The 52,329-nt window shown below is 61.0% G+C and carries 50 protein-coding genes, 1 tRNA gene and 1 pseudogene (1 of these 52 cut by a window edge); 34 read left to right on the top strand and 18 right to left on the bottom strand.

The window, feature by feature from the left end; all coding sequences use genetic code 11:
* Positions 1-238: 238 nt before the first annotated feature.
* Both BraRD5C2_RS27545 and BraRD5C2_RS27550 read right to left on the bottom strand, forming a co-directional pair.
* Positions 239-523 carry a hypothetical protein gene (locus BraRD5C2_RS27545; protein WP_223974084.1) on the bottom strand — a complete coding sequence of 95 codons (285 nt, stop codon included), beginning with the start codon at positions 521-523 and terminating at the stop codon, positions 239-241.
* A gap of 185 nt (positions 524-708) precedes the next feature.
* Positions 709-3,648 (bottom strand): Ig-like domain-containing protein, encoded by a 2,940-nt coding sequence (locus BraRD5C2_RS27550; protein WP_223974086.1) that lies wholly within the window; start codon positions 3,646-3,648, stop codon positions 709-711.
* Positions 3,649-4,628: 980 nt separating this feature from the next.
* On the opposite strand from BraRD5C2_RS27550, the gene BraRD5C2_RS27555 reads away from it, so the two are divergent.
* Together BraRD5C2_RS27555 and BraRD5C2_RS27560 are read left to right on the top strand one after the other, a co-directional pair.
* Positions 4,629-5,603: a GDP-L-fucose synthase family protein gene (locus BraRD5C2_RS27555; protein WP_223974088.1), complete on the top strand. Its 975-nt coding sequence runs from the start codon at positions 4,629-4,631 to the stop codon at positions 5,601-5,603.
* Positions 5,604-5,669: 66 nt separating this feature from the next.
* Positions 5,670-6,980, top strand: coding sequence for a WcaI family glycosyltransferase (locus tag BraRD5C2_RS27560; protein WP_223974090.1), 1,311 nt, complete (start codon positions 5,670-5,672; stop codon positions 6,978-6,980).
* A gap of 89 nt (positions 6,981-7,069) precedes the next feature.
* Here the strand turns inward: BraRD5C2_RS27560 and gmd are convergent.
* Positions 7,070-8,154 (bottom strand): annotated as a pseudogene (gene gmd / locus BraRD5C2_RS27565) (GDP-mannose 4,6-dehydratase).
* Positions 8,155-8,447: 293 nt separating this feature from the next.
* Here gmd and BraRD5C2_RS27570 point away from each other — a divergent pair.
* Positions 8,448-8,714, top strand: a complete 267-nt coding sequence (locus BraRD5C2_RS27570; RefSeq protein ID WP_223974092.1) for a hypothetical protein — start codon at positions 8,448-8,450, stop codon at positions 8,712-8,714.
* Positions 8,715-9,090: 376 nt separating this feature from the next.
* On the opposite strand, the gene BraRD5C2_RS27575 is transcribed toward BraRD5C2_RS27570, so the two are convergent.
* Positions 9,091-9,167, bottom strand: a tRNA-Met gene (locus BraRD5C2_RS27575).
* A 317-nt stretch (positions 9,168-9,484) separates the two neighbouring features.
* On the opposite strand from BraRD5C2_RS27575, the gene BraRD5C2_RS27580 reads away from it, so the two are divergent.
* The gene (locus tag BraRD5C2_RS27580; RefSeq protein WP_223974094.1) at positions 9,485-10,918 is read left to right on the top strand and encodes a coniferyl aldehyde dehydrogenase; all 1,434 of its coding nucleotides are present in this window, start codon (positions 9,485-9,487) and stop codon (positions 10,916-10,918) included.
* Positions 10,919-11,022: 104 nt separating this feature from the next.
* Positions 11,023-12,624 (top strand): GMC family oxidoreductase, encoded by a 1,602-nt coding sequence (locus BraRD5C2_RS27585; protein ID WP_223974096.1) that lies wholly within the window; start codon positions 11,023-11,025, stop codon positions 12,622-12,624.
* A gap of 334 nt (positions 12,625-12,958) precedes the next feature.
* Here the strand turns inward: BraRD5C2_RS27585 and BraRD5C2_RS27590 are convergent, their stop codons facing one another.
* A complete protein-coding gene (locus BraRD5C2_RS27590) occupies positions 12,959-13,720 on the bottom strand; it encodes an SDR family NAD(P)-dependent oxidoreductase (protein ID WP_223974098.1) in 762 nt (253 codons plus the stop codon).
* Positions 13,721-13,829: 109 nt separating this feature from the next.
* Between BraRD5C2_RS27590 and BraRD5C2_RS27595 the strand changes: the two genes are divergently transcribed.
* The 7 genes from BraRD5C2_RS27595 (at position 13,830) to BraRD5C2_RS27625 (ending at position 20,294) form a co-directional block, all read left to right on the top strand.
* Positions 13,830-14,345, top strand: coding sequence for a CvpA family protein (locus tag BraRD5C2_RS27595; RefSeq protein ID WP_223974100.1), 516 nt, complete (start codon positions 13,830-13,832; stop codon positions 14,343-14,345).
* Between the two features lie 136 nt (positions 14,346-14,481).
* The gene (locus BraRD5C2_RS27600; protein WP_223974102.1) at positions 14,482-15,264 is read left to right on the top strand and encodes an SDR family oxidoreductase; all 783 of its coding nucleotides are present in this window, start codon (positions 14,482-14,484) and stop codon (positions 15,262-15,264) included.
* Between the two features lie 167 nt (positions 15,265-15,431).
* Positions 15,432-16,421, top strand: a complete 990-nt coding sequence (locus tag BraRD5C2_RS27605; RefSeq protein WP_223974104.1) for an NADPH:quinone reductase — start codon at positions 15,432-15,434, stop codon at positions 16,419-16,421.
* 134 nt (positions 16,422-16,555) lie between these two features.
* Positions 16,556-17,404: an MBL fold metallo-hydrolase gene (locus tag BraRD5C2_RS27610; protein WP_223974106.1), complete on the top strand. Its 849-nt coding sequence runs from the start codon at positions 16,556-16,558 to the stop codon at positions 17,402-17,404.
* Between the two features lie 140 nt (positions 17,405-17,544).
* A complete protein-coding gene (locus tag BraRD5C2_RS27615) occupies positions 17,545-18,387 on the top strand; it encodes a fumarylacetoacetate hydrolase family protein (protein WP_223974108.1) in 843 nt (280 codons plus the stop codon).
* Between the two features lie 146 nt (positions 18,388-18,533).
* A complete protein-coding gene (locus BraRD5C2_RS27620; RefSeq protein ID WP_223974110.1) occupies positions 18,534-19,148 on the top strand; it encodes a glutathione S-transferase family protein in 615 nt (204 codons plus the stop codon).
* Positions 19,149-19,421: 273 nt separating this feature from the next.
* The gene (locus tag BraRD5C2_RS27625; protein ID WP_223974111.1) at positions 19,422-20,294 is read left to right on the top strand and encodes an MBL fold metallo-hydrolase; all 873 of its coding nucleotides are present in this window, start codon (positions 19,422-19,424) and stop codon (positions 20,292-20,294) included.
* Between the two features lie 197 nt (positions 20,295-20,491).
* On the opposite strand, the gene BraRD5C2_RS27630 is transcribed toward BraRD5C2_RS27625, so the two are convergent.
* Positions 20,492-21,034, bottom strand: a complete 543-nt coding sequence (locus BraRD5C2_RS27630) for a methylated-DNA--[protein]-cysteine S-methyltransferase (protein ID WP_223974113.1) — start codon at positions 21,032-21,034, stop codon at positions 20,492-20,494.
* Positions 21,035-21,178: 144 nt separating this feature from the next.
* Here BraRD5C2_RS27630 and BraRD5C2_RS27635 point away from each other — a divergent pair, with 144 nt between their 5' ends.
* The 12 genes from BraRD5C2_RS27635 (at position 21,179) to BraRD5C2_RS27690 (ending at position 31,660) form a co-directional block, all read left to right on the top strand.
* Positions 21,179-21,988, top strand: a complete 810-nt coding sequence (locus BraRD5C2_RS27635) for an alpha/beta fold hydrolase (protein WP_223974115.1) — start codon at positions 21,179-21,181, stop codon at positions 21,986-21,988.
* 293 nt (positions 21,989-22,281) lie between these two features.
* A complete protein-coding gene (locus BraRD5C2_RS27640; RefSeq protein WP_223974116.1) occupies positions 22,282-23,481 on the top strand; it encodes a tyrosine-type recombinase/integrase in 1,200 nt (399 codons plus the stop codon).
* A 246-nt stretch (positions 23,482-23,727) separates the two neighbouring features.
* A complete protein-coding gene (locus BraRD5C2_RS27645; protein WP_223974118.1) occupies positions 23,728-23,979 on the top strand; it encodes a hypothetical protein in 252 nt (83 codons plus the stop codon).
* Between the two features lie 58 nt (positions 23,980-24,037).
* Complete coding sequence (locus BraRD5C2_RS27650) at positions 24,038-24,208, top strand: hypothetical protein (RefSeq protein ID WP_223974120.1); 171 nt, start codon at positions 24,038-24,040, stop codon at positions 24,206-24,208.
* A complete protein-coding gene (locus BraRD5C2_RS27655) occupies positions 24,205-26,634 on the top strand; it encodes a DUF3987 domain-containing protein (protein WP_223974122.1) in 2,430 nt (809 codons plus the stop codon). Before BraRD5C2_RS27650 ends, BraRD5C2_RS27655 begins: the two co-directional genes overlap by 4 nt.
* Before the next feature lie 388 nt (positions 26,635-27,022).
* Positions 27,023-27,397 carry a hypothetical protein gene (locus BraRD5C2_RS27660; RefSeq protein ID WP_223974124.1) on the top strand — a complete coding sequence of 125 codons (375 nt, stop codon included), beginning with the start codon at positions 27,023-27,025 and terminating at the stop codon, positions 27,395-27,397.
* A gap of 113 nt (positions 27,398-27,510) precedes the next feature.
* Positions 27,511-28,044, top strand: coding sequence for a hypothetical protein (locus BraRD5C2_RS27665; RefSeq protein WP_223974126.1), 534 nt, complete (start codon positions 27,511-27,513; stop codon positions 28,042-28,044).
* Positions 28,044-28,421 carry a helix-turn-helix domain-containing protein gene (locus BraRD5C2_RS27670; RefSeq protein WP_223974128.1) on the top strand — a complete coding sequence of 126 codons (378 nt, stop codon included), beginning with the start codon at positions 28,044-28,046 and terminating at the stop codon, positions 28,419-28,421. The genes BraRD5C2_RS27665 and BraRD5C2_RS27670 overlap by 1 nt, the downstream gene beginning before the upstream one ends.
* Positions 28,422-29,021: 600 nt before the next feature.
* Positions 29,022-29,735: a hypothetical protein gene (locus BraRD5C2_RS27675; RefSeq protein WP_223974130.1), complete on the top strand. Its 714-nt coding sequence runs from the start codon at positions 29,022-29,024 to the stop codon at positions 29,733-29,735.
* 215 nt (positions 29,736-29,950) lie between these two features.
* Positions 29,951-30,634 carry a hypothetical protein gene (locus BraRD5C2_RS27680; protein ID WP_223974132.1) on the top strand — a complete coding sequence of 228 codons (684 nt, stop codon included), beginning with the start codon at positions 29,951-29,953 and terminating at the stop codon, positions 30,632-30,634.
* Entirely contained in the window at positions 30,631-30,837 is a 207-nt protein-coding gene (locus BraRD5C2_RS27685) for a hypothetical protein (protein ID WP_223974134.1), read from the top strand. The genes BraRD5C2_RS27680 and BraRD5C2_RS27685 overlap by 4 nt, the downstream gene beginning before the upstream one ends.
* A complete protein-coding gene (locus tag BraRD5C2_RS27690; RefSeq protein WP_223974136.1) occupies positions 30,830-31,660 on the top strand; it encodes an ATP-dependent metallopeptidase FtsH/Yme1/Tma family protein in 831 nt (276 codons plus the stop codon). The genes BraRD5C2_RS27685 and BraRD5C2_RS27690 overlap by 8 nt, the downstream gene beginning before the upstream one ends.
* Before the next feature lie 97 nt (positions 31,661-31,757).
* Here BraRD5C2_RS27690 and BraRD5C2_RS27695 read toward each other — a convergent pair whose 3' ends face one another.
* Positions 31,758-32,558 (bottom strand): hypothetical protein, encoded by an 801-nt coding sequence (locus tag BraRD5C2_RS27695; protein WP_223974138.1) that lies wholly within the window; start codon positions 32,556-32,558, stop codon positions 31,758-31,760.
* A 15-nt stretch (positions 32,559-32,573) separates the two neighbouring features.
* A complete protein-coding gene (locus BraRD5C2_RS27700) occupies positions 32,574-33,815 on the bottom strand; it encodes a hypothetical protein (protein WP_223974140.1) in 1,242 nt (413 codons plus the stop codon).
* 122 nt (positions 33,816-33,937) lie between these two features.
* On the opposite strand from BraRD5C2_RS27700, the gene BraRD5C2_RS27705 reads away from it, so the two are divergent.
* The gene (locus BraRD5C2_RS27705) at positions 33,938-34,189 is read left to right on the top strand and encodes a DUF7662 domain-containing protein (protein ID WP_223974142.1); all 252 of its coding nucleotides are present in this window, start codon (positions 33,938-33,940) and stop codon (positions 34,187-34,189) included.
* A gap of 17 nt (positions 34,190-34,206) precedes the next feature.
* Here the strand turns inward: BraRD5C2_RS27705 and BraRD5C2_RS27710 are convergent, their stop codons facing one another.
* The 6 genes from BraRD5C2_RS27710 to BraRD5C2_RS27735 form a co-directional block, all read right to left on the bottom strand.
* On the bottom strand, positions 34,207-35,205 hold the full coding sequence (locus tag BraRD5C2_RS27710) for a J domain-containing protein (RefSeq protein WP_223974144.1): 999 nt from the start codon (positions 35,203-35,205) through the stop codon (positions 34,207-34,209).
* Between the two features lie 470 nt (positions 35,206-35,675).
* Positions 35,676-36,527, bottom strand: coding sequence for a hypothetical protein (locus tag BraRD5C2_RS27715; RefSeq protein ID WP_223974145.1), 852 nt, complete (start codon positions 36,525-36,527; stop codon positions 35,676-35,678).
* Between the two features lie 624 nt (positions 36,528-37,151).
* Entirely contained in the window at positions 37,152-37,889 is a 738-nt protein-coding gene (locus tag BraRD5C2_RS27720; protein WP_223974147.1) for a hypothetical protein, read from the bottom strand.
* 419 nt (positions 37,890-38,308) lie between these two features.
* Positions 38,309-38,986: an SOS response-associated peptidase gene (locus tag BraRD5C2_RS27725; protein WP_223974148.1), complete on the bottom strand. Its 678-nt coding sequence runs from the start codon at positions 38,984-38,986 to the stop codon at positions 38,309-38,311.
* Positions 38,986-39,300: a hypothetical protein gene (locus tag BraRD5C2_RS27730; protein WP_223974150.1), complete on the bottom strand. Its 315-nt coding sequence runs from the start codon at positions 39,298-39,300 to the stop codon at positions 38,986-38,988. The genes BraRD5C2_RS27725 and BraRD5C2_RS27730 overlap by 1 nt, the downstream gene beginning before the upstream one ends.
* 24 nt (positions 39,301-39,324) lie before the next feature.
* Entirely contained in the window at positions 39,325-39,738 is a 414-nt protein-coding gene (locus tag BraRD5C2_RS27735; protein WP_223974152.1) for a hypothetical protein, read from the bottom strand.
* Between the two features lie 185 nt (positions 39,739-39,923).
* On the opposite strand from BraRD5C2_RS27735, the gene BraRD5C2_RS27740 reads away from it, so the two are divergent.
* Together BraRD5C2_RS27740 and BraRD5C2_RS27745 are read left to right on the top strand one after the other, a co-directional pair.
* Positions 39,924-41,141: a restriction endonuclease gene (locus tag BraRD5C2_RS27740; RefSeq protein WP_223974154.1), complete on the top strand. Its 1,218-nt coding sequence runs from the start codon at positions 39,924-39,926 to the stop codon at positions 41,139-41,141.
* A gap of 85 nt (positions 41,142-41,226) precedes the next feature.
* A complete protein-coding gene (locus BraRD5C2_RS27745; protein ID WP_223974156.1) occupies positions 41,227-41,976 on the top strand; it encodes a DUF2971 domain-containing protein in 750 nt (249 codons plus the stop codon).
* A gap of 184 nt (positions 41,977-42,160) precedes the next feature.
* On the opposite strand, the gene BraRD5C2_RS27750 is transcribed toward BraRD5C2_RS27745, so the two are convergent.
* Complete coding sequence (locus tag BraRD5C2_RS27750) at positions 42,161-42,616, bottom strand: carboxymuconolactone decarboxylase family protein (RefSeq protein WP_097677257.1); 456 nt, start codon at positions 42,614-42,616, stop codon at positions 42,161-42,163.
* 110 nt (positions 42,617-42,726) lie between these two features.
* On the opposite strand from BraRD5C2_RS27750, the gene BraRD5C2_RS27755 reads away from it, so the two are divergent.
* From BraRD5C2_RS27755 to BraRD5C2_RS27775, 5 genes are all read left to right on the top strand, one after another.
* On the top strand, positions 42,727-43,593 hold the full coding sequence (locus tag BraRD5C2_RS27755; protein WP_223974158.1) for a sigma-70 family RNA polymerase sigma factor: 867 nt from the start codon (positions 42,727-42,729) through the stop codon (positions 43,591-43,593).
* 64 nt (positions 43,594-43,657) lie between these two features.
* Complete coding sequence (locus BraRD5C2_RS27760) at positions 43,658-44,914, top strand: M20/M25/M40 family metallo-hydrolase (RefSeq protein WP_223974160.1); 1,257 nt, start codon at positions 43,658-43,660, stop codon at positions 44,912-44,914.
* Positions 44,915-45,250: 336 nt separating this feature from the next.
* A complete protein-coding gene (locus tag BraRD5C2_RS27765) occupies positions 45,251-45,925 on the top strand; it encodes a GntR family transcriptional regulator (protein ID WP_223974162.1) in 675 nt (224 codons plus the stop codon).
* A gap of 123 nt (positions 45,926-46,048) precedes the next feature.
* Positions 46,049-46,849 (top strand): phytanoyl-CoA dioxygenase family protein, encoded by an 801-nt coding sequence (locus tag BraRD5C2_RS27770; RefSeq protein ID WP_223974163.1) that lies wholly within the window; start codon positions 46,049-46,051, stop codon positions 46,847-46,849.
* Between the two features lie 165 nt (positions 46,850-47,014).
* Entirely contained in the window at positions 47,015-48,322 is a 1,308-nt protein-coding gene (locus tag BraRD5C2_RS27775) for an NAD(P)H-dependent oxidoreductase (RefSeq protein ID WP_223974165.1), read from the top strand.
* A 180-nt stretch (positions 48,323-48,502) separates the two neighbouring features.
* Here the strand turns inward: BraRD5C2_RS27775 and BraRD5C2_RS27780 are convergent, their stop codons facing one another.
* Both BraRD5C2_RS27780 and BraRD5C2_RS27785 read right to left on the bottom strand, forming a co-directional pair.
* The gene (locus BraRD5C2_RS27780; protein WP_223974166.1) at positions 48,503-49,588 is read right to left on the bottom strand and encodes an NAD-dependent epimerase/dehydratase family protein; all 1,086 of its coding nucleotides are present in this window, start codon (positions 49,586-49,588) and stop codon (positions 48,503-48,505) included.
* Positions 49,575-49,886, bottom strand: coding sequence for a hypothetical protein (locus BraRD5C2_RS27785; protein ID WP_223974167.1), 312 nt, complete (start codon positions 49,884-49,886; stop codon positions 49,575-49,577). Before BraRD5C2_RS27785 ends, BraRD5C2_RS27780 begins: the two co-directional genes overlap by 14 nt.
* Here BraRD5C2_RS27785 and BraRD5C2_RS27790 point away from each other — a divergent pair.
* Complete coding sequence (locus tag BraRD5C2_RS27790; RefSeq protein ID WP_207833352.1) at positions 49,885-50,973, top strand: TRAP transporter substrate-binding protein; 1,089 nt, start codon at positions 49,885-49,887, stop codon at positions 50,971-50,973. The genes BraRD5C2_RS27785 and BraRD5C2_RS27790 overlap by 2 nt on opposite strands.
* A gap of 99 nt (positions 50,974-51,072) precedes the next feature.
* Here the strand turns inward: BraRD5C2_RS27790 and BraRD5C2_RS27795 are convergent, their stop codons facing one another.
* Complete coding sequence (locus BraRD5C2_RS27795) at positions 51,073-51,699, bottom strand: hypothetical protein (protein ID WP_223974168.1); 627 nt, start codon at positions 51,697-51,699, stop codon at positions 51,073-51,075.
* 324 nt (positions 51,700-52,023) lie between these two features.
* Here BraRD5C2_RS27795 and BraRD5C2_RS27800 point away from each other — a divergent pair, with 324 nt between their 5' ends.
* Positions 52,024-52,329 carry the 5' portion of a GFA family protein gene (locus BraRD5C2_RS27800; RefSeq protein WP_223974169.1) on the top strand. 93 nt of this gene lie beyond the right edge of the window, so only the first 306 of its 399 coding nucleotides appear in the window; its start codon is at positions 52,024-52,026; the stop codon falls past the right edge of the window.

Genomic DNA, 52,329 nt, shown 5'->3' on the forward strand with positions numbered 1-52,329 from the left:
GAACGGGCTGCTAAATCCGGTGCTGACGCCCTGGTTGGTTCGCACCGCCGAATTCGGCCCACCCGAGACCGCCGATCCACTCTGGCGTTGCTGCGTCACGGTCTGAGTCGGGCTTTGCGCTACGCCCTGTGCCATTGCTCCTCCTCCGGATAGCAACAACAGGATCAGCACGGCTGTTCCGTATCTCATGAAACACTCCTTCCAATTTCCCGGATCATCGCAATGACCGAGAACCGTCTCACGCCGCCGCGACGGCGAAAAATTCCGGACGACACTGCGTCAACTGCCAAAAGTGTTCGAAGACAGCAAACGGACCGGCGCGTTCAGTATAGGTATGATGGACGTGGCGCGCCAGATCCCCCTGGGGACCGACGTAGACAACCGCCTTTTCCCCGAAATTGGTCATGCAGGCGACCCCGTATGGTGTTCTGCCGTCGCGCTCCATCGTCTGCTCGGCGGCGCGGGCCTGGTTGTGAAGCAGCGCAAATAAAGCAGAGCCCAAAATCTCCCTGCGTGTCGGCATCTCTCAGGCTCCAAGTGATCGCACGCGATACTGGCAGACCCGTTACCTCTCGGCAAGATTTGCGCGGCACGGCGCGGTCGGAGCCGTTCGCGCTTTCCAGATCGGTTGCAATTCCATCACGGCGGGGCCGGCAGGCTTCACTGTCTCTGCCCCCTCCCCCTCAGGAAGACGCGCGTCTGCTCCCTCTACACGTGCAGCATGAAGCTGTCGTGGGTGTGGGTGTAGCCCATAGCATCCGCGAGGGCGTGAATGTCGAGATGCACATCCTGCGCAATCGCATTCGTGTACCAATCAAGCTGCGCCTCGTTGAACGGCAGCGGGGCGTGGCCATCATACGTGCTTGCGCTGGCGGCGGCCGCGGACGGATGAAAAACAAATCCATCGCCGACCTGGCTCACTGTGGCGGCTTGATTCGGCATCGACAGCGTCAGCGGAGCAACGTTCGTCGCGGGAGGGTCGATGACGAATGTGCCGCCGTGTCCGTCACTGGACAGGGCAAATGTCATTCGCGTGTAATCGCCCGTCAGATTCAGATGCGCAGCATGGTTTTGCGCGTCAGTGACCGTCAGCACGCCGCCCGAGGTATTTCCGATGTACGAAACCCGGGTGCCGGCCCCGTACGCGATATCCCTCAGGTCGAGGATATCCGAGGCGGTCGGATCGCCATTGCCCGAAAGACCCACGATATTGCCGGTGAACTTGCTGGACTGATCCAGGATCAGCATGCCCGTGTTTTTGCCGAATGTGATCGCGCCCGACGCAGCGCCGGCGAGCTCGAGGCTGCCTCCAGCATCGATCGTAAGCTGCAGGCTAACGCTGGTCGCGACGGTGCCGGCCTTCGTGCCGATCGTACCGTCGCCGTTCAGATCCTGATGCATCGTCGTCTCCAGCGAGAGCAGCGACGCGTTCGAGCCGGAGACCGAGCCGACGATGGTCGACAGGAAGTTGCCGTTCGCATCGGTGGCCGCGACCGTATACAGGCCGGTGCCGGTATCCTTCCAGGCGACGTCGTAGCCGGTCGCCGTCTTCTCGGCACCGATGAAATTGGTGCTGGGGAATTGATCCGTGCCGACCGCGGCGCCCGCCAGTTTGAACACGACATCGGTGCTGCCTGTGACAAAGTGGAGGCTGTTTCCAACCTGCTCGAGGATCGTGCTGCCCGCCGTCTCGATGATCTTGAGGGGCAATCCGATCGTGCCGTCGCCGTTCAGATCCTGATGCATCGTCGACTCCAGCGATCGAAGCGCATCGCTTGTACCGGAGACCGAGCCGGCGATGGTCGACAGGAAGTTGCCGTTCGCATCGGTGGCCACGACCGAATAAAGGCCGGTGCCGGCATCCTTCCAGGCGACGTCGTAGCCGGTCGCGGTCTTCTCGGCGCCGATGAAATTGTAGCTGGGGAACTGATCCGTACTCAGTGCGGCACCCGCCAGTTTGAATACGACGTCGGTGCTGCCCGTGACAAAGTGGAGGCTGGTTCCGACCTGCTCCAGGGTCGTGCTTCCCGCGCTTTCGATGACCTTGGTCTGGAGAACATTGGATTGCACACTCGTATTCCCGGCTGCGTCGGTCGCAGTCACCGAGAACGAGTGGGAGCCCGAGGAAAGCGATCCGACGTTGATGCTCCAGGTGCCGTCACCCTTGGCCTTTCCGGAGCCGATCAGGGGGGTGCCGTCATAGAGTGCGATGGTTGCGCCGGCTTCGGCAGTACCGGCAATAGCGGATTGAGCCAGCGTAAACGACGCAACGACAGGCTGGGCGGGAGCCGTCGTGTCGATCGTCACGGTAAGCGACGTAGAGGTGGAGCTGACGTTGCCGGCAACATCCATCGCCTTGGCCGTGAACGGGTGGCTGCCGTCGTTCAATGTTGCCGTCGCGAAAGACCAGCCGCCGGTCTTGTCGACAACCACCGTGCCGATCTGCGTCGTTCCGTCGAATATCTGGACCGTGCTGCCGGCCTCTGCGGTTCCGCTCAGCGTGATGTGGTTCTGGTTGGTGATGCCGTCGCCGATCGTTCCACTGTTCGGCGTGAAGGAAGCAATGCTCGGGGCCGTGGGCGCGGTCGTGTCGACTGTCACCGTGAGTGCGGTCGACGTCGTGACGTTGCCGCTCTGATCCGCTGTCTTCGCTGTGAAAGGATGAACCCCGTCGGTCAGATTTACCGTGACGAACGACCATTTTCCGGTGCTGTCTGTCACCGCCGTGCCAAGCTTGGTCGAGCCATCGAAGATCTGGACTGTGGTACCGACGGCGGCCGAACCCGTCAGCGTAATCTGCTTCGCGTTGGTGATGCCGTCGCCGGTGATGTTGCTATCGGGCGAGAACGAGTTGATCTGAACGACAGGCGGCTTGGCGGAGTAGGCGCGGATGTAGTCGATGAGCATGTCACCGCCCACCGGCGCACTGGGGTCGGTGATATACGGCCCGTACAGCGCCAGGTCGGCGATGATATACATCGGCGTGTGCATGTCGGATGGAGTGGCAATCTGGAAGGCCTTCACTCCGTCGACATACCAGGTAATCGTATCGGGCTCCCAATCCATGCCATAGGTGTGGAATCCAGACGCCATTGTCGGAAGGTAGACTGCGCCCTGCTGGAGCTCCATGCTGCCCGTCGCAGAACTGTGCGATGTCATGTTGTCGATGGTCGGGTTGTTGCCGGTCGCCTCCATGATGTCCAGCTCTTGAGCCGGCACGGTCCCGAATAGCGCGTTATTCGTGGGCAGCAGCCAGAATGCGGGCCAGAGCCCCTGGCCGGCGGGCAGCTCGGCTCTCATCTCGAAGTAGCCGTAGAGTTGCGAGAAGGAGTGATAGGTTGTGATCATGCCCGACGTGTACTGGGCATTGTCGATGTAGGGCTGGATCGCGGCAGCTGCGGGGCCCGCATGAAGATCGAGGATGCCGTTGTTCACGGTCCATGGCGTCACCGAACTCGTGGGCGCATAATTGCTGTTGATGTACCAGTTGACCTCCTGGTTGCCACTAATGTTGATGCCGTTGGCAGCCGCCCACCAATAGGTCGAATCCCAGGTGCCGCTCGTGCCGTTCCACAGGCTGAGCGAGTTGAAATCGTCCGAAAACGTGAGTGTGGCCGTTCCAGCAAGATTTTTCGGATCGATCGACATAGCGCCCTCCTCAGCTGGGAAATTGCTATGGCATCGCCGGTTCTCCTGACTTTAATGGCCGGATACGAGTTGTTTTGGTAATTAAGCTGCGCCTGCGCGTACCGCTAAAATTATACGGATTGGCAGCAATGGTTCTTGACCGACGCTGGCGGGTACAATTCAGCAAGGTTAATTCGACGCGAACATCACGCGCACGACAGTTTCCTCTCTACGTTCGACAGCGGCATTTGGCTCCGCAGTTGCAGACATCTCAATCGCAGATGAAGCGGCTTATCGATGAGATCGACGCGAACGTTGGATGTCGGACGGGTTCTCCGTCTCGCGGGCTGAGATGATCCAGTGGTGACGCACGCCCGTCTGAACCTGTCGTGACTTACTCTCTCGCCGCATGCGTGTCGTACCAGCCCGACGTGCGAAACTCAGGAATGCGATAGTCGGTGCGCCCCGTGGCCCGAACGAGAATTTCCTGCACTTTGCCGAGCATGCGGACGAGACTTTTCTGCCCCCGTAAGATTCCGTGGTCGCCCGACAGCGCATAGCCTCGTTGCTTTGCCCGTAAATTTTCGGGTGCTCGAACAGCACTTCCCTGAAGGGGACGACGTAATGGACCTTAACTTGGGCAGAGAATTACTGCATATTTGGTCGGACCGGCATCCGAGGCATTACGGCCTTTGGCCGGTTGAATTTGAGCTGTTAGTACTCTCGAACGTTCATTCACCATCTTTGAGATGGGCCGCGCTGCTTCTTACTGTCGTGTACCTGGCCGCATTTGGGAGAATAGGCCGTCATTGTGTTGTCCCGCCCGAGTATCCCTTCGCATCTTCATCATTAATCTAGTCGTTTGGTTACAATCGGCCGTTGTATTGGTAGGGATTATTGCAACGGCGTCCGGCTCGGATTCGAACGCCGGAGACCACAACATTCAAAAGCCCCGGCGGTAGGCGTGAAGCATTCGGATTTCAGTAGGCAAGGGTTAATTTATGTTAGGGGGGTTCTCCTACGATCTGACTGGAAGGCGGGTCTTCGTGGCCGGACATCGCGGAATGGTGGGGTCGGCCATCATGCGCCGCCTCGCGTCGGAGAGCTGCACCCTCCTTCATGCCGATCGCGGAGAGCTCGACCTTGCGAAGGAGCAGCCGACATTCCGGTGGCTCGAGGCAAACCGTCCGGACGTCGTAATCCATGCCGCCGCCAAGGTCGGCGGCATTGCCGCCAACAGTAGTTTCCCCGTCGATTTTCTCTGCGACAATCTCGCGGTCGAGCTCAACGTGATCCGCGCAAGTCATGCAATCGGCGTTGAGCGCCTGCTGTTTCTCGGCTCGTCCTGCATATACCCCAAGCACGCCAGGCAGCCGATCGCCGAAAGCGAATTGCTGACGGGGCCGCTCGAGCCGACCAACGAATGGTACGCAATCGCCAAGATTGCCGGCCTCAAGATCTGTCAGGCACACCGGCGGCAACATGGTGACGATTTCATATCGGTGATGCCGACCAACCTCTATGGCCGCGGTGACAACTATCATCCAGCGCACAGTCACGTGCCGGCGGCGCTGATCCGACGCTTCCACGAGGCCAAGCTGGCAGGGACCCCGACGGTATCCGTCTGGGGCACAGGCAATCCGCTTCGTGAGTTTCTCAACGTCGACGACTTCGCCGATGCGTGCGTCTTCCTCTTGAAGAACTACTCGAACGATCTGCCCATCAACGTCGGCAGTGGTGACGAAGTCACTATCGCCGATTTTGCCGCCATGGTAGCGGAGGTCGTGGGCTATGCGGGCAAGTTGGCTTTTGATACGTCCAAGCCGGACGGCGCGCCCCGCAAGCTCCTCGACAGTTCGCGGATTCGCCAACTGGGCTGGCGTTCCACTACTCCGCTACCGACCGGGCTGGCGGGGGCATATGAGGATTTTCTGAAGGGCTACGGTCGTCATTTGGAAAGCAATTCCGGCGGCTGACGAGACCGACGCTTTTTTCGAGACGTGAGTTTTCGATTCCAGTTTTAGAAGTTGGATTGTACTTGAATGCGTATTCTGTTGGTGGGCATCAACTATGCGCCCGATCTGATCGGCGTTGCGAAATACAACACGGAACTCTGTGAGAGCCTTGTGGCCGAAGGGCACGAGGTCAGAGTGATCACTGCGCCGCCCTATTATCCCGCCTGGCGAATCCCGGCCGACTTCGATAGCCACTATTTCAGGACCCGGAACGCCAATGGTGTCGAGATCACGCGCACCCCGATATACGTGCCGCGGAAGCCGACGGGTGCGAAGCGGCTGCTGCACCATGCCTCGTTTGCGTTGACGAGTGCGCTGCCGATGCTGACGAAGGCGCTCGAATGGCGACCCGACGTCATGCTGTCCACCGCTCCCTCCTTGATGTCGTCCGCGCTCGTTTCGTTCGTCGCGCGGCGGATCGGTGTGAAGTCCTGGCTCCATGTGCAGGATTTCGAGGTTGATGCCGCCTTTGATCTCGGATTTCTTCGAAACGGCGCGCTTCGCAGGCTGATGCTGGGGGCCGAATCTCGCATCCTTCGGTCGTTCGACCGGGTATCGTCGATTTCACCGCAGATGGTCGACCGGCTGCTGGCCAAGGGCGTTCCTGCGGAGCGGACCGTCGAGATCAGAAACTGGATCGACACAAGCGCCATCTTTCCCCGGTCGCGGCAGACAAGGTATCGGCATGAACTCGGCATTGGCGAAAGCGATGTCGTCGGACTCTATTCGGGCACGATGTCGACCAAGCAGGGGCTCGATCTCGTGATCGACGCCGCCGCCGTCCTGCAAGACAGCCATCCCGACATTCATTTCATCCTCGCCGGAGAGGGGCCTGACAAGGCGAGGTTGATCAAAATGGCGGCCGGCCGCTCCAATGTTCATTTTCTCGGACTGCAACCCAACGAGAGCTTCAACGAGTTGATGGCAACGGCGGACGTGCATCTCATTCCGCAGAAGGCGGAGGCGGCTGATCTGGTCTTGCCATCCAAGCTCGGGGCCGTGTTTGGCTCCGCCCGTCCGGTGATCGCGATGGCGACCGAAGGAACGGGGCTGGCCGAGGAGGTCAAGGGTGCCGGGATGGTCGTTTCCCCCGGCGACACGCGTGCTCTCGCCGATGCGGTCTGCACGCTCGCTCAGAATCAGGCGCTCTGCGCGGCGTTCGGCGCCGAAGGACGGAAGCGCTCACTCGAGCGTTGGGATCGTCGGGCCATCGTCGGTCGCTGGGCGCTCGAGATGAGCGCGATACGAAACGCACCGTCCGCGTCCGAAACGAAGGCGGCGATGACCGCTCGCCCGCCCGACGCTATCTCGGTCAAGGACGCCATCCGCATGCCTTGACGGCATTGGGACGGCCCACTGCGTGTGGTGGACGGAAAGCGTTCGAGGCCCCCGCTTCAGCAAGCGCCAGACGGCGTTATGGGCAGCGGTCACTCGTGACGCGGATAATATCTGAAGCCATGCTGCTTGATCAGTTCATCTCGCTTCGCTGAGGCGAGATCTTCCTGCACCATCTCACGCACCAGGCTTTCGAACGAGGTCTTGGGCCACCAGCCAAGCTTCTGCTTCGCCTTGGAGGGATCGCCCAGGAGGGTCGCGACCTCCGACGGACGGAAATAGCGCGGGTCGACGGACACGATGCACTTGCCTGTGGCGGCATCATAGCCCTTTTCGTCGACGCCCGTTCCTTCCCAGCGGATCCGCATCCCCACTTCGCCCGCGGCAACCTCGACGAAGCGGCGAACCGAGTGCTGCACACCGGTCGCGATGACAAAGTCCTACGGCGTATCCTGCTGCAACATCAGCCATTGCATTTTGACGTAGTCACGCGCATGCCCCCAGTCGCGAAGCGCGTCAAGATTGCCCAGATAAAGACGTTCCTGAAGGCCGAGGTGGATGCGGGCCAAGGCTCGCGTGATCTTTCGGGTGACAAACGTCTCGCCCCGCACGGGAGACTCATGATTGAACAGAATTCCGTTGCAGGCATACATTCCATACGCCTCACGATAGTTCACCGTGATCCAGTAGGCGTAAAGCTTCGCGACGGCGTAAGGCGACCGCGGATAGAACGGAGTGGTCTCCTTCTGCGGGACTTCCTGCACCAGGCCGTACAGTTCGAGGCCTGGTAGAATTTCGACTTCTTCTCGAGCCCCACGATTCGAATCGCCTCGAGGATTCGCAGCGTGCCGAGAGCGTCCGAATTCGCGGTATATTCCGGCTCCTCAAACGAAACCGCCACGTGACTTTGGGCGGCGAGATTGTAGATCTCGTCCGGCTGTACCTGGCCGACGATCCTGATCAGACTGGAGGAGCCCGTCAAATCACCATAGTGCAGCCGGAACGAAGGATCCGGCTCGTGCGGATCGAGGTAGAGATGATCAATGCGGTCGGTATTGAAGAGCGAGGTCCGTCGCTTGATGCCATGGACCTCATAGCCCTTCGCGAGCAGCAGTTCGGCTAGATACGCACCGTCTTGACCCGTTACGCCGGTTATTAATGCTATTTTTTTTGTCATGTAAGCTACTCAAAACATGATCCGCGTATGTAGCCAAAATCATCTTGCAGGCGCAGTGCGAAGGTCGATCACGACGGCAATTGTTGCCGCGTAAGATTAATCCTCCGGCGGAGGATCGTGCGTGCCGCGTCAGAGGATACCCCTGACCCGCTCAGGCCTTATTCAAGGCTCGCAAAGCGTTGGTCCGCGGACCCGGCGTGAACGGGTTGCGCGATCGACCATTGCCTGATTTGCACCCCGCGATAGGATCACGCCGCGTCGACGATGACGGCAGCACACAAGGGAGGTGAGCCATGCGCGCCGAACAGGAATTCAAGCGAGCCGCTCTTGCATTCTCGCTGGTGGCTCCTCTGCTTTTGCCGACCGAGACATCAGCCGTCACCGTTGAGGTCGCGAGGAAATGCAATGCGCTCGTTGCGAAAAACTTTCCGCCACGTCAGCCCGGCAATCCGGCGGCGGGCAGCGCCAAAGGCAACGGACAAGCCGAGCGCGACTATTTCAAGAAATGCGTCGACAATGGAGGCAACGTGGACGACACCGCCGACAAGGACAAAAAATGATCGGGTGTGCGTCGTCAGCGCATCGCGGCAAGCGCGGTTGAAATCCGGACGCGCATCGCCTGCACGCTTGGTGGTTCACCGCAGCCGCGGCAACCTCCTCTGGTTCGGCTCACAAAGGCGCTCGCTGTAACGGACACGCCGCTGACGCCCGGCCGGGCATGATGGATCCGCTCGCCAGGCCTAGGCCGCATCGGGCAAAGCCGCTCATTGTCGCGGTACACGGCGATATCAAGAACATGTCGTCATGCCGACCGCAGCAGGTCGCGGGTCATTCGAACCTACGAAACCAAGTCGTCGATTGCGTTGCGGCGACGTTCGACGTTGAAAAACAAAAACCCAGCAATCCATTCAGATTGCTGGGTTTCCGTATCGAACTTGGTTGCGGGGATAGGATTTGAACCTATGACCTTCAGGTTATGAGCCTGACGAGCTACCGGGCTGCTCCACCCCGCGTTAAACCGTTGCGTGCCTTGCAGAAAGAGTGCCCGAGCCGGTCGGCCAACGCATCAGATGGCGCCGATCGATCCGTCCAGAGGGCTTCCTGAGAAGGCGACCCGGGCCGAAGCCGTTCGGGTGCGAGGGGTATGTATCAACGTGAGTACGGTTTGGAAAGCCCCGGATGCGGGTTTTTGAGGATTTTGTGACGCCGAAATCGGCGGTTTTCCTGGCAAATCTACCGCCGGGAACCGGCTCTTGCCAGATCGCGCGCAAAAGCGGAGCTTGGCGCCCAACAAAATCCGTCAAGGACACGTCATTCGAGGGGAAACGCCATGGACCGGCCATTGAAGAGCCCGGGGCTGCATGCGCTTGAGGACACCTTTCACCGCCAGTTCGAGCTGTCGCGCAGCGAGCCAGCGCCGACATTGCAGGCGCGGCTCGACCGGCTGCGCCGCCTGCGCGCCGCGCTGACCGAGAACGAGGCGCGATTCGAGGCGGCGATCTCGGCCGATTTCGGCCACCGCTCCACCGTCGAGACCGCGATCGCCGAGACCATGCTGGTGCTCGGCGAGATCAAGCATGCGGCCAAACACCTCAAGGGCTGGATGGCGCCCGAGAGAATCCCGACCACGGTGCAGTTCGCGCCGGCCAAAAACCGGCTGATCCCGCAGCCGCTCGGCGTGGTCGGGATCATCGCGCCCTGGAATTATCCGCTGCAGCTGACCTTGGCGCCCGCCGTCGCCGCGATCGCGGCCGGCAATCGCGCCATCATCAAGCCGAGCGAACTGGTGCCGCGCTTCGCCGAGCTGCTGGCCGAGGTGATCGAGAAGAAATTCGACACCACCGAACTCGCGGTCACCGATATCGACGACGACATCGCAACGGCCTTTGCCGCGCTGCCGTTCGATCATCTGATCTTTACCGGCTCGACCCGCGTTGGCCGGCTGGTCGCGGAAACGGCCGGCCGCAACCTGACACCGGTGACGCTCGAGCTCGGCGGCAAATCGCCCGCAATCGTCGACGGCTCCGCCGACCTCGACGAGGCCGCGCAGCGCATCGCCTATGGCAAGCTGCTCAATGCCGGCCAGACCTGCATCGCGCCCGATTATGTGCTGGTGCCGCAAGCCTCGGTGCAGCCGTTCGCGATGCGGCTACAGGGCCACATGCAGCACATGTTCGGCACCGATCCGAAAAATCCCGACTACACCTCGATCGTCTCGGACCGGCACTACGCCCGGCTCGAGAGCCTCGTCGCCGACGCCGCCGCGAAGGGCGCGACCATCGTGCAGCCGGCCGCGCCGAACGATCCCGAGTGGAAGGCAAGGCGCAAATTCCCGCCGACCGTCATCGTCGATGCCACGCCCGAGATGACCGTGATGCAGGAGGAGATCTTCGGACCGCTGTTGCCGGTCATGGGCACCCGCGACGCAACCGAGGCGATCGGCTTCATCAACCGGCGCGACCGCCCGCTGGCGCTGTACTGGTTCGGCACCGACAACGCCGCCCGCGATGCGGTGCTGGCGCGCACGGTGTCGGGCGGCGTCACGGTCAATGACTGCCTGTTCCACTTCGCGCAGGCCTATCAGCCGATGGGCGGCGTCGGCGCGTCCGGCACCGGCGCCTATCACGGCGAATGGGGATTCAAGACGCTGACCAAGCTGAAGCCGGTGTTCTATCGCTCGCGCTTCAACCGGCTTGCCGATCTCTATCCGCCCTATGGCGCGAAGATCGCGCGGCTGGAGAAGCTGATGCGGCTGTTGTCTTAGGGACTGTCGTTCCGGGGCGCGAAGCGAACCCGGAACCTCGAGATTCCGGGTGCGATGCTGGCGCATCGCCCTGGAATGACGCCAAGAAACTGGGGGAAACATACGTGACTGACACATTCGATTTCGTGGTGGTGGGCGCAGGCTCCGGCGGTTGCGCGGTGGCGGGGCGGTTGTCGGAGGATCCGGCGACGTCGGTCGCGATGCTCGATGCCGGCGGCAAGAACGACAATTGGGTGGTGACCACGCCCGGTGCCATCATTCTGATGCTCTCGAGCAAGCTCAACAACTGGGCGTTCGACACGGTGCCGCAGAAGGGCCTGAACGGCCGCATCGGCTACCAGCCACGCGGCAAGGGGCTCGGCGGCTCAAGCGCCATCAATGCCATGGTCTATATCCGCGGCCATCGCGCCGACTACGATCAATGGGCTTCGCTCGGCAATACCGGCTGGAGCTACGCCGACGTGCTGCCCTACTTCAAGCGTTCGGAGAACAACACCGAGCTCGACGGCGAATATCACGGCAAGGGCGGGCCGCTCAACGTCACGGGCCTGCAGTCCGACAATCCGGTCAAGGAGACGTTCCTGCAGGGCGCGCGCGAGGCGCAGTTCCGGATCCGCGACGATTTCAACGGCGCCGAGCAGGAAGGCCTCGGCATCTACCAGGTGACCCAGCGGAATGGAGAACGCTGGAGCGCCGCGCGCGGCTATATCCATCCCCACATGGGCCGCCGGCCCAATTTGCGCATCGAGACGCAGGCGCAGGCGACCCGCATCATCTTCGAGGGCAAGCGTGCCGTCGGCGTCGAATACATGCAGGGCAAGGAGAAGAAGGTGCTGCGCGCGCGGCGCGAGGTCATCCTCTCGGCCGGCGCGTTCCAGTCGCCGCAATTGCTGATGCTGTCGGGCGTCGGCGACGCCACCGCGCTCGGCAAGCACGGGATCGCCAGCGTGCATGATCTGCCGGGTGTCGGACAGAACCTGCAGGATCATCCCGATTTCGTGTTCGGCTTCGCCTCCGACGCACCTTATTTCTCGGGGCTATCGTGGAGCGGCATCGGGCGGATCCTCAAGGGCATCGGGCAATACCGCCGCGAGCGGCGCGGCCCGATGACCTCGAACGTCGCCGAATGCGGCGGCTTCCTGAAGACGCGACCCGAGCTCGACGTCCCCGACATCCAGCTGCATTTCTGCATGGCCATGGTGGAAGACCACGGCCGCAAGCCGCGCTGGGGCACCGGCTTCTCCTGCCATGTCTGCCTGCTGCGCCCGGCCAGCCGTGGCAGCGTGTGGCTGAACAGCGCCGACCCGCTCGCGGCCCCCGCGATCGATCCGAATTTCTTCGGCGAGGACAGCGACGTTGAGACCATGGTCGCGGGCTTCAAGATGACGAAGCGACTGCTCGACACGCCGGCGCTGCGCGCGCTGCAGCAGAAGGACATGTTCACAGCAGATGTCCGCACCGACGACGACATCCGCAGCATCCTGCGGGCACGCTCCGACACCGTCTATCACCCGGTCGGTACCTGCAGGATGGGCACGGATGATCCACTCGCGGTGGTCGATCCGAAGCTGCGCGTGCACGGGCTCGAGGCCTTGCGCGTGGTCGACGCCTCGATCATGCCGACATTGATCGGCGGCAACACCAATGCGCCGACCATCATGATCGGCGAGAAGGCCGCCGACATGATCAAGGCGGAGATGCGGTAACCAAATGGGCAGGGCGCGAGAGCGCCCTTGCCCACCCTGTGAGACTGCCGTCGCAGGGGCGCACTGCCAAAATATCGAAAACAACCCCATGCAAAGTAGCCGGCGGACAGGGCAACTTGACTCGTCGGGCAACTCAGCGGTACTGTTCTATTATTCAGAAATCGTGCAGACGGCCTCAGCTTGCGCAGTGTCATCACCCGCGCAGGCGGGTGATCCAGTATTCCAGAGACGGCCGTGCTTGAGCCGAAAGGCCTCGGCCAACTGGATCGCCCGGTCCATGTGCGCAATTGCGCACAGGCCGGGCGATGACAGCGGCTTCATCCGGGCTACGGAGCTAATTCAGCAAAAACCCGCCATCGACCGTCACCACCGTGCCGGTCATGTAGCGCGAGGCGTTGGAGGCGAGCAGCATGATCGCGCCGTCGAGATCGGTCTCAGCACCGACGCGGCGCTGCGGAATCCGTTTTGCCAGCCGCTCGCCTGACGGCGTCGACCAGAATTCATGGTTCATCTCGGTGTCGATGTAACCCGGCGCCAGCGCGTTGACGCGGATGTTGTTGCCGGCGAGTTCCAGCGCCATCGCCTTGGTGCCCTGGATCATGCCGGCCTTGGAGATCGCATAGGGCGAGACCGCCTTGAGCACGCCCTGCCCGAGCACGGACGCGACATTGATGATGTTGCCCGGCTGCTTGCGCAGGATCATGCGCCGCGAAAGCTCGGTCGCGAGGAAATAAGCGCCTTTCAGATTGGCGTTGATCACGGCGTCCCAATCGGCTTCGGTCTGCTCGGTCGAGAGCTTCTCGATCGCGATACCGGCATTGTTGATCAGCACCGAGACCGGACCGAGTGCGGATTCCGCCGTGTCGAGCGCTTTCGCAATCCCGGAAATATCTGCAACATCCATCTGCACCGCGGCAGCGCGGCCACCTTTGGCCTTGATTTCCTCCGCGAGGCTTTTCAGCTTAGCGGTCTGGCGTGCCGCCAGCACCACCGCAGCGCCATGCGCTGCGAGCACGCGGGCGAACTGCCGCCCGAGCCCCTGCGAGGCGCCGGTGATGAGGATGATTTCTTTACTGACATCGAATAGGTCGGACATCGGCAGGTTCCCGGATTGAAGCGGACGAGTGATAGCGACAATTGTCCCTGATGTAAGCAGGTTTGATCAACCAGGGGACCGTAGGAGATTGGGCAGGAATTCCTTATCCATGAACCTCTTCGACATCGTCGTGACGCTCGGTCTGTTGTTCGCGGTCGTCACCGGCTTCACGACCGGCCTGTTGCGGAGCGCGGTCACCATCCTGGCCTATCTCGTTGCCATGCCGCTTGCGGTCGCGCTGCTGGCGATGGTCGGGCCCCACATCGCAGCGCTGCCGTCGTCGCCGTTTCCGCCCAACGGCGTACTGCTGTTCGGTCTCTTCCTTCTGATCGGCGTCATTCTCGGAAAGGTGGCGCGGACGATGCTCGACGACACCATGGGCTCGGAGATCGGGATCGGCGACCGTCTCGGCGGCGCGCTGCTCGGCGCAATCAGGGTTGGCCTCGTCGTGACCACGCTGGTGCTGGTGTTCGATCAACTGGTGCCGCCGGCGAGACAGCCGCAATTCCTCAACGGATCGCAGTTGCGGCCGTGGTTCTCCGCCGCCGGACAGGCCGGCTTCCGGTCGCTACCGCCCGAAGCCACCATGGCGATCGAGCGGCTGCGGCGCGAGCAGCGTATCTAACCAACGGGCTCACCCGGGCTGCTCCTGTCCGGCATGCACTTATGCATTGCACCTCCCTTACCGGCGCCGCCGGGCTTGGCTAGACTGGCGCCAGCGAAACTCTACAAACCAATCCGACATCACAGGGAGTGAACTCGTGGATCTTGGAATCAAAGGCCGCCGCGCCATCGTCTGCGCATCGAGCAAGGGACTGGGCCGCGCCTGCGCGATTGCGCTCGCCGATGCGGGCGTGCACGTCACGCTGACGGCGCGCGGCGCCGAGGCGCTGAAGCAGACCGCCGACGATATCCGGAAGGCGCATCCCGGCATCACCGTCACCGAGATCGTCGGCGACATCACGACGCCGGCCGGACGCGAGGCCGTGCTCAAGGCCTGTCCCGAACCGGACATCCTGATCAACAATGCCGGCGGCCCGCCGCCCGGCGATTTCCGCAACTGGACCCGCGACGACTGGATCAAGGCGATCGACGCCAACATGCTGACGCCGATCGAGCTGATCAAGGCGACCGTCGACGGCATGATGGCGCGCAAGTTCGGCCGTATCGTCAACATCACCTCGGCGGCGGTGAAGGCGCCGATCGAGATTCTCGGCCTGTCCAACGGCGCCCGCGCCGGCCTCACCGGCTTCGTCGCCGGCCTGTCGCGCAAGACCGTGATCAACAACGTCACCATCAACGGTCTGCTGCCGGGCCCGTTCGAGACCGATCGTCTGCGCGGCACAGCAAAGCCCGAGGCCGAAAAGCGCGGCATCTCGGCCGAGCAGGTGCTGGCCGAGCGCGCCAAGCTGAACCCGGCCGGCCGCTTCGGCCATCCCGACGAATTCGGCTACGCCTGCGCCTTCCTGTGCGGCGCCAAGGCCGGCTTCATCACCGGGCAGAACCTGCTGCTCGATGGCGGCGCCTTCCCCGGCACCCTCTAGTGCCGCCGATTTGAAGTTCCTGCACTGTATGCGGCGAGGCCGATTGGGAACTTCAAATCGATCAAGCGGCACTAGAGATTCATGAGTCTTGCTAGCGCCCTCTTGCTCTCCGAAGTTCGCGCAAGAGTCCGCTGGACGAGTTCACGAACTTCGGAAAGGGGCGCTAGATGAGAGCCGTCTGGTACGAACGAACCGGCGCGGCGCCGACGGTGCTCACCGTCGGCGAGATGCCGACGCCCGACGCGGGCCCGGGCGAAGTCCGGGTTCGCCTCGAAGCCTCCGGCGTCAATCCGGCCGATGTCGGCCGCCGCAGCGGCAACTATCGCGCGATGGAGTTTCCACGCGTGATCCCGAACAGCGACGGCGCCGGGATCATCGACCAGATCGGTGAAGGCGTGACGCGCTTTGCCGTCGGCGATCGCGTCTGGCTGTTCAACGGCCAGCGCAACGGCCGCGCCTTTGGTACCGCGGCCGAGTACATCACGCTCGCCGACTACCTGGTGACGCCGCTGCCGCAGGACGTGTCGTTCGCGGCCGGTGCTACGCTCGGCATCCCCTGCATGACCGCGTGGTGCGCGCTGTTTGCCGACGGTCCGATCTCCGGCCAAACGGTGCTGGTCGCCGGTGGCGCCGGTGCCGTCGGCCACTATGCGGTGCAACTCGCCAAATGGGGCGGTGCGCGCGTGATCGCGACGGTGAGCTCGCAGGTCAAGGACGTGGAGGCGCGACTTGCCGGCGCCGACACGGTCGTCAACTACCGCACCGAGGACGTCGTCTCCAAGGTCATGGCCTTCACCGAGAACCGCGGCGTCGACCGCGTGATCGACGTCGACTTCGGCGGCAACCTCGCGACCACGCTGAAGATCATGGCGCTGAACTCGACGATCGCGGTCTACGCCACCAACGGCAACCGCACGCCCGTGTTGCCGGTGCGCGAATTGATGGAAAAGTGCATCACGGTGCGCTCGCTGGTGCTGTTCGCGCTGCCGCCGCCGCTGCTCGCGGCCGCGCAGGCCGACATCACCAAATGGCTGGCGTCGGGCCCCCGCGTGCACAACATTGCCGGACAATTCGCGCTGGCGGAGACCGCCGAGGCCCATCTCGCCGTCGAGAAGGGCGACAAGATCGGCACCGTGATCGTCGACTGCGCGCGGTGACAGGCACGCGCGCTCTTCTCCCTCACCCCGCAGGCGGGCTGAGGTGAAGGGCAGCGCGGCCTTGATCCATTGCACCAGCGCGCGGGAACCCGCATGGTCAGGTGATAGACCAATAAAAAAGGAGGACACGCCGCATGCAATGGACGATCGGCAAGGTCAAGATCACAAAAGTCGTCGAGCTCGAGACCGTCGGCAGCACACGCTTCATCCTGCCGCTGGCCGGCCGGGAAGAGATCCAGAGCCTGCCCTGGCTGATCCCGCATTTCGCCAATGAGGATGGCCGGCTGAAAATGTCGATCCATTCGCTGCTGGTCGAGACGCCGGAGCACCGCATCATCGTCGACACCGGGCTCGGCAACGACAAGCAGGGCCGCAACGTGCCTACCTGGAACAACCGCAACGATCCGTTCCTGGAGAAGCTGACCGCAGCCGGCTTTGCACCTGACAGCATCGACACCGTGCTGTGCACGCATCTGCATGTCGACCATGTCGGCTGGAACACGAAACTCGTCAGCGGCAAATGGGTGCCGACCTTCGCCAATGCGCGTTACGTGTTCGGCAGGACCGAATTCGAGCACTGGCGCAACCACAGCGACGATGCCACGCATGCTGCCGTGTTCGCCGACTCGGTGAAGCCGATCGCGGATGCCGGCAAGGCCGAGCTGGTGCCGAGCGATCATCGCCTCACCGAGGAGATCACGCTGATCCCTACGCCGGGACACAGCCCCGGCCATATCAGCATCCACATCAAGTCCGGCGACGCGGAAGGACTGCTGACCGGCGACGTCGCGCATCATCCCTGCCAGATGTATCACCTCGACTGGTCGTCGACCGCGGACTCCGACCAGAAGCAATCGGCAGTGACGCGGCGCGAATTGTTCTCGCGCTTTGCCGATACACCGACGCTGGTGATCGGCGGGCATTTCAATGCCGGCCACATCAAGCGCGACGGCGGCGCGTTCAGGTTCGTCGCGCTGGGGTGATCGGCCCGAAATGGCCTTGAAATAAGGCTTGGCAGCAATGCAGCGCGCTCATGGCGGTTGAATTTCCGGGCGCGCTGTTCCATGAAGCATGTCGAGGTATACCAGTAACAATCCTCAAGACATCGTAGGGAGTGATCAACATGAAGCTTGTTCGTTATGGCGAAAAGGGTGCGGAAAAGCCCGGTCTGATCGATAAATCCGGCCAGCTCCGCGATCTCTCGGCCCATCTGAAGGACCTGACCGGCGAAGCGTACACGCCGGACTCGCTGAAGAAGCTTTCCGCACTCGATCCCGCCTCCCTCCCGGCCGTCTCCGGCAAGCCGCGCTTCGGCGCCCCGGTCACCGGCATCTCCAAGTTCGTCGCGATCGGCTTGAACTACTCCGACCACGCCAAGGAGACCGGCGCTCAGATCCCGACCGAACCGATCATCTTCATGAAGGCGAATACCTCGCTGTCCGGCCCGAACGATGCGGTCGAGAAGCCGCGCGGCTCGACCAAGCTGGATTGGGAAGTCGAGATCGCTGCGATCATCGGCACCCGCGCCAAGTACGTCTCGGAAGCCGACGCGCTGAACCACGTCGCCGGCTATTGCGTCTGCAACGACGTCTCCGAGCGCAACTTCCAGACCGAGCGCCTCGGACAGTGGACCAAGGGCAAGTCGCACGACACCTTCGGTCCGGTCGGGCCGTGGCTCGCGACCAAGGACGAAATCGCCGACGTGCAGAACCTGTCGATGTGGCTCGATGTCAACGGTCAGCGCCGCCAGACCGGCTCGACCAAGACCATGATCTTCACGATGGCGAAATGCATCTCCTACGTCTCGCAATTCATGACGCTGCTGCCCGGCGATATCATCACGACGGGCACCCCGCCCGGCGTCGGTCTCGGCATGAAGCCGCCGACCTTCCTCAATGTCGGCGACGTCGTCACGCTCGGCATCGAAGGCCTCGGCGAGCAGCGCCAGGAAATCGTCGCGGCGTAAGGCTCGGTCAGCGTCACCGCCGTCATTGCGAGGAGCGATAGCGACGAAGCAATCCATCTTTCCGCGTGTTCGGAAGCAATGGATTGCTTCGCTTCGCTCGCAATGACGGAAGAGAGATACCCAGCGTATATTTCCAGGGGCCTCCCATGAAACTCACCTTCTCTCCCGCCTCCCCGTTCGCCCGCAAGGTGCGGATCGCGGCGATCGAGCTCGGCCTGATCGACAAGATCGAGTTCGTGCCAGCCAGCGTCGCGCCGGGCACCGCCAATGACGAATATTCCAAGATCTCGCCGCTGAAGAAATTGCCGGTGCTGATCCTCGACCATGGCGACGTCATCTTGGATTCCTACGTCATCGTCGAATATCTCAACGAGATCGGCGGCGGCCGGCTGATCCCGGGCTACGGTCCGCGGCGCTGGCAGCTGAAGACCGATCATTCGCTGCTCAATGGCATGCTCGATTCCATGCTGCTGTGCCGCTACGAGAAGATGGTGCGGCCGCAGGGCTCGCTGTGGCAGGCCTGGTATGACGATCACTGGAACCGGGCCTGGGCCGGCATGGCGCGATTCGAGAACCGGCCGGACGTGCTGAACGGCTCGTCGTTCGACATCGCGCAGATCGGCCTCGTCTGCGTGCTCGGCTATGCCGATTTCCGCTTTGCCGATTGCGGCTGGCGCAAGACCTATCCCAAGCTCGACGCGTTCTACCAGAAAATGCTGGAGCGGCCGTCGGTGAAGATCTCGGCCCCGCCTGCGGCGTAGCAAAGCCAAGCGCGGGGAGAATGACGATCCGCTAACGCGTCCCCGCCTCTCGATTTCAGCGCGAGCCTGGTGCTCGCGCTGACCGTCTCCGATCTCGACTTTGTGATGATGATGACGGCAGCCCGGTACGGCCCGCCGGAGCAAGACCTTGCGGCGATGGATATCCTCGCCAACATCAGAATTCCCGCCGTGCGCGACGCGCACCAGCTTTTCTACGCGTTCTCTTCACGCCAACCGGACTTCGCTCGCAAACGCCAACGCCAAGGAATCACCATGAGCCTGAAATTTGCCGCCGGCGATCTCACCATTCATCGCATTGTCGAGGACGAAGGGTTGTTCCTGCCCGCGCTCGACATGCTGCCCGGACTGACACCGGAGCTGCTCGCGGAGAACCGCGCCTGGATGAAAGCGGCCGGCGCACTCGACGACAGCGACACGCTGATCCTGGCATTCCAGTCCTACATCGTGAAGACGCCGCATCACACCATCCTGATCGACAGCTGCATCGGCAACGACAAGCCGCGGCCGGGACGGCCGAGCTGGAACATGAAGACCGACGACAACTATCTGCGCGGCCTCGCGGCAGCGGGCTTTTCGGTCGGCGACATCGACTATGTGATGTGCACGCATCTGCATGTCGACCATGTCGGCTGGAACACGCGGCTCGAGAACGGCCGCTGGGTGCCCACCTTCCCGAACGCGCGCTACGTGTTCGACAAGAGCGAGTTCGACTACTGGACCGAGACCAACGCCAAGGCAGAGGTCCCCCCCTTCGTCGACAGCGTGCTGCCGGTGGTCGAAGCCAAGCGGGCCGACCTCGTCGGCAATGATTTTGCGATCGGCGATCACGTCCGCATCCTGCCGACGCCCGGCCACACCCCGGGCCATGTCGCCTTCACCTTCGGCCGCGGCAAGGATGATGCGGTGTTTGCCGGCGATCTGATGCACTCGCCGATCCAGACGCATTATCCGGAGCTGTCGGCGAAGTTCGATGTCGACCAGGCGCAGGCCGCAAGGACACGGCGCAGCTTCCTCGAGCGCTATTGCGATACCGATACGCTGTGCTGCCCCGCGCACTTCCCCTCGCCGACGGTCGGCAAGATCAGGCGGAAGGGCAACGGGTTTGCCTGTGAGACGGTGAAGTAGGCTGAATTCGCGACAGTCCCTCTCTACCACCCTCCCCTGGAGGGGGAGGGTCGGCTCACAGCGAGCGCAGCGAGATGTGAGACGGGGTGGGGTGATCTCTCAACACGGGCAGCACCCGATACGAGAGACCGTCACCCCACCCCGCCGCTCATTTCATTCGCGTCGACCCTCCCCCTCCAGGGGAGGGTGACCTCCGCTCAATCAAACAAACTCGGCGTGTGGTTCACCACCGCGCCTTCGATCTGCAGCATCTTCAGCTTGGTCACCACGCCGCCATTGGCCGAGAAGCCGCCCGGCTTGTTGCCGGCCGCCAGCACGCGGTGGCAGGGCACCACGATCGGGCACGGGTTGCGGCCCAATGCCTGGCCGACGTCACGCGACAGCTCGACGCCGCCGAGCTGTTTGGCGATGTCGCCATAGGTGACCGTCTTGCCCGGCGGAATCTTCCGCGCGATGTCGTAGACGCCACGGTTGAATTCAGGCACGCCGTCGAGATCGAGCACGATGTCGGCGAGGTCGTTCGGCTTGCCGGCGAGCAGCTCGATCATGCCGTCGATTGCGTGCTGCACCTCGGCCGGCGGCGCGGCCTCGGTGACGTCGCCATTGCGCTGGAAGATGCGCTTGCGGGTCTTCTCCTCGGTGCCCATCGGCAGCTGCACGGCGGTGACGCCGTGCTCGCCCCAGACGATGCCGCAGGCGCCGATCATGGTCTCGAAGATTGCAAAATGCTGGCCGGTCATGGCTCGCTCCAGAAATTCCTTCAGCTCACACGTTTGAGCCTGCTGTCGATCTGAAATCTAGGCTTGGAGAATGTTGCTATCCACCCGAATTCCGTGGGAACTTGGGTCAAATCAACAACATCTCCTGCCCTCCGCGAGCCCCAAATGCACAGCCTCCACGTCAACGGTTTCGACATGCCCTATCTCGATATCGGAGAGGGCCCGCCGCTGGTCTGCGTGCACGGCTCGCTGTGCGATTTCCGGATCTGGTCGGCGGTGCTCGGCCCGCTGACGCGGCGGCATCGCGTGATCGCGGTCAGCCTGCGGCATTTCTTTCCGGCGCATTGGGACGGCGTTGGCGACACCTATTCGATCGCGCAGCATGTCGACGATGTGATCGCCTTGATCGAAGCATTCGACACCAAACCGGTCGACCTGATGGGGCATTCCCGCGGCGGCCATATCAGCTTCCGCGTCGCGCAGCGGCGGCCGGACCTGCTGCGCAGGCTGATCCTTGCCGAGCCCGGCGGCGAGCTCGACCAGAGCCTTGATCCGGATTTCAAGCCGGGCCCCTCGCCGCTGGCAGCGCGCTTCGCGGCATGTGCCGCTGAGATCGCCAAGGGCGATATCGACGGCGGCTTGCAGATCTTCATGGACGCGCTCGAAGGCCCCGGCGCCTGGAAACGGATTCCGGCGACATCCAAACAGCTCCTGCGCGACAACGCGACCACGCTGCTCGGCCAGACCCGCGACCAGCGCCCGCCGTTCTCGAAGGCCGACGCGGAGGCGATCAAGACGCCGACGCTGTTCATCGGCGGCGGCAACACCAAGGGCATTCTGCCCAAGGTGCTGCACGCGCTTGCCGCCAATGTGAAGGGCGCGCGCACCGAGATGATCCCCGGCACCACGCATCCGATGTTCGAGCAGGCCCCGCAACGCTATTGCGAGATCGTGCTGGAGTTTCTTTCGGCGTAGGCGGTACACGCTCCCCCCTTGTGGGAGAGGGTGGCGCGATGGCGCGCAGCGGCATCGTGCCGGGTGAGGGGTTTCTCTCCGTGGAGACAGACCCCTCACCCGGATCGCATCTATCGATGCGATCCGACCTCTCCCACAAGGGGGGAATTCACAGTCTATAACAATCCATAGCGCTTCACACGCATCCACTAATCCATTGTAATTGCTTAGTTTATACCTACTGAGCTACAATCGGCTCCATGCCCGCCTACCCCCATCGCGAGGACACTTCGGGGGACACCAAGGGGAAAGTCATGGCTCGCCGTACACGTTCTGCATCACTCGAAAACCGCACCAATCGGTTGAAGCTCGCGACGCGTAAGAAGCCGTACACGGCGCTGATCGCGCCCGGCATCTTTCTCGCATATCGCCGCAATGCTGGCCCTGGCACATGGTCAGTGAAGTGCAGCGGCTGGCTGAAGCGGTTCGCAGTTGCCGACGACCATGAGGACGCAAATGGCAACAGCGTGATGAACTACTGGCAGGCGTTGGAGCACGCCAAGAAGCTGGGACGCGCTGGTGAAGGCAACACCGAACAGCCGGTCAATGTTGCCGAAGCTGTCAATGACTATGAGGCCGATCTCAAAACCCGCGACGGCAGCAAGTACAACGCCACCGGTGTCCGTCGCCATTTAGGTTCACTGGCAAGCAAGACCGTTGCGCTGCTGACCGAACGAGAATTGCGTGACTGGCGTGCTGGTCTCGTCAAGGATGGCCTGAAGCCATCCAGCGCCGACCGCGTTGCTCGCTCGTTAAAGGCAGCGCTGACGCTCGCTGCGAGCAACGACAACCGCATTGCCAATACTGCCGCCTGGAAGAACGCTTTGAAGAAGCTGCCCGACAGTGAAGTCGCGCGGAACGTCATCCTCCCGGATCAGGACGTGGTCGCTCTGGTGCGCGGCTCGTACGAGGTAAGCCATGACTACGGCGTAATGATTGACGTTCTTGCTGAGACGGGCGCCCGCGAGAGCCAGGTGCTCAGGCTACGCGCTGATGATTTGCAAGACAGCAATCCTGCTGCACCTAGGCTGATGATGCCGAGCAGCCGCAAGGGCAAGAGCCGCAAGATTGAACATCGTGCGCTGGTGATAACGCCCCGGTTGGCCGCGTTGTTGCTGCGGCAGGCGAAGGGCAAGGCCCCGCATGATAGATTGATCGATCGCATTCCGAAGCTGTCGGGCCGATTTCATCCCATTGCAAAGCGGCTTGGCCTTGGCGCGGAAATCACGCCATATGCGCTGCGGCATTCGTCGATCGTGCGGCAATTGTTGGCGCGGGTGCCGACGCGCGTCGTCGCCGCACACCATGACACGTCGGTCGCGATGATCGAGAAGAACTACTCGCGGTACATCATCGGCGATCTGAGCGAGGCGATGACACGCGCGACACTGCTCGACTTCGATCATGCGCCGCGCTCATCGGAAATCGTTCCTTTCGAACGGTTCGCCTCATGATCCAACTTCAACCATTGCGCTCTCCGTCGCATCCAATCGCCGATAGCTGTCAATTCTGATCTGCCTGCCTTGGTTGAGCGAGCGTCGAAATTTTCCTTTCGATAAGTCGCACAAGTCTTTCGATAACCTCACAACCCTTTCGATAACCTCACAACCCTTTCGATAACTCGCCTTGGGCGGCTTTTCAAAACGTGAGAATGCGCGATCCTGTCTCCGAAGCACTCGTATGAATTTGGAGAGCAGAGAATGGCACGCCCTGAAGTTACCGGCCGCAAGCAAATCCATAACCTCGCGCAGGTTGACGCTGATGCTTACAGCGTCGACGAATTCTGCGCGCGTAACCGCATCAGCACGCAACTCTTCTACAAACTGAGGCCGCTGGGTTTGATGCCCGCGACGTTCAACGTCGGCACCCGTGTGTTGATCTCGCGCGAGGCGGCTGTCGCGTGGCGTCGTGCGCGCGAGGACGCGGCGCAAACGGCCAACAGCGCCGCGTAGTCGCAGAAAAGGCGGCCCGCCAGCCGCCCCTCCCCTTATCATTACGATGGATAACAGAATGCTCCCTGATAGCAGCGTGCCTGCGTGCACGCAAGTCATCGCGCAAATCAACATCCCGCCGCAGACAATCGAACTGCAAGCACGCAAGTTGCGCAAACGCTTTGCGCTCTCACCCGAAGTCGCCCGCATGCTCGCGGACATCGCGTTCGCGGGGGAGGCGCAGGCATGATCGAAAATCCTGGAACTCCGCAGGGTGCGCCTGGTCGCGAGGTGGATGCGGCCGCGAAGGTGCACGTCACGTTCTTCAAGGATCACGCGGCCAAGACCCGGACCACCGAGGACCTGACCTTGATCGAATTGCGTGAGCGCGTCTTGAACGCCGCCGCGCGTGAGAAACGCAAGCTGCCCTGGTTGAAGCTGGCGAAGTTCGGCAATCAGCGCAGCGTCGAGGGCAGCTTGCGCAATGACGCCAACGTCACGGAGATCACCGGCATCGAGGTGGACTACGACGACGAGCACGTCGCTTTCGATGACGCCTTGAACGCCGTCAGAGAAATGGACATCTTCGCGCTCGTCTACACCTCGCCCTCGCATACACCTGAGGCCCCGCGCTGGCGCATTCTGGCGCCAGCCTCGCGGCCGCTCGCGGCCACGATGCGCGCCAAGCTAGTGGCTCGGCTCAACGGCTTCCTGAAAGCCAAGCTTGGCGCGGATGAGATCGCGGCGAGTGAGAGCTTCACGCTGAGCCAGGCGTATTACTACGGCTGGGTGATGAACAAGCCGGGCCTTGACCATCGCGCCGATGTAATCGTCGGAGACTTCATCGATCTGCGCGATGATCTTGCGGAATTCGAGCCCTTGGGCGCGAAGACGGCCGAGCAAGCATATACTGATAGGAGCGATCCGTTTGCCGGGTACTCCGACCATCACGGTCCGAAGCGCGGCAAATCCGATGAAGAGTTACTTGCTTTGCTCAAGTTGAGCCGCGCCACGCCTGGCAAAGGGTGGCGCGAGCCAATGTTGAGGTTTATCGCGAGCACGGTCGGGAAGGGGTGGCCCGACCTTGCGATCAGAGCGGCGTGCGCCCGCTATAGCGATGGCGATGTGGATGATCCAGAAATCCAGTTCGAGATCAACTACGCGCGTAAGAAGTTCGGCAAGCCGCAGGCGAATGAGGTCGAAGACACCGAGGTGACCGGCACTGCTCCGAAGATGTTAGTCGATCCGATCGATTTGTGGGGCAAGTTCGACCCGCCGTCGCTGACGCGTGGGTTGCTGCCAGATGTCGTCGAACGGTTCGCACACGATCAAGGCATGGACATGGGTGCCGACATCTCGGGAATTGCGATGTCGGCGCTGGTTGTCTGCGCGGCGGCCATCCCCGACACAGTGCGGCTGCAAGTCAAGCGCTACAACGCCGGTTGGTTTGAGGTCGCTCGGCTGTGGGCGGCACTCGTTGGAGCGCCCAGCTCGAAGAAAAGCCCGATCATGGCAGCCGCAGCTCGCCCGTTGCGCAGGATCGACGCCGATCAGGCGCGCGACTATGCCGACCAGCGCGCCGTATATGACAAACTGCCGAAGGAAGAAAAGCTCGTGACCGCGCTCCCGAAGCAGGTGCGGAGCATTCTCCAAGACACCACCATCGAAGCCGCGCAGGATGTGCTCAAGGACAGCCCCGACGGCTTGCTCTGTTACCAGGATGAATTGTCCGGCTGGTTTGGTTCCATGGACAAATACTCCGCCGGGCGCGGCTCGGCGAAGGATCGTGCCTTCTGGTTAGAGGCGTTTAACGGCGGGACCTATTCGGTGCAGCGGGTCGGACGTGGTGCCGTCTTCATCGAGAACCTTTCAATATCGCTCCTAGGCGGCATCCAGCCGGAACCGATCCGTAAGATCGCCGACGAAAGCGTGGATGACGGACTGTTGCAGCGCCTGCTGCCGATCATCGTGACGCCTGCCAAGGCTGGACGAGATGAGGTCGCCTCGCCCGTCGTGGCCGAATACGAGGCATTGGTTCGCAATCTGCATTGCCTCGCCAAAGCGACGCTTCGCTTTGACGACGGCGCGCAGCGTTATCGACAAGAATTGGAAGTCAAGCACCTCAACTTGCAGAGCCTTGAGTTCGTCCATCGCAAGCTCGCCGCGCACATCGGCAAGTACGATGGCATTTTTGCCAGGCTGTGCGTCATCTGGCACTGCATCGAGAATATGGAGGGCTTCGGCGATGTTCCCTCCGTGATCAGTGAGGCGACGGCCCGGCGCGTCGGCGCGTTCTTGCACGGGTTCCTCCTGCCTCACGCCATCGCGTTTTACACGACCGTACTTGGGTTCTCGAATGACCATGATTGCGTGACCGCAGTCGCGGGATACATCCTGTCTCACGGCCTGACCAAGATCACCAATCGCGACCTCAAGCGTGGCGACCGTATTATGCGCCGCCTCTCGCCTGAGGCGGGGCTGGCGGTGTTCGAGCAATTGGAGGCTTTCGGCTGGCTTGAGCGTGCCCCCTCGCCATTGCGGGGCGCTCCCGCGCACTGGCTGGTCAATCCGGCGGCCCATCAAAAGTTTGCCGAGAGGGCGAAGACTGAAGCCACTCGGCGTGCCGAAGTGCGTCAGACGATAGCCGACGCTGTCGGCCGTGGAGTGGAGCCGTGAGGGGTCTGAAGCCGCGCGCGACCGAACACAGGCGAGAGAATGCAGCGTGTCGCACCCGCGTGCGCGCAAGGGACAATGGCGACAACTGTTCAAGCGGCTACGCGCCGCCCGACTTCAAGGTGGTCGAGTTGTCACCAATGTCCCTTGCATGCGTGAGATATAAATACAAATTCGAGTTTTTCTATTTCTCTCGTCAACTCTTCCTTTGCGCCGCGTGCGCAAGGGACATTGGTGACAGCTTGTCACGTCGAAACTCAACAGACCCTGCGCGCTTGCCCCGTCGGCACTGGGCCATCATGACGCCGAGCGCCGTGGCTTCCCTGAGCTGTGTAAGTGTTTCGTTCTGCCCCAATACTGACCATAAGAGAACACTTGGAGGTAAGTGAGAATGAGTATGGGACCGGGATGGATACAGCGCAGGCTGCTTTACATCTTCGACAAGGTGCCGGGTCAACCGCTGAGTACGGCGCTCCTGACCTGTATGGTGTATGGCTGCCAAGACGAATGCCTCGACGATCCGGCCCGATGGATCTACCCCGCCGCCGAGCGGGTGGCTGTGACGCGTGCGCTGCGCAGTCTCGCCAAGCGCGGCAAGATCAGGAGCTTCGGTCGCCGCTTCCATGACAGGCATGCGCGTTGGGGAGCGCTGGCTTGCTCTGATCCAACGATCAGCATTCTATCCAATCGGCTTATCGGGCAAAAACTCTGCGTCTCGCCGACGACCGTCCAGACGGTGCGGGCAGGAACGGCTCAACAGGAGTAACGCTATGAAACTCGGAAGTCATATCTTTCGGTGGGCGGGTCCTTCTTGACCACCCGCCAAATGCGGGTCGCGCTCGCGCGCTCGGTATGGCTAGGGCCAGGAATTTATAAGGGGTGTTACATTTCATGCCCATGATCTCACAGGTCTGTGCCTGGTGCGGCGTCAGCAGGCAGACCTTCCATCGCGCTCTCAATCGCGGCGTGGTCGCCAAGAAACCTCGCGGCCGATACGACATTCAAGAAGTCGCGCGCGCGCTCATCAAGGATGGTCAGGCGGCCAAGGCCGGTCACGGCGATCATGCGTCCAAGCTCGCGTTGTCCGAGGCCCGCGCCGCGCTCGCTCGCGAGCAGGCGACGGCAATGCGCATGAAGAACGCCATCCTGCGCGGCGAGTACGTTCGATTGTCGCTGGTCCAGCGGCAAGCGGAGGTCATCTTCGCGACGTTCCGCGAGCGTGTCCTGGGCATCCCGGGCAAGGTCGGCGCTGTTTGCGAGATGCGGTCTCGTACCGAGGTCGAGGAGATCGTGCGTAGTGAGTGCTATGAGGCGTTGGAGGAACTGAGTAGGCCGATCGTTCCTCTCGATCGGAAATGCAACGATGACCACGACGTACCTATCGCAGCTAGTCTTGAAAGCGAGGTGATCTAATGCTCGACCGCAATCGGATGATCGAGCAGCTGTTGCAGTGGCTTGCGGACCTGGGATGGAAGCCACCGACCGGCGACGTGATTGATGAGGTTACCAACGGCGGCTTGCTGACTGCCCAGCAGGTGGCGGTCATCTGCGAAGTCTCCGACCAGACTATCTACCGCTGGAATGAGGATGCCGCTCGCAGGGGCGAACCGCTCGGATGGAAGCAGGCAACAACCTGGCTGATCGGCACGACCCGGCTGCTCAACTACGTCGAGAAGCATCAAGGTGGGCTACCTGCCCGGGTCAAGGCCCAGAACCGGCATCGGGATTTCTGGCCGATCTGGTCGGCTCCGCAGGAGTTATGCCCGGGTGCGAAGCCTGGGCCAACCTAACTTAAGAGAACGGCTATTAAGGAGAAAGCCCGACTTCGCTTACCAAAGGGCTTCGACTGTTGTTGATCCAAAACAACGAGAGGCGCGATCGAGGTACCTTGAAGCCGCTCGGGGTCTCCCCGGGGGATTGAAAGTTAGGTGCAGATACTGGCTATTTCTATTTGAGCGAGTAGTATGATCTCGGGTTTGAAATCTGCGTGTGCGTGGAGATCAAGATGGTCCGGCTCTTCCTTGTAATTCTGACAGTGACGGAGATCATGGCTGTGGAGTTGGCTGCGCCAGCCCTCGCTCAGGTAGATGCACACGACGCCGGTGCTCGTGCTGTACCCCCTCCGTCCTCCGCTCTCACGCAGCCGCCTATCAATGCTCCGTCCGCGGAGGTGCCATCCACACCGCAGGCCGGGCCTATGTCACAGGCGGGGGCAAGCCGACACACACCTACACCGTCGCAATGTGCAAGACTTCTTCCTCGCGCCGAACTTGTACCCGAGCTTCAGCTGTCGCCCGACTACCAAGCGTGCAAGACGGTATTCCCCAACAGCGTAAGTGGAGGTTTCTTCAACCACGCGCCCAATGCGCCGCCGATGGATCGGTGACCCAATGAGCAAAAAACATCCGGTCGACAATTCTCCTCCGGAAAAATGGTTTACAATTTTAGGGCTGATTATCGTTAGGCGTACGGACCTACTCGCCGCCACGGCTTTCGTTATCTCACTCTCCACCCTCTCGTATCAATTGTGGCAGTTCGCAAAGGGTTCGAACCCGATCATATACCCGCCAGACACCCTTTACGTATTCTTCGACAGATACCCAAACGGGGTGACCGCTACTCGAATTGCTGGACAGCTCAGCTTTACCAATAGTGGGGAAGCTGGGCACAATGCCGTCCTTCAAGATGTATCCGCTACGATCAAATTGGGCGAGAGGACTATCGAGGAATACTGGCTCTCATTTGGCACTGTAACTCGTCGAGACACCGAATTTACCCTAGAGGTAAAAGAAGCTGCGCATCCTTTCGTCGTGGACGGCGGCGGGGCCGTAAGCCACATGGTAACGTTCTCCCCACGCGTAAGGGACTGTGTTCCTCAAGTCAGTACGACAGTCACCTGCCAGCAGGGGGCCGACTTTGTAACGGATATTGATTTTCTGAAACTCTTAGCTCCGCAAAAGACTCTGAACGTAACCTTCACGGGAAGGGTTCTCGGCTCTAGCCGAACTCTGAAAGGCAATTGTTCGACTTCGATCACCGATGATTTCATGCAAACGCTCGCGAAAAACGATTGGTACGCAGCCCGTTGCGTTGCCGCGCCTTAGCCAGCTCTTCTTGGCCCGTAAGAGACGAAGCCGCTGTGTGTGCCCGATGTCAGCTTTCTAGGGAACGCGGACACTTCCTTGCTGAGACCACCTGAGACGTGGTCCGCACCACGACAATCAATCTCAAACGTGGAGCGCACCACACTCCCGACCTACGCAAATACGCGGTTGCGGCGTAAACTGGCCGCATGAAGAACCCATTCCGAAAACCCCCGATGCACGAACTTGAAACCACCATCGCCTCGCTCACCAAGCGCGGCGAACGGCTCGCCACCAAGCGTATCGCGGCGCAAGCGGCAGCAGACAAGGCGATCAAGGCCCGCCAGCACACATTGCTGTCGGCCGATCTCGACGATCAACGCGCACTCGACAAAGTGCAGGCGGCTGCCGCAACGGCAAGCTCTGACTTGGCGGGCATCGACGATGCGATCGCCGTGCTGGCGCAACAGAAGGCAGAAGCCGAGCGTCAATTCGCTGCTGAACGCGAGCGCATCGAGCGCGCTGCGGCGGCGGACAAGTTGACCAGCCAGGTCGATGCCATTGAGGCGGCCTTGCCGGTCTGCCTTGAGCACGCGCGGATGCTTGCCGATGCCCTGTCCGAGATCAGCGCGTGGCACTTCGAAAGTGGGCAGATCACCAACTTTGTTCAGAACACGATGGCTCAGGTCGAGGTGGCCGCCAACTTCGCACTTTCGGAGTTGGGAGCGATGCCCGATGCGATCCGCGCGGGTCGGCAGGCAATTCCGGGAGAGCCGGTGCCCAGCCCGGTCATCGAGCCCTCGGAGCCCGCCATCGCACCGCAGATCGAACCCGATCCGGTGCTGCGGGCGGTGGGCTTAACCGTCATCGATCGGAGCGCTGAAGCGCGTTCGATTGAAATTGAGATGCCCCGAGCATGAACTCAGCGCCGCCCGGTTGGAGACCGGATCAAATCGCCACACGCATCGATGGGTGGGTCGTCGATCCTGACGACGAAACCCACATCCCGGCCGCCGTGGCCCAGATGATTGCCCGTGCTATGCCGCACCCGAGCAATGGCGCTATCGCGGATATCCGTACGCGCATGCTCGCGCGGCACAAGAAGGTTCTTGGTCATGTCTGAGCAAGTTTCGGCTGAGGAGGGACCAGCGACCTTTCTCGCCAAGACGGAGGCCGTTGTCGAGATCGGATTGGTGGCCGATCTTGGCGGCGGTCTCGATGTGGAAGGCGATGATTACGATCGCTTGCTCGCAACGCTCGGCCGCACATTCGATGAAGACGAGCGGATCGCTATCCATGAAGCTGGACACGCGGTCTGCGCCCGTCGGCTGGGCCATGAAGTCGGCGGAGTGACCGTGAACCCGGACCAAGATCGCGGCTCCGAAGGGCTGTGCTGGGGCCTAGGTCATACGGAGGCGTTCGCGGAGGGTTGTGGCGATGCCTCCGATGTTCGGGACGTTCTCGGCGCGATCATGCCGCATGCGGGCGAGGACCGCCGACCCGTGGCCGATGTTTTCGGCAGCGTCCACAATCAGTGCATCGAGTTCATGGCTGGTCGGGCTGCGGAACGCATGTTGCTTGACCGTGAGCCTGCCGTACCCACAGACGATCTTCGGCAGGCGCGAGAACTAGCATCGTTGATTTGTACCAGCGACGAGGCAATTGACGCTTTCATCACCTACTGTGATTTGGCTGCACGTGATTTGCTTATGCCGTACGGTGATGTCGTGATGGCGTTGTCTGTCGTTTTGCGCATCAAGCGAACGTTGGATGGTGCGGAAATCGATCAGACCATTCGGGGCGTTGAAGCCCGCAAGGCGCTGGCGGTTGAGCATCGGCGTCGGGCCGACTGGCACAAGTGCGAATTGGCAGCGAGCCGGTTTCGGGCTGAGTGTAAGTACCCCGATGGGGCCATTGCCGCATCCAGCCATGGTCAGGTACCGTAATCGGTGACGATTTTGATCGGATGGCGCAGCGGATGTAACCGTGGCCGATGATCGCAGATGGCCTCAGCGCGGAAGCGTCGGGGCCATTTGTCTGGCGCTATGTCGATGCGCGCAAATCCGGCTCCTGCACTCGGTTGAACTTGCAGCAATCTTTGTAGAATTTAGACAAATCCGATCCGAACGGGTCGTCCTCTGCACGGATGAATTCGATCACGTCTTCCCAAGCCAAGCATGCTATTTCGGCCCGCTCTAGCGTCGGCTCAAACCACTCCCGTTGCCACCGAAGGTGCTTCTCAGCCTGTGGCGAGCCCTGATATGCGGTCACCCGCAACGACACTTTCTCCCTAATAGATGGCTTGGAAGTAAATTCCGCAAACAACTGCTTGTCTTCGATCTGCTCACGCGGTGCGAGCACGTAGAAGGCCAACGATGAAAATCGTGAAGGCTCAAGCTCTGCTTGGTGCAGAGCGTAAGCAATGCACGCAACGTTTCGAGCCGCTTGATTGAAGTAGCGTGCGTTCGTGACGCCGGATGAAAGGGGGCTAAACAGCTTAGCTTCGGCCACGATGAATTGCGACGCGGCTTCTGCCAGAGACACATTTGCCAGCGCTCCGCGCCCTATAGAAAAGTGGCCGATAACACCGTCAGCATGGGTGAAGCCCTCCGCCAGTGCATCCCAACGGCCGCGCGAAAGAAACTGCGATCCGAGAAGTGCCTCCGAAAACCAATTAGCGTTCGGAGCAAAGCTGAGCTTATGCCCAATCGCTTTCTGCCGAAAGAACCAGTCGAGCACCAGCCGCAACAGCCACCCCTCGTTATAAAATATGGTTGCAGGAAAATTTCGGCCATCCGAGTTGACCTGTGAAAGAAGATCATAAATTCGCTCGCTTGCGGACATCTTGGCTGGCTGCCTCTAGCGCGCCAAATCAACGATTGGCTTGCAGGCAAGCCACGCGCCGGCGACTGCGTCGAGTGCTTTGGCAGTTCGCAGCTCGCAGCGATCGTAGCGAAACCGTACACCTATCTGCATCTGATAGTTTGAACCCTGTTTATGTACAAACGCCTCATAGGCGGCGGCTATCCATAGTGGTTGCAGCTTTGCGGAGCGCTTTCGAGCGACTGCCGTCCGCAGATCAAAGTCAATCCTTGCATCAACAAAGGGCTCCGAGCGCTGAGACGGATAACGACGCTGTACTCCGCGAAACGAAGGTATGGCACGCGGATGTTTCCGCAACAGGGGGCCTAAGTTCTTTACCACCTCGCCGATATGTTGCTTGAATTTATCCTGGCCAAGCGCGACGAGATTGCGCCGCATAGTGCCATTGACAGCGTTTGGGATTGTCATTGTTGCTTCTACCTCCCGCGCCAACACACCCAATGTGAGATGCGGATAGTTCGTGAAGTGCTTAACGTCGTCGGGCGGCGCGAGTGAGAGAAAGTCCCACACCGCATCGCCTTGGCTTCCTGTGATGGCAGGGCGACCGGATGCCTTCGGGTCCATTTTGAGCTGCTTGCGCAAATCGCTCCGTTGCCTAAGACTGTCCATTGCCAGCTCAAGCACACGCTTTCCTTGTAGGTAAGAGAAGGGCTCGTCGCGCCCGAATGGGAAGCCCGCAAACTTTGTCAAGGTCCCCTCCTTGAATTGTTGGCTCACAATCAGCTTTGCTTCTGCAATCTCGAGGTATTCGGCCGCCGCTGAGGCCCATCGGCTGGTCGAAGCATGCCGACGTAGCCAAGCATAAACATTCTGCCATTCGAGATGGACGATGTCGGGCGGTGTGGTCTGCGCCCTTGGCGTGATGGCGACGGCGGTTATCGCAGCGAAACCCTTGTACGATGCGGTACACCGGTGGCGCTCAATCTGACTAACGCTAAACTTTGTGATCACTTTGCTTTCAAGAAGGACGCACCACGCGTCGCAAAATATCCACGCGTCTGGGATGCCGCGTCGCTCCAATTCTTCTTCGTTCGGTTCTTCCTCATCGGGATACTGCTGTTCAAGTACTTTCAGCTCACTCGCGCGGCATGGTGGATTTACTCCAACAAGCTCACGCAAAAACAAGCCGAGTAGATTTCGGTCCTCTTTAAGTGCAGTTATAAGAGCATGCGTAATGCGATTTTCTGGCTGCGAATATTGATCGAAGATATTGCGCAAAGCGCCCCCCAACCGGCCATTATTGCGCAATCATAGCAACGAGCCGCACAAACGACTATAGTCTAGTGCGTTTCGCACCACTGCGCTGTTTCAAGCTACCGGAGATGAGGGCTGAGGACGCCATGTCGATTTACGATTCGCTCCGAGACATGCTTGCGGCCTCGCAACTGGCATCGATCAAGATGTCTTTCGCCGAAATTGAGGTGCTGCTTGGCCGCTCGTTGCCGAAATCAGCATACGAATATGATGCTTGGTGGTCCAACGAAGACCCGACGAAAACAACGCACAGTCATAGTCGAGCTTGGACGACCGCTGGATACGATGCCGAGCCGCATAGAATGCAGCGGGTGGTGACATTTCGGCGACGGGATTAGCGCTCGCCACGCGTAATCTAAAAGCCACGCGCTGATCTTATCTGCTCGTAGGCCAAGTTCAGACGTTGAGTTTCAAGCTCAGCCGCAGCCTTGATGCCAGGACTTCGGTCAGCAACCGTATCGGGATGGCACTTCTTTATTGCGTTCCGATAAACAGTCTTTACTTCAGCTTCAGATGCGTCGTCCGACACTCCGAGCACTTTGTAGGGGCTATTCGGAGTTTCTTGCGTCTCGTTCTCCGCCTGCTCGGCTTCCTCATCCCCGCTTGCATCTGCCGACTGTCGCTTCACCCATCCGTCGCACTGAATGTCGAACTGACGATCGGCCGCTGCCCTTGAAAGGTGCAGGGAGAACGCAAGCGAGATGGGAGCGGCGATCCAGATTGCTATAGAGGCAATGGCAAAGCTTGGCCTAAACAATGAAGGAGCTAGGTTCCAAATTGGCAAGTTCACGCTTGCCGTACCAGCGAAAACCTCTATTTCGAGATACAAGCTCGCGCCGATGAACGCGACGATGCTGATCGCACCTGCGATAAGGAATGCCCTTGCGCGATACCAAGCCAGCAGCCCCTCTTGTAAGGCCAGAAGCCTGGCTTGTTGAGGTTCTTCGGCATACGAAATTTGTGCCTCAACGTCGTCGAGCGCCGCGCGGGCACTTTCGAGTTCTGAATTTAACTCCTGCCCTCGCTTCGAGCGAAGTTCAAATCGATCCTCGCGCATTATCCATCGCACGCCTTCCTGTTTTCCGTGCGCCTGAATCTCATCTATTCTGTCCGTCCATCTGGTTCGTTCTAAGAGCAGATTGTTGACAATGTCTCCGGCCTTCTCGTCAGCAACGTTCTCTAGTTCGGGAAACGGACCGGTTCGCGCCTTGCCAAACAAGAAGAGAAGGACAAGAGGAGCCCCGTAGAAGGCGGCTGTCACGACATAAGGTAACGCTGCGACTAACCCATAAATCGCAAAAAGCAAAACGCCAAAGATCAATCCTCCGGCGCTCTCTTGCTTCCTTCGCGCCATTTGCTCACCTCTTTAACAAGGAGAGCAATACTCCGATCATCGACAAGTAAAAAATGATGCTGATGACGTAAGTCATGAGGGGACTACGTGCGATGCGCGTATCTCGGACAACTCTGCCAAACCCACCGCCTGGAAACGTGTACAAAAACCACTGAAATATAACGCCAGGGAGCAGAAGCCACGAAGAAGGTCTATCAAATCGAATGCCCGGCTTGTTTTCGCGGCTCCATATTGTTCCGACCATAGCGAGGCGTCCTCATTCCTTAACTGAATGGCCGCAAGACGATGGTCCTGCCTTGCAGGCCCAATAAGTCGAGCCGAAAGACGCCATTGTCTCGCAACCTATGCGCGTGCGTCAAGGAGAGCGCCGACTTGCGGGCCGTCCGTAGGAATACGGGGGCGAGATTTTGGACCATGGATCGATTAGCCGCCAGTTTCGCTCCATGGTCGACGATGCGAAGAAACGGGAACTATGGACAACGGCTGTGTACGAAAGAGTAGGTTTTTCCGTTGTCTCGTACAGCGCGTCGTATCTTTCTGTCTCCTAAAAACTCAATGACTTCGGAGGTTCGCGTCTGCATACCCTCAGCACTACAAACCATTTGCAGAGCGATAAGTCGGCCAGTTACTTTCGCGTTCACGATTTTGCAGTCATTTTCATAGCCAATGAAGCGCGTTTCTTGAAACGTCAGTAAACCTTCAGTTTCGCCTGCTCTCCCTTTGCAAACGCTCTGGCTATCCGAGTACCATTTACCTTCTAGAGCCTTGATTGATGGAGTGATCGGTGATGAGGACGATGCGGTAGGAGATGCGCCGCCTGATTTGAAGCATGTTCTCAGGCCGTCGATCACCTGGCCGGGATTATCCAAGTCAATCGCCAACTTTTCACGTCCAAGCTCTGTTATCTTGATCTTTTCCGAAGCCACAAAATTTCCGAGGAAGGCTTGATCTACTTTCAAGACTACCCCCGGCGTTCCTCTGTACCCGTACGGATGCACGTTGCCCCAGCGTTGGCTGGCGAGAGCAATTTCGATTGATGGCGTCCGCTCCTCCGATCCATCGAGTTTGGTCGAAAACCACTTCGAGGAAACCGTTATCAATAGCGTTAGGTCGTCGATGCGTTCTCCGCTAATCGACAGGTAGTTGCTGTCACCGTATCCCAAGGTCGCTACGCACCCCATCCCAAATCGGGCGGTCGAAATGCTCCACTTGCCGAAGGAAGCGACCTTTTTGTCGGGTTCTAGCTGAGCGTGGACTGGCCTTGTCGAGATGATAATGCACAACAGTAAAGCCGCGACAGCCCATTCGCCCCTGAAATTCATTAGATACTGCCCCCCTTATGCGGACCATATTCCACTTGCGGCGTCCTGCTTCAACCACACTGCTCTCTTGCGAGTACAAGGCATCGTCCTACCAATCGGGCCAAAAAGAATTTACCTCGTGAGTTGCCTCCGATAATCATCGATCATTGCTGCGCTCACGTCGCCAGGGTAGCACAGCGGAGCCGCCCCGCCTGGCCGAGAATAGGCGCTACGGGCACCGCAGGCTCTTCCGTTCCGCATTGCGTCATCTGGACACGCGCATGGTCTACCCGTCGCATGATATTGCTCTCGACTAGCTTTGATGATGAGCGCAGCTATGGCGGCCGCGGTAAGCACTGCCTCGACTTGTCGCTTGGATGCCTGCGGCGGAGGTTTGTCGGGTGCATTTACCGGGGAGACGGGCGGGGCAGCAGCCGTGTTAGTCGAAGGCGGTGTTGGGGTCGGCGGCGCCACAATGATGGGCGCGTTAGTGAACGCAGGTGACTTCGCGGGCGGCGCAGCAAATGATGCTGATGGCGCGTTGGTGGCTGGCGCACTCTGACGACCAATCGAATAGGCTCCGAAGGCCGTAACGCCCAAGAGAAAAAAGACAACTACGGCCCGCATGGTTCCTTATTCAACCCGCTAAACTCCCGCCGGTCCCTGAGCAATATCGATCACGTGCCGGTCAGTCCCAACCGTAATGACAATCGTGTACGTCTTCGCTCCTCCACCCTGATCGGTCGGTGGTGCGAGATGCAGTTGACCACCGTACCACTCGCCCGACATGAGCGTGTTGTCTTTGATCACCGATTGTTCCAGGACTGCCATATTGCGCTGTCCTGTCTCCACAGTTGCGGCGATCATCGCATCGTTCTGAGCGGCAGCATTACCTTGGGCAATCGCGGCGGCTGTCGGGCTGTAGAACGTGCCGGTGCGCCCGCTTGGGGTTGTGTAGTTTCCGTAACCTGCCTGCGAAGCGCTGTAAGCGTTGCCTGCTGCCGCTAGACCCGTGAAGATCGCCCTTGCGACCTGGCGGTTCTTTTCTTCCTGCACGAGCATTTCATAGGTCACAATCTGCATCGAATGGTCAGTTCCCCCGACGTGCTGGACCGCTTCAACTTGGGATACCCGGAAATCTACGGGGGCCTTGCCGAGATTGTTGATGCCTACGACGAAGACAGGTCGGCCGTTGGCCTGGAATTGACGGGACGCGGGACGCACTAGAACTAGCGAGTTCTTCTGCCGAGAGACAAGTGCTGGCTGCCCATCCCGCATGAGGGCCTGCTGTTGCGGATTAGATGTTTTGAACTGAACTGTTTCGCTGTTCGTTACACAGCCGCCTAACGTGGCGCAAAGCACCACGACGCAAAACTTACGCATCGCATTATTCCCCCAGAGCGGAGGATAAAAGCGCAACCTGGGCGCGATATCAATCAAACGCGTCAATTCATCCCACTAGACCTTAGTTGTGTGTACGCGAACGAGCCGCGTCCTGTAGTTGCATCGACTGCTTGATCATAAGTGGCCGTCGCCACGATGGCCTCTTGAGGGAGGATTGCTTTGAGGACGATATTGATACTTGCGATAGCATTGCTTTGCTCGACGACTTTCGCTGAAGCAAGGGGCGGTGGTGGTCATGGCGGTGGCAGGGTTTCCTATGGAGGAGGCCATCACACATCTAGCCATGGTGGCTCATATGTCGGTGGAGCGGGATCGTCTCACCGAGGTGGTACCTACTCGAACCCGAACACCGGAAACCAATACGGCACGCACAAGTAGCGTCACCTCGCATCCCGACATCAACCTGCGATGTCGGGATGTGCAGGCTTGTCTTCTTTATCGACCCCGCGCATCACGATCTTGAGCACATCATCATGCAAAGGCCGTTGCAGCGCTTTCGCCTCATTCCATGGTGCATGCATCCAGACATCGCGCTCTTCACGGGTCGTCAAGATCACCGGCATCGCTTTCGGATGGATCGGCTCGACAATCGCGTTCGGGGCGGTCGTCAGGAAGCCGTAGACCAGGTGTGGACCGGGGATCGGCTTGGACTTGGTCCCGCGATCTCCTTTGAACTCGGTCCAGATACCAGCGAACGCCATGAGCGGTCGGTCATCATCAAGCGCGAACCAGACCACATCTTTCTTCTTGGTCTCCGGATTTTGCTCCGGTGCGTATTCGGCGAAGCTATTGAACGGGACGAGGCAACGGTTCTCCGGTTTGAGCCAGCCGCGCCAATGTGGCGATGACGTATTACGGATGTTGGTGACGGGCGGGCCGCCTGTGCGCGGCGGGGGCGGCATGCCCCATCGCATCAGGACCATCTCGCGCTCGTCATCGGTGTTGCGGATTACCGGCGCGGGGTAGTCGGGAAAGACGCCGGGCATCGGCTGTAGGTTGCCGACGTAGCGGTTGACCACGCGGAACAGGTTCACGATCGCGGCTTGGTTTGTCGTGATGGAGTAGAGATTGCACATCAGGTTGTAACGATGGCGCTCTGCTTGGAAACGCCACCACCTGACCGCCCAGTGATCTTGTTGATGATCCGTTTGTACTCAAGCTTCATTGGTTTTTTGCCTGCTTTCTGCTCAATAGCAGCGGTTGCTTTCAATATCGCTTCGGTTTGTTGCCGATGCCATGGCTGCCATTTCTCCTCTGGGCTTTCGATCAGGCCGATGGCTCTAGCAAAGTCCGAATAGCTCATAGTTACGTCTTTGATTTGGAGGGTGCGTAAGACTGCCACTGCGGCGCGCGAGTACTCCAAGAGGTCCTGAACGTCCAAATTCTTCATTGTCGCCTCCTAATGGGTCTAGAGTTATCTCTCTCCCGGCCACCATATTGACCGCGGGTCACCAGCAGAAATCTTCGTGGGCCGCAGCGCCACCAAACGGCTGCGCTTGAACGGATAACCCCGGACCTCCGAGCAGCCCTTGCAACGCATGTAACGCTCCAACTCATGGATCGACGTCGTTTTCGGTCGGCGGACGATGTCGAGCGCGACCGTCTGATGCGTCTCACACCCGAGGCACATGACCTCGAGGTAGCAATACCCAGCATTCAGGGCATCGCCGAGCGCGGGCGACGGTTGGGCCGGACCCTGAAAGGCCAGCATCCGCTTGTTCCAGGCTTCGCAAGCGAGGCGGTCCGCTACCTTGCGTACCTCTGCGGCCCGTTCCGCTGACGCTCGGACCACGCCACCATAGATGGTTTCTCGTGATTTGGTGCCCATATGCCTGCATGAAAGCGCGGCATTTGTGCCGATGCAAATTATCAATCCGTTGGGGATAGGTCCCGCAGCGAACCACTCCTATTCGTGGGTGTGCATGGCTACTGGATAGTGTCCCCGATTGACCGCGTTGGCTGCAAATTCTAGGGCTATTGAGCAAGATCGCGTCTCAGGGGGACGGAATTCTCGTGCGCATCATTCCTTCAAACATCTTGTCGTCATCGGACCTGGTCATCGATGCCATCTATGAGGGCGGTAGGCAGGGAAACGCAGCCGACGATCCAATCTCTAAAATTCTTGAGGGGGTCGGAAACCAGGGCGGATTTCGCGCCGCTGGGCGGGGTCCGGAAAAGAAGTACGTTGTCCTCTACACAAGCGGAGAAGACAAAGATTGGCCTGATACGTTGGACTTGAGCACCGGCCAATTCATCTACTTTGGTGACAATAAAACGCCCGGACACCAACTGCACGAGACGACGCGTGGTGGTAACGAACTCTTGCGGCGTGCATTCGAATTTTTGCACGCGTCGCCGCCAATGCGGACAAAGGTGCCGCCGTTCTTCATTTTCAAAAGGTACCCAACTCCTGCAAGTAGCCGGTCTGTGCAGTTCAAAGGGTTGGCGGTTCCCGGCTTTCCTGGCTTGCCGTCAACCGCCGACCTAGTCGCAGTTTGGAAGACGACCGAAGGACAACGCTTTCAGAACTATCGTTCGATTTTTACAGTTTTGGACGCTCCTGTAATCACGCGCTCATGGCTGTATGAACTAGCTACCGGACTTGGTGCAAGTGCTGCCATTTCAGCACCCGCCGCTTGGCAAGATTGGGTGCGATCTGGCCGAGCAAAAGCTCTGGCTTCGGAGAACACCACGATCATCAGGAGCATCGAAGAGCAGCGGCCCGATACTGCGATTAAGACTGACATTTTGCGCGTCGTCTTCGAACATTTCGAGCAAGCGCCGATTGCATTCGAGGCGTTCGCCGCACGTATCTTTCAGATGCACGATCCGCGAGTGATCATCGACACCATCACGCGAGGCAGCGTCGACGGTGGTCGCGACGCCATTGGTCGCTATCTCCTTGGCCTTTCCGGCGATCCGGTGTACGCGGAATTCTCACTCGAAGCTAAATGTTACCAGCCGGGGTTCGACGAGACCTCCCCGAATACTGTTGGAGTTCGAGAGGTCTCGCGGTTGATCTCTCGAATTCGCCATCGGCAGTTCGGAGTTCTGGTGACTACCTCAATGGTCGCGCGCCAGGCTTATGAAGAGGTTCGCGAAGACCGCCATCCAATCATCTTCTTCAGCGGAGGAGACATCACCGACATTCTTGTCAACAACGGCTTCAGTACGCCAGAATTGGTGACAGTTCTTTTGCAAACGGAGTTTGCGCTGACGGAAATCGATTAAGTTCGTCGCTCTGGCAAGCACTGCCCGCATTGAAGGTTTAACAGGATAGGACCCTAGCGAAGCCAACGAGGCACGGGAAAAACCAATGTACCGATCAGAGTGGGTTGACCGAGGTTATCCGAGCACTTGTGCCAGCGCGTCGGCAGCGCCGCCACCACCCGACGGCTTCGTTCGCGTCTATCATCTCTGCGAGGCACGGTATGCGATCGCGAATATCGAAAAGGGCCGCCTGAAGGTCGCCACTTTCGCTGACGCCAACGATCCATTTGAGCTGTCGGTTTTCTTCTCGCGTGATCCCGCACAACGGTTGCGGCTCAAGGATTATATCGATGATGTCGCCAAGCGGTTTGGGATAGTTTGTTTCAGCGAAGATTGGCTCGATCCGACCCTTTGGAGCCATTATGGCGACAGACATCAGGGGATCGCGCTCGGGTTTGACATTTCGGAGCAGCATCTATTGCCCGTCCGATATCAGTCTCAGCGTGCTGTTTTTCCTTCGGTTGTCGCATCCGATCTCGTCGATCAATTTCTTGGAACGAAGTATGCCAGTTGGGCGTATGAGCGGGAACGACGCATTATTGTCGAGTTCGCAAGTGCAGAGCATGAGACAGTGAAATTGGCGACGGGGATAGACCGCGAACTCTTTTTCGAGAAATTCGGAAGCGATGTTTGTCTGAGAGAGGTGATCGTCGGCCCATTGTGCAGCGAAGATGTTGTCGCCTTGCGTGCGAAGGTGAACTCGCTGCACAGCGATGTTGCGACCTTTAAAGCGCGCCTCGCGGATAAATTCTTTAGTGTGGTCCCGGACGAACCCACTGTGCCACCGCGGCGTTAGCGGAAAGGGAAGGGTTCCTGCGCTTTACCGGCTCAGATTGACTGTGCGAGATGAACTCCGGGACGGACACTAAAGAGACACTCTTCAATTTTCTCGTGCAGTTTCAATAGATTGATTGAACTTCCCCTCTCCCACAAGGGGAGAGGTGCAGTGAGCAAGCGGCATGAGCAGCGCGCCTCGACTATCACACCTTCCAGACACCGACCGGCTGGCGCACGGCGACATTCAGCCGGTTCCAGACATTGATGGCAGCGATGCCGAGCACCAGCGACGCGAGCTGCTGCTCGTTGAAATGCTTCGCCGCCTCGTCCCACACCGCGTCCGTCACCGGATCCTCGCGGTCGCTGAGCCGGGTCACCGCTTCCGTCAGCGCCAGCGCGGCGCGCTCGGCTTCGGTGAAATACGGCGTGTCGCGCCAGGCGCCGACCGCGAACAGCCGCTCGTCGGTCTCGCCGGCCCGGCGGGCGAGCTTCGGATGCATATCGACGCAGACGCTGCAGCCATTGATCTGGCTGGCGCGCAGATGCACCAGTTCGAGTAGCTTTTCCGGCAAAGCCGGTTTGGTGCTCTCGCTGAGCGCCTGCAGCGCCTTCATGGCATCGGGAACAACCATCACCGGGTGGTTCATGCGGGCTTTCATCATGTCACTCTCCTGATTTGCCTTTTGACGAAGCCGTGCCGATCTGTTGTCACATCGGCCCACTTTCGTTCGTCAAGGCCATGACGGAGCGGACAAAGGGAATGTGACCGATGGACGAGAAAAAGTTTGTGGCCGAACAGTTCGAGGCCAACCGGCCGCGCCTGCGCGCGGTGGCCTACCGCATGCTGGGCTCGACCGCCGAGGTCGACGATGCCGTGCAGGAGGCCTGGCTGCGGCTCGGCCGCACCGACACTGCTGCCGTCGACAACCTCGGGGGTTGGCTGACCACCGTGGTCGCGCGGATTTGCCTCGACATGCTGCGCTCGCGCAAATCGCGCCGCGAGGAGCCGATCGGGCCGCATGTGCCGGAGCCGATCGCGGACAATCCGTCCGAACGCGAGACCGAGATGGCTGACTCGGTCGGCGCGGCGCTGCTCGTGGTGCTGGAGACGCTGGCGCCGGCCGAGCGGCTGGCTTTCGTGCTGCACGACATGTTCGCGGTGCCGTTCGAGGAGATCGCGCCGATCGTCGGACGCACGCCGGCCGCCGCGCGGCAACTTGCGAGCCGTGCCAGACGCCGCGTGCAGGGCGCGCCGCCCGCGCCGGATGCCGACCTCAGCCGGCAACGCGGCATCGTCGAAGCTTTCCTCGCGGCGTCCCGCAACGGCGATTTCGAAGGGCTGCTTGCCGTGCTGGCGCCCGACGTCGTGGTGCGCGCCGATCAGGCTGCGCAGCGGCTCGGCTCGCTGCCGGTGATCCGTGGCGCAGTTGCAGTGGCCGAAAGCTTCAAGGGACGCGCGCAGGCCGCGAAATCGGCGCTGGTCGATGGTGAGATCGGCGTTGCCGTCATCCTTAGTGGCACGCTGCGTGTCGTGCTGCGGGTCACGATATCAGGCGACAGGATCGCTGCGATCGACGCGACCGCCGAGCCCGCGCAGATCGAGACCTTCGATGTCGAGGTGTTCGACCAGGCCTGACGCGGCTGGAGACAGGTGGTTTGCAATGTTAGTGTCCTCCCTGCGCCATACAGGGAGGACAATCATGAAACGATCCATCAAATTGCTCGCGTCGGCCGGCCTGCTTTCGCTCGCCCTCGCCTCGTCCCCCGCCCTTGCCGCCGCGGATGAAAAGCTGCGCGCCGCCGCCGAGCAGGCCCAGCCGGCGGTGATCGAAAGCCTGCACGACATGGTGCTGATCGAGTCAGGCTCGAGCGACGTCGAAGGCCTGAAGAAGATGGCCGACTACACCGAAGCGCGGCTGAAGGCGCTCGGCGCCAAGACCGAGCGGCGCAAGACCACGAAGGGCGCCGGCGCCGACATGGTGATCGGCACCTTTGAGGGTACCGGCAGCAGGAAGCTGATGCTGATCGCGCATATGGACACGGTCTATGAGCACGGCATCCTCGACACCCAGCCCTACAAGGTCGACGGCAACAGGATTTACGGGCCCGGCATTGCCGACGACAAGGGCGGCATCGCCGTCATCCTGCATTCGCTGAAAATCCTGCAAGATACCGGCTGGCGCGACTACGCAAAGCTCACGGTGTCGTTCAATCCGGATGAGGAGGTCGGCTCGATCGGCTCCGGTGAGATCATCGCCGAGCTCGCCGACCAGCACGATGTGGTGCTGTCCTGCGAGCCGACGGTTGCGCCGCCGGTGGCCAAGAACGAAAGCCTGCTGCTCGGCGCCAGCGGCACCGCGACCGGCACGCTGGATGTGAAGGGCAAGGCCTCGCATGCCGGCGCCGCGCCGCAGCTCGGTCGCAACGCGCTGCTCGAGCTTGCGCATCAGTTGCTGCAGACCCAGGACGTCGCGAAATCCATCCCGGGCACGCAACTGAACTGGACCACCGCGAAGGCCGGCACCGTGCGCAACCAGATCCCCGATCACGCCAGCGCCGGCGCCGACATCCGCCTCACCATTCCGGACGGCGTGCAGAAGCTGCAGGCCGCGCTCGACGAGAAAGTGAATAACAGACTGATCCCCGACACCGAGGTGACCGTGAAGGTCGCCGCAGGCCGCCCACCCTTCGTGGCGAATGATCGCGGCCGCGCGCTCGCGAAGCAGGGACAGGCGATCTACGCCGAGCTCGACCGCACGCTGGATATCGCTGAGATGACCGGCGGCGCGACCGACGCCGGCTACGCCGCGCGCAGCGGCAAGGCCACCGTGGTCGAAAGCTTCGGCCTCGCCGGCTGGGGCTATCACGCCCGCGACGAATATATCGACACCAACTCGATCGTGCCGCGGCTCTATCTGATGACGCGGATCCTGATCGAGCTGGGCAAGGCGAAGTAGCTGGGGCGCGCAGCGGCATCCGTTGAAACAGCCGCGCCAATCTTTAGCGCCGGCACCCCGGGCCACCCCTCTCCCCCAACCCTCCCCCACAAGGGGGGAGGGAGCCTGACCCGTGTGCTCACCTCACTTGATTAAACCTCCGCCCGGGTTCACGGGGCGGCGGTGTCACCTCTCCGACGCGACGAGGCTCTTTCCGTTCCCGCCCTGCCTTCTCAGAAACCCTCTTTATTTCAATTGCTTAGAATTTCCGCGCGCGCGCACCTTGACCGCTCCTGCAACCCGCGGTAGCTTCCGTTTCTGAACACGGAATTCCGTATTCCAATTTGGACTGATCGCATGATCCCGTTGGACCCGCTCCCGAACCTGATCGACCAGGTCTACGGGCGACTTCTCGAGGCGATCATCGACCGCACGCTGCTGCCAGGCCAGCGCATCACCCAGAACGAGCTTGCCGATCGGCTCGGCGTCTCACGCCAGCCGATCTCGCACGCGCTGCATTTGTTGCATCGCCAGGGCCTGGTCGCGGAGAGCGGCAAGCGCGGCTTCGAGGTGACGCAGCTCGATCCGCAGCGTATCCGCGAGCTCTATGAAGTGCGCGGCGCCATCGATGCGCTGGCGGCGCGGCTTGCCGCGACGCGCGTCAAAGAGGATGCCGCGGCGCGCGCGCAACTCGAAAGCGCGCTCGAAGCCGGACGCGCGATCGACGACAGCGCACCGCTGGCGCGTCTGATCGCACTCGACGTCGACTTCCACAGCTCGATCTATCGGCTGGCCGGCAATACTGCGATCGAGGAAATGATCACGCCGCAATGGCCGCATATGCGCCGCTCGATGGCGACCGTGCTCGCCGAGCTCGATTATCGCGATAGCGCCTGGACCGAGCACGAGACCATCGCCGCACATATTTTCTCCGGCAATGCCGCCGCCGCCGAGGCTGCGGCGCTGGCGCATGCACAGACGGCGGGGCGGATGACCGAAGAGAAGCTGAGGGCGATCGACGTGGCGGCGTAGGTACGCCGTCGTTCCGGCGCGCGCAGCGAACCGCAGATGCGCAATCGCGCATCGGGGAGCCTCGAGATTCCGGGTTCGCTGCGCGCACCGGAATGACAAAGATAACAACAGGAGGAAAGCACCATGAAACTGACCCCGGAGCAGATCGAATTTTTCCATCGCGAAGGCTGGCTGTTCCTGCCCGAGTTGTTCAGCCAGGAAGAGGTCGATTTCCTCGCGCGCGAGGCGGTCTCGATCTATGACGCCAACCGCCCTGAGGTGTGGCGCGAGAAGAGCGGCGCGCCGCGCACGGCATTCGCCGCGCATCTCTACAACGAGGCGTTCCGCCTCCTCGGCGCGCATCCGCGCATGATCGACCCCATCGAGCAGCTGTTCGGCGAGAAGGTTTACATGCATCAGTTCAAGATCAATGCGAAGGCGGCCTTCACCGGCGACGTCTGGCAGTGGCACCAGGACTACGGCACCTGGAAGCGCGACGACGGCATGCCGGAGCCGCGCGCGATGAACATCGCGATCTTCCTCGACGAGGTGATGCCGATTAACGGCCCGCTGATGCTGGTGCCGCAGAGCCAGACCGCCGGCGACCTCAAAGCCTCGCACGACCTCGAAACCACGTCCTACCCGCTGTGGACGCTGGATGAAGAGACGGTGACCCGGCTGGTGAAGCAGGGCGGCATCGTCGCGCCGACCGGAAAGCCCGGCGGCATGCTGATGTTCCACGGCAATCTGGTGCACGGATCGAGCGGCAATATCACGCCCTACCCGCGCAAGATCGTCTATCTGACGCTGAACGCGGTCTCGAACTACATCCGCACCCCGACGCGACCCGACTACATCGCGCACCGGGACTTCGCGCCGATCCAGACCGTTGCCGACGGCGCACTGCTGCGGCTCGCACGTGCGCCGCGCCAGGCGGCGGAGTAGTTTCACAAGCTGTCATTCCGGGGCTCGCGAAGCGAGAGCCCGGAATCCATTTGACCGCACATTCGTAGTACGATGGATTCCGGGCTCGCGACTTCGTCGCGCCCCGGAATGACGAATTCTGAATAGTCGCGCGCCCTGCGCGACCGCACCATTGGTAACCAACACATGAACCTGCATCACCTCCTCCAAACCCGCGCTGCCGCCGGCAAGCCGGTTCGCGTGGTCCTGATCGGCGCCGGAAAATTCGGCTCGATGTTCCTGTCGCAGGTGCCGCACACGCCGGGGCTCGAGGTGCCGGTGATCGTCGATCTCGACCGCGATCGTGCGCGCGAGGCGTGCCGCACCGTCGGCTGGGACGATGCGCGGATCGGCGCAACGACCTTTACCGATGACGGCGCCCGCGCGATCGCCGGCGGCGCGTTCGACGTGGTGGTCGAAGCGACCGGCAATCCCGCGGTCGGCATCCGCCATGCCCGCGCGGCGATATCAGCCGGCAAGCATGTCGTGATGGTCAATGTCGAGGCCGATGTGCTGGCGGGCCCGCTGCTCGCCGAAGAGGCGCGCAAGGCCGGCGTGGTCTATTCGCTCGCCTATGGCGACCAGCCGGCGCTGACCGCGGAGATGGTCGACTGGGCGCGCGCCACGGGCTTTCGCGTCGTCGCCGCCGGCAAGGGCACGAAATATTTGCCCGCCTATCACGACGTGACGCCGGAGGGCGTGTGGCAGCATTACGGGCTCACCGCGGGCGAAGCGCAATCCGCCGGCATGAACCCGCAGATGTTCAACTCCTTCCTCGACGGCACCAAATCCGCGATCGAGATGGCGGCGATCGCCAATGCCTGCACGCTCGACGTGCCGTCGGAGGGCTTGCTGTTTCCGCCCTGCGGCGTCGACGACCTGCCGCATGTGATGCGGCCGCGCGATAAGGGCGGCGTGCTGGAGAGATCCGGCATCGTCGAGGTGGTATCGTCGCTGGAGCGCGACGGCCGTCCGGTGTTTCGCGATCTGCGCTGGGGCGTCTATGTGGTGCTGGAAGCGCCGAACGATTATGCCGCCGATTGCTTCAAGCAATACGGCCTCAAGACCGACTCGTCCGGCCGCTATGCGGCAATGTATAAGCCGTATCATCTGATCGGGCTCGAGCTGAACATTTCCGTGCTGTCGGCAGCGCTGCGCAACGAGCCGACCGGGCAGCCGCGCGGCTTCCGCGGCGACGTTGCAGCGGTGGCGAAACGCAATTTGCGCGCCGGCGAGATGCTCGACGGCGAAGGCGGCTACACGGTGTGGGGCAAGCTGATGCCGGCCTCCGCGAGCCTCGCTGCCGGCGCGCTGCCGATCGGGCTTGCGCATCGGGTCAAGCTGAAGAGCGACATCGCTCATGGCGCTGTCGTGCGCTGGAGCGACGTCGAGGTCGACGAGCGCAACGACACCATCAAGACGCGCAAGGCGATGGAGCAGGCGTTTTCGCGGTAGTTTCTTTCACCTCTCCCCGCTCTTTGCGGGGAGAGGTCGGTTCGCATCGATGCGATCCGGGTGAGGGGCGAGGCACACTGCTCGACAAGCAGCATGGTGCTCGCCGGATGGAGACCCCTCACCCCAACCCTCTCCCCGCAAGAGCGGGGCGAGGGAGCGGTTGGTGCGGTACCCACACGACTACGGCAACAACCGCCTCGCCTTCGCCAGCTTGAACCATTTGCGGAACATCGCTTCGGTATCCATCATCTCGGTGAATCCGGCCTGATTGATCTTCACCGTCGACACGATCGAGGGCGGACCGGATTCAGTCTGCCCGTAGCGCATGCTGTAATCGGCATATTGAAGCGACAGGCCGACGAACTCTTCCAAGCTAGGTGCGATCAGATCGTGCTTTCTGCGCAGCTCGTCCCACGGCGCGATCCATTTCGGATACTCCTGCGCCAGCGACAGCGGCACAGGCCGGCCCGGCGCCATCTCGAGCGCATCCGATACCGCGGGCCAGATATTTTCCCAGGTGAAGACGTCGCCATTGGTGACGTTGAAGGCTTCATTGCGCGCGGTCTCCGCATCGCCCGACCAGGCGATCGCGCGCGCCAGGAGATCGACGTCGACCGCCTGCGCGACACGCGGCGCGCCGCCGGGATAGTCGAGCGGCCTGCCTTGTTCGCGCAGCACCGCCGCATAGACGCCGAGCGGCGGGATCAGATCCATCGCACCGCCCATGGCTTCGCCGATGATCAGCACCGGGCGCAGGATGCTCCAGTGCCAGCTCTTGCCGCGTTGCAGCTCACGCAGGAAATTCTCCTGCGCCCAATAGAAATTCGGCTGCTCGTACATCTCCGAGCGGCCCTCGCGCGCCGGCACCGTGAGCGGCCGGACATGCACGCCGTAGGCCTTGGTGCCCTGCAGCAGCGCGACATGCTTGAGATCAGGCGCGACGGGCTCGAGCACACCCATCAGGTTGCGCAGCATGCGGTCGTTGGTTGCGATCTGCCCGGCATCGCGCCAGCCATCGACCAGGCACGGCGCTTCATAAAGTGCGGCATAGATCAGGTGCGTGGCGCCGGCGAGCTCCGCCGCGGCGCGGCGGCAATCCTCGGCGCTGGTGAGGTCGATTCGCACATGCTGCGCACCGTAGAGATCGCGCGGCTTGCGCCGTGACAGCGCGACGCGCTCGCAATCGCCGGATGCGCCGAAGTGTCGCAAGGCGGCGTTGCCCACGAGGCCGGTCGCGCCGGCAACCACAACCTTATTGTTGGCCATGTCCTTGAACTCCCATCAACTCACCTGCCGTCGTAGCAGATCGCAGCACCGCCGGCAGGTATCGGATGAGACCAGCAGCGCCGATTTCCCTTCGCAGTTGCAACCAAGGCTGGCGCTTGCTTTCCTCCGGCAAACCATCATCCTGACCTGTGGAACCGAAGGCTCGGATCTCCACACACAAGAGCCCGTCGAGGGCCACCGGACACAGCACCACAGCAACGTCGATCGATCGGCGAAGAAAGACGGCATCAAGATCGTTCCCCTTGTCGAGGCATCGGCACACAGGAGGGATACGCATGAAGCGTCGTGATTTCTTGAGGGCAGGCGGCGTCGGGCTGGCTGCGACGGCGGTGGCTGCGCCCGCGGTCGCGCAATCGATGCCGGAGGTCAGGTGGCGGCTCGCGGCAAGCTGGCCGAAGGCGCTCGATACGCTTTATGGCGGCTGTGAATTCTTCTGCAAGCGCGTCGCCGAAATCACGGACAACCGTTTCCAGATCCAGTCCTTCGCCGCCGGCGAGATCGTGCCCGGCCTGCAGGTGCTGGACGCCGTCTCCAACGGCACGGTCGAGATGGGCAACACCGCGCTGTATTATTACTGGGGCAAGAACCCGGCCTTCACGTTCGGCACGTCGCTGCCGTTCGGCCTCAACACGCGCCAGCATATTTCCTGGCTGCAATGGGGCGGCGGCAGCGAGCTGATCAACAACCTGCTTGCGGAATACAACTGTGTCGGCATTCCAACCGGCTCGACCGGCGCCCAGATGGGCGGCTGGTTCCGGAAGGAGATCAAGTCGATGGCGGATTTGCAGGGGCTGAAATTCCGCGTCGGCGGCTTCGCCGGCACCATCATCGCCAAGGTCGGCGGCGTGCCGCAGCAGATCGCCGGCGGCGACATCTATCCGGCACTGGAGAAAGGCACCATCGACGCCGCCGAGTGGGTCGGGCCCTATGACGATGAGAAGCTCGGCTTCGTCAAGGTTGCGAAATTCTACTACTACCCCGGCTGGTGGGAAGGCACCGGCCAGGGCCACAATGTGATGAACAAGGACAAGTGGAACGCGCTGCCGAAGCATTATCAGGCCGCGATCCAGGCCGCCTCCGAAGACACCTTCACCTGGGTCACCGGCAAATATGATGCGGTGAATCCGCCGGCGCTGAAGCGGCTGATCGTGGCCGGCGCGCAGCTGCGGCCGTTCCCGCAGGAAGTGCTGGAGGCCTGCTACAATGCGGCCAACGAGATCTATGCCGATCTCGCCAAGAGCAATCCGCATTTCGGCAAGATGTATGCGAGCCTCGCCGCTTATCGCAACGAATCGCTGGCCTGGATGCAGGTCGCCGAGCTTTCGTTCGACAGCTTCATGATGCGGATGCGCACGCGGACCTGAGCCGGTACGGGATCAGGCACAAAAAAAGCCCCGGAGAAATTCTCCGGGGCGCATTTTTGATTCGGATCAGACCTGATTTGGCTTTGATTCCGCGACGGCTCAGTTGTCGTCGTTGCCGCCGAATTGCTCCATCAGCTTGTCGTAGCTCTTGGTCACGACATCGATGTTGCCCTTGTTCTCGACCGGGGGCGGCGGCGACTTCAGGGCTTCGTTGAGATCGGCAAGCGCGTCCTTCTTGTCCTTGGCCGACATCTTCTTGTCGGCCTGGACCTGGGCGATCTGCGCCTTCACCACCGCCTCGGGACCGACATACTTCTTGGTCTGCGGATCGAAGCCGCCGAGCACCAGCGAGATGTTGTCGACGACGCTGTTGTAGTCGTCATAGCTGGCAAAGCCATTCTTTTTGGCGATGGCCTCGAGCTGGGCGACGATCTTCGCATCCGGCTTGGCGTCCTGGGAAAGTTTTTCAGTGATCGGGTCCATTTCCTTGGCGGCCGCGATCGCGCCGTCGATCTGCTTGTCGGTGAGTGCGATCTGCTTGATCGGGGGCGCCTGGTCCTGTGCCGGAGCTGCGGCCTGCGCGGCGGGCGCGGGCTGCTTTGCCGCCGGCGCCATCTGCTGCTGCTTGGCCTGCGCAAATGCGCCGCTGTTCGACGCCGCGGTCATTGCGATCGCAAGACATGCGACGCTCAACGCAGCAGTTACGGGACGGACGATCTCACGCATGGAAGTCTCCTTGTTGGGGCAGGTTTGTTGCCGAGCTTCTTGAGTGGAACTGGTACGGAAATCGAAATGAACGGCCCATGAACTTTCGTCGTAGACGATGACGAGCAATCGTGGCCGAATGATCACAATGCGTTCAAGGAGTGTTGATCGCGGCGTTCACGCCTGAGCGGCGATTGAACAAGAATCGTGCACCGATGCAGCGGCCGAAACCCGACCCTGATGCGCGCAAGCCGATCCGGCGGAAACATTGTTCGGCGTGCAATTCGATCGTTGTGCCACGCTGCTCGGCGCGCAGATGCTGCGGGCCAGCGCGAGGACAGAGACATGACTTGCTATCGGGGATCCAGCCATTGCGGAGCAGTGACATTCCGGATCGACGCGGACGTCCGCGAGCTGACGACATGCGACTGCTCGCTTTGTCTCCGGAAGAACGCCGTCATGACCAAGGTCCACGAGAGCGAGCTCAGGATTCTGAGCGGCAAGGATCTGCTGTCGACTTACGTCTGGAACATGAAGCGCGCGAAGCACTTCTTCTGCTCGCGCTGCGGCGTCTACACGTTTCATCGCAAGCGCGCCGCGCCCGACCATTTCGGCGTCAACGTTTTCTGCCTGGAGAATTTCGATGTCGGT

This window comes from Bradyrhizobium sp. RD5-C2 (genome assembly GCF_019972155.1).
Taxonomy (GTDB): Bacteria; Pseudomonadota; Alphaproteobacteria; order Rhizobiales; family Xanthobacteraceae; genus Bradyrhizobium.

Excerpts from the sequence above, each read along its gene's own strand:
- BraRD5C2_RS27545 (WP_223974084.1), bottom strand. The coding sequence starts at position 523 with ATGCCGACACGCAGGGAGATTTTGGGCTCTGCTTTATTTGCGCTGCTT.
- BraRD5C2_RS27550 (WP_223974086.1), bottom strand. The coding sequence starts at position 3,648 with ATGTCGATCGATCCGAAAAATCTTGCTGGAACGGCCACACTCACGTTT.
- BraRD5C2_RS27555 (WP_223974088.1), top strand. The coding sequence starts at position 4,629 with ATGTTAGGGGGGTTCTCCTACGATCTGACTGGAAGGCGGGTCTTCGTG.
- BraRD5C2_RS27560 (WP_223974090.1), top strand. The coding sequence starts at position 5,670 with ATGCGTATTCTGTTGGTGGGCATCAACTATGCGCCCGATCTGATCGGC.
- BraRD5C2_RS27570 (WP_223974092.1), top strand. The coding sequence starts at position 8,448 with ATGCGCGCCGAACAGGAATTCAAGCGAGCCGCTCTTGCATTCTCGCTG.
- BraRD5C2_RS27580 (WP_223974094.1), top strand. The coding sequence starts at position 9,485 with ATGGACCGGCCATTGAAGAGCCCGGGGCTGCATGCGCTTGAGGACACC.
- BraRD5C2_RS27590 (WP_223974098.1), bottom strand. The coding sequence starts at position 13,720 with ATGTCCGACCTATTCGATGTCAGTAAAGAAATCATCCTCATCACCGGC.
- BraRD5C2_RS27595 (WP_223974100.1), top strand. The coding sequence starts at position 13,830 with ATGAACCTCTTCGACATCGTCGTGACGCTCGGTCTGTTGTTCGCGGTC.
- BraRD5C2_RS27605 (WP_223974104.1), top strand. The coding sequence starts at position 15,432 with ATGAGAGCCGTCTGGTACGAACGAACCGGCGCGGCGCCGACGGTGCTC.
- BraRD5C2_RS27610 (WP_223974106.1), top strand. The coding sequence starts at position 16,556 with ATGCAATGGACGATCGGCAAGGTCAAGATCACAAAAGTCGTCGAGCTC.
- BraRD5C2_RS27615 (WP_223974108.1), top strand. The coding sequence starts at position 17,545 with ATGAAGCTTGTTCGTTATGGCGAAAAGGGTGCGGAAAAGCCCGGTCTG.
- BraRD5C2_RS27620 (WP_223974110.1), top strand. The coding sequence starts at position 18,534 with ATGAAACTCACCTTCTCTCCCGCCTCCCCGTTCGCCCGCAAGGTGCGG.
- BraRD5C2_RS27625 (WP_223974111.1), top strand. The coding sequence starts at position 19,422 with ATGAGCCTGAAATTTGCCGCCGGCGATCTCACCATTCATCGCATTGTC.
- BraRD5C2_RS27630 (WP_223974113.1), bottom strand. The coding sequence starts at position 21,034 with ATGACCGGCCAGCATTTTGCAATCTTCGAGACCATGATCGGCGCCTGC.
- BraRD5C2_RS27635 (WP_223974115.1), top strand. The coding sequence starts at position 21,179 with ATGCACAGCCTCCACGTCAACGGTTTCGACATGCCCTATCTCGATATC.
- BraRD5C2_RS27640 (WP_223974116.1), top strand. The coding sequence starts at position 22,282 with ATGGCTCGCCGTACACGTTCTGCATCACTCGAAAACCGCACCAATCGG.
- BraRD5C2_RS27645 (WP_223974118.1), top strand. The coding sequence starts at position 23,728 with ATGGCACGCCCTGAAGTTACCGGCCGCAAGCAAATCCATAACCTCGCG.
- BraRD5C2_RS27650 (WP_223974120.1), top strand. The coding sequence starts at position 24,038 with ATGCTCCCTGATAGCAGCGTGCCTGCGTGCACGCAAGTCATCGCGCAA.
- BraRD5C2_RS27655 (WP_223974122.1), top strand. The coding sequence starts at position 24,205 with ATGATCGAAAATCCTGGAACTCCGCAGGGTGCGCCTGGTCGCGAGGTG.
- BraRD5C2_RS27660 (WP_223974124.1), top strand. The coding sequence starts at position 27,023 with ATGAGTATGGGACCGGGATGGATACAGCGCAGGCTGCTTTACATCTTC.
- BraRD5C2_RS27670 (WP_223974128.1), top strand. The coding sequence starts at position 28,044 with ATGCTCGACCGCAATCGGATGATCGAGCAGCTGTTGCAGTGGCTTGCG.
- BraRD5C2_RS27675 (WP_223974130.1), top strand. The coding sequence starts at position 29,022 with ATGAGCAAAAAACATCCGGTCGACAATTCTCCTCCGGAAAAATGGTTT.
- BraRD5C2_RS27680 (WP_223974132.1), top strand. The coding sequence starts at position 29,951 with ATGCACGAACTTGAAACCACCATCGCCTCGCTCACCAAGCGCGGCGAA.
- BraRD5C2_RS27685 (WP_223974134.1), top strand. The coding sequence starts at position 30,631 with ATGAACTCAGCGCCGCCCGGTTGGAGACCGGATCAAATCGCCACACGC.
- BraRD5C2_RS27690 (WP_223974136.1), top strand. The coding sequence starts at position 30,830 with ATGTCTGAGCAAGTTTCGGCTGAGGAGGGACCAGCGACCTTTCTCGCC.
- BraRD5C2_RS27695 (WP_223974138.1), bottom strand. The coding sequence starts at position 32,558 with ATGTCCGCAAGCGAGCGAATTTATGATCTTCTTTCACAGGTCAACTCG.
- BraRD5C2_RS27705 (WP_223974142.1), top strand. The coding sequence starts at position 33,938 with ATGTCGATTTACGATTCGCTCCGAGACATGCTTGCGGCCTCGCAACTG.
- BraRD5C2_RS27710 (WP_223974144.1), bottom strand. The coding sequence starts at position 35,205 with ATGGCGCGAAGGAAGCAAGAGAGCGCCGGAGGATTGATCTTTGGCGTT.
- BraRD5C2_RS27715 (WP_223974145.1), bottom strand. The coding sequence starts at position 36,527 with ATGAATTTCAGGGGCGAATGGGCTGTCGCGGCTTTACTGTTGTGCATT.
- BraRD5C2_RS27720 (WP_223974147.1), bottom strand. The coding sequence starts at position 37,889 with ATGCGTAAGTTTTGCGTCGTGGTGCTTTGCGCCACGTTAGGCGGCTGT.
- BraRD5C2_RS27725 (WP_223974148.1), bottom strand. The coding sequence starts at position 38,986 with ATGTGCAATCTCTACTCCATCACGACAAACCAAGCCGCGATCGTGAAC.
- BraRD5C2_RS27730 (WP_223974150.1), bottom strand. The coding sequence starts at position 39,300 with ATGAAGAATTTGGACGTTCAGGACCTCTTGGAGTACTCGCGCGCCGCA.
- BraRD5C2_RS27735 (WP_223974152.1), bottom strand. The coding sequence starts at position 39,738 with ATGGGCACCAAATCACGAGAAACCATCTATGGTGGCGTGGTCCGAGCG.
- BraRD5C2_RS27745 (WP_223974156.1), top strand. The coding sequence starts at position 41,227 with ATGTACCGATCAGAGTGGGTTGACCGAGGTTATCCGAGCACTTGTGCC.
- BraRD5C2_RS27750 (WP_097677257.1), bottom strand. The coding sequence starts at position 42,616 with ATGAAAGCCCGCATGAACCACCCGGTGATGGTTGTTCCCGATGCCATG.
- BraRD5C2_RS27755 (WP_223974158.1), top strand. The coding sequence starts at position 42,727 with ATGGACGAGAAAAAGTTTGTGGCCGAACAGTTCGAGGCCAACCGGCCG.
- BraRD5C2_RS27760 (WP_223974160.1), top strand. The coding sequence starts at position 43,658 with ATGAAACGATCCATCAAATTGCTCGCGTCGGCCGGCCTGCTTTCGCTC.
- BraRD5C2_RS27765 (WP_223974162.1), top strand. The coding sequence starts at position 45,251 with ATGATCCCGTTGGACCCGCTCCCGAACCTGATCGACCAGGTCTACGGG.
- BraRD5C2_RS27770 (WP_223974163.1), top strand. The coding sequence starts at position 46,049 with ATGAAACTGACCCCGGAGCAGATCGAATTTTTCCATCGCGAAGGCTGG.
- BraRD5C2_RS27775 (WP_223974165.1), top strand. The coding sequence starts at position 47,015 with ATGAACCTGCATCACCTCCTCCAAACCCGCGCTGCCGCCGGCAAGCCG.
- BraRD5C2_RS27780 (WP_223974166.1), bottom strand. The coding sequence starts at position 49,588 with ATGGCCAACAATAAGGTTGTGGTTGCCGGCGCGACCGGCCTCGTGGGC.
- BraRD5C2_RS27790 (WP_207833352.1), top strand. The coding sequence starts at position 49,885 with ATGAAGCGTCGTGATTTCTTGAGGGCAGGCGGCGTCGGGCTGGCTGCG.
- BraRD5C2_RS27785 (WP_223974167.1), bottom strand. The coding sequence starts at position 49,886 with ATGCGTATCCCTCCTGTGTGCCGATGCCTCGACAAGGGGAACGATCTT.
- BraRD5C2_RS27795 (WP_223974168.1), bottom strand. The coding sequence starts at position 51,699 with ATGCGTGAGATCGTCCGTCCCGTAACTGCTGCGTTGAGCGTCGCATGT.